The following is a 57671-nucleotide window of genomic DNA, read 5'->3' as shown; positions in this document are numbered from 1 at the left end:
GTCTTTGTAACCTTTAACATAATAATATACCCCAGACGAATCCAATACGCCTACTGCAATGGATGGGTTGATATGGTTGTTAATACGATATTGTATTTCTTTTTTTACATTTTCGGGAATTTGGGCAGTCCCGGCGTTTAAAAAGAAAAAAGTTACCGCAAAAAGGGCGGTATGTTTAAACTTCATTTGATGTCTTTTATACTTTATACGTTTTGTTTTAATCTTTAGTTCACAAATAGCGATTAAAAGTTGTAAATTTTAAGGGGGTGAATACTTTAAACAGCATATAAAGCAATTATGCGTAAAGGTAAGAAAGAGTTATTGAAATTCTATAAAAGAATAATAATATAAATAGATGCTTTATTTAACACCAAAATAGATTTAAGAATTTTATTTTTGAAGAAAAATCAAACCTATGCGCTATTTATTGGTTTTCTCGCTATTGTTTTTTCAGCAATTATCGGCAAATGCCCCATTTTGGGGCAAAACTGGTCACCGTGTTGTGGGTGAAGTTGCAGAGCAGCATTTAAAAAACAGCACAAAACGAAAAATAATGAAATTGCTGGACGGGCAAAGCCTGGCCTTGGTATCTAATTATGGCGACGATATAAAATCTGACCCAAAATACAAAGAGTATAGTGCCTGGCATTATGTAAACTTTCCTTTTGATAAAGCATATGGCGAAGAAACCCCCAGCGAATATGGGGATATAATTATTGGTATTGATAAATGCATTGCGGTTTTAAAAGATGATAATGCCAAAAAGGAAGACAAAGTCTTTTATTTAAAATTATTGGTTCACTTTATGGGCGATCTTCACCAGCCGTTACATGTGGGCAGGGGCGAAGATAAAGGTGGAAACGATATACAGGTACGCTGGTTTAACGAGGGCAGTAACTTGCACCGTGTTTGGGATAGCGATATGATTGATTTTTACGGAATGAGTTACACAGAACTGGCCAACAACTTGCCGGTGTATTCCAAAACACAGGAAAAGTCCATTGCCGAAGGAAGTATTTTGGACTGGGTCGAAGAATCGCAGGAATTGGCCAAAAAAGTATATGCATCGGCAAATACCGGAGAGAAATTGGGGTATAGGTATATGTACGATTATTTCGATACCGTAAGGGCACAACTTGAAAAAGGCGGGCTGCGTTTGGCCAAGGTTTTAAACGATATTTTTTAAGCCCTTTTTGAAGATAAACAGCTTTGCGGTAAAGGTATTTTTTAAATTTAAGAATGCTCGACAAGTTCCTTTCTGTATTCCTTTGGAGTTTTATGAAAACGTTTTTTAAAAGACTTTGTTAAGTGGCTCTCATCGGTAAAGCCCAGTTCGTAACTAATTTCAGAAATGGTATAATTCGTGTTTTTTAGCCGGTATTTTACAAGCATTAATTTATAGTTAATAATATATTGCCTTATACTTTCCCCGGTTTCTTTTTTAAAAAGCGTTACAATATTGGCGGGAGACATATTGAATTTGGCAGCCAAGTGCTCTATTTTTACCTGTTCGGGTTCGTATACATGTGTCCGGATGTACGAGAGTATCTGGTCTGTTTTTTTTAGGTTCAGAGTTGGCTTAACGTCATTGGGGTTGTACGTTTTAATAATGCTTCTGGCCAAAATGCTCAAAGTGGTTGTAATGGCATTTGTAATAATGCTCCAGTAAAACTCGTCCTTACTCTTGTATTCGTCTATTATAAAATCATGGATTCTCCATAACCTTTTTCTATCATCATGGCTAAGCTGGCATTCCCTGGGCATAATGTTGGGGTTGTGCAATATGTGCTCTATGTTGTGCAGCCAATGCTCTCTGTCTGGTAAACTGGACTTACTTGAGAACAGGATTTCGGTAAACTTAAAAGCAGTGTAACAGGTCTGGCTGTTTGGATTAATGTAGTAATCGTCTTCGGGGGCAATTAAAAAAATACTTCCTTCATTATATAAAACTTCTATTTCATTAATTGTAATAATACCCTTACCATATTTAATGTAAAGGATTTGGAAATAGTTATGCCTGTAGTTAGAAGGACTCCGTTTGTTAATCACTTCTTCTACCAGTAGAAAACCTTCGTGAAAGGCACCTGTTTTCATGTTTTATTATTTAAAAATCAGTTGATTCCTTCAAAAATAGAAATTTTTTTATTGTTTTTTACAAGTTGTAAGCCTTATATCTGGGTAACTTTGTTCTGTAATTGGAAGTAAAGATAAAACGTTCATTAAAATATACATTTTACCTATTTATATGAATGATTCTTGTATAAGATTTTTCATAATTTTTGGTTGGTTAGTTTGTAGAGCCGTGCGTAAACGTGCCCTAAACCGTTCTGGTTCGGCTCTACTTTTTTAAAATGAATAGGTAATTACAAAGATTTGTTTGATTATTTTTTAAGTTGGTTAGTTTGAGAAGGCCGCATGTTCCCTAAAGTGCGGCCTTTTCCTTTTTCATGAAGTTTTAATCTTCAATTACCGTTTTGAGCTCGTTTCGGTATTGAGAAGGAGATTTTCCCGTAAATTTTTTAAAGGATTTATTGAAGTACGAAAAATTGTTGAAACCACTTTCAAAGCATATTTCGGTAATACCAATGGGTTTTTCGGCAAGCAGTTTGGAGGCGTGCACCAATCTGTATTCATTAACAAAATGTGTAAATGTCTTTCCCGTAATCTGTTTAAAATAACGGCAAAAAGAAGGGACCGTCATGCCAGAAATATTGGCAATTTCTTCTAAAGTAATTTGTTGCTGAAAATGTGTCTTCACATAATTAAAAACAATATTGATCCTGTCGTTGTCCTGAACATCGGCTTGCATGGAAAAGCCTTCGGCATTTAAAATCTGGTAATCTTCGGATAACTGAAGTTCGTTTAAAATAGACAAAAAGCCCAGCAACCGTTCAAAACTGTTCATCTTTTCCAGGGCCTCGATGCGGGTCCCGATTATTTCTTTTGTTTTTCCGTTAAAGGCAAGTCCGCCCTTGCAGCGCTTAAACAACAAACTAATGTTGTTCATTTCGGGTTTAGACATAAGTTCGGCACCCAAAAAATCGGGCAACATCTGTATAACCACCTCATTTTCGTTTCCCGTAAACTTATCGGTAAATCCACAATGAGGAAGATTGGAACCAATTAAAATAAGGTCTCCTTCGGTATAATAAGAGATATGGCTCCCAATTTGCCTTTTCCCGGCACCTCCTTTTACATATACAAGCTCTATTTCTGGATGGTAATGCCAATACGATGTGTTCTGGTTTTGGTTCTCATCGTATTTAATGAAAGAAAAAGAACTGCCGAAGGTTGGGTTAATTACTTCTAATGCAGGCTTTTTAATACTCATAGCTATAATACAACTTAATAAATATACATGTTCTATCGGGGTGCAAGATACAAAATATTACCATAAATATGTGCTATTTTATCCTTTACATTAAATTAACATACGTGTTGTGTTAAAATAGTGCATAAACTTGAAAATCCTGACGTAGTGTACCTGCTGTGTTGCACCTATCTTTGTAATGTAGTTAAAATAAATGTCTAACTATTAAAAATTGCAAGAAGATGAAAAAAACAATTAAAAACAGTATGCTGGTTGTTATACTAAGTGTAATGACTTTAGCCATGGCAAGAGCCAACGATTTTTACCTTTCGGTAAAAAAGGACGATAACAGAACTGTTGACCTGTTTATTGAGAAAACAAACCAGCCTTTGGCAATCTCTTTTGTTGACGCAAGAGGCGAGGTGCTTTATAATTATAAGTATAAAGAGTTACCAACAAACGTAAAGCGTTATAACTTTAAAAATTTACCAACGGGAACTTATTATTTCGTGGTAGAAAGCGAAACTAAAATAGAAAAGGTGCCTGTTGTACTTTCTGAAAACGAAACTGTTGTAAAAAGGGGAAAAACAACAACTATTTACAAACCTTATTTTAGAAAAGACAACAATTTGTTGAGTGTGAACATGTTGAGTATTGACGAATCTCCGGTAGATGTTAAAATTTACAACGAGACTACCAATCAACTAATTCACGAAGAAGTATTAAAAGGGGAAAAAAGCTTAGGAAAAAGATTTGACTTCTCTAATGTAAACGGAGTTTACAGATTTGAAGTAACACACAAAGGAAATACTTTTTACAAAACAGTTAGCTTGTAATCTTACATTAGATTTTAAAGTTGGAAAAGGGAGAGGTTAGACTCCCTTTTTTTTATGCCAAATTTTTACCGAAGTCCATTTTTTTAAGGCTTTTTAATGGCTCCGGCCTAAAATATCTTTATGTGTTAATATACCAATATGCCCAGAACATTAATGCAAATTGTAATGGTACGCGCAATATTAACATCCATTTTGGAGCTACTTTTTCAAACTTTTTATCCTGTAGCATGTAAATATGGACAGGGATAAATGCTAAAAGCATTATTATAATTCCCCACAAGGCCATGTTTTTCAGGCTGGTAAACAATAATATCCCCAACAGTATTTCGGCAAGGCCGCTAACATATACCATTACTTTTTTGTACGGAATGTAAAGTGGCATTATGGACACGTATGTATTTGGTTTTACAAAGTGCAATGTTCCGGTAATTATATAAATAACGGCCATTAAGTAAAAGTGCCATGGATGTTGCATATTGGTTTATGTATATGATGTTTTTTTATTTTTTTATGATTAAGGCATTGACTTCTTTTTTTAATTTTGGGAGGTGATTTATTAAAATCGACCAAATGTTTTCATCAGAAATATTGTCGTAAACATGAATAATATGGTTTCTTAAGCCAACAATAGATTTTGCATGCGTAATATGGTCTGCATAAGAAGCATCATATTTTATAATTCTGTTTAAAGCCTCTCCAATAATTTCTAAATTTCTTTCAATGGCCCTTTTTAACATTAAGTTTTCTTTGTAAGTATGGAAATCTTTGTTTGTTTTTTTGAAATATCCTTCAATTTCATCAATTGCCATTTTAACGTCGTATAACCATTTAAGAATCCTTTCATCCATAAATTAATTCTTTGTTTCTGTTGATGGAATTAATTAAGATTGGATTTTTGAGGGTTTGCTCTTCAATCAAATCGATTTCCCTACCTAATAGTTTTTTTAAATTTTCTTTAAAATCTATATAATTGTCGAAGTATTGTGCTAAATCTATGGGCTTGAACTTTACCAAAAAATCGATATCGCTTTTTGTGTTGAAATCCGCATTTAAAACCGAGCCAAAAAGGTACATTTTTTCCACATGATAACTGGCGCATAACTTCTTTATATTATCGATATGGTTTTCAATCGGGCTCATTTATCAAATGTAACGAATTTTTATAGAGCAATCTATTTTATATATTCTGCCCGCCTAAAGCGTACAGCTTCCCAGTCGGGGTTTATTTTTAATATTTTTACTTGTTCGTAGCGGTTTTTTACCAATGGGGCCCAGTCGTAATCGTCGGTGATGTCGGTAGTAAGTTTTTCTGATTTTTTTCTGGGGTGGGCAACCCACAGTACCACATCGTCCTTGAGTTTGGGGTGCAGGGTTTGCATTTGGCCTTCCAGTTCTTTTATGGTATTTACAAAAACCAAAGCAAATTCCATTTTGTTTACCTGAATGAGCGATTGGTAAATATCTATATCTACCAAATTGGCCAATTGCTCGGCAAAACCTTCGGGTTCGTTGAGAATCAAGATTTCTTTTTGATTCTCCAGCTTCAATTTTTCGAATAATGTTTTCATGTTATTGGCAGTTTATGAGGTATGTGGTATAGGTATTGGTTTTTGTACTTATACAAGGTATAAAAAATATTTGTCGGGAGCAACATACCGTATTTAATTGAGTAACTTAAAACCTTAAACCTTTAATAGTGATAAGGGAAAAGGGATTAGGGAGATAGTTGATTATTAATTGTTAACTGGATAATTGATAAATGATAACATTGCTGCTAAAACTGCTATTTATTGTGCTCCAATACCAATTAAACATGCTCCAACGCTATTTGAACATGCTCCAATACCAATTGAACGTGCTCCAACGCTTTTTGAATGTGCTCCAATACTGTTTATGGGCGCCCTTATTTCTATAGGCTTTATATGGCTACATATATTACTCACTGATTTACAGCGAGTTGACCTTGACAAACTCCTGCAAGGTCTTTTTTATGACCTTGTAGGTCTGTATTTCGGCTTTAAAACACCTACAAGGTTTTGAAAACCTTGCAGGATAAAACAAAAACAATAGATGTTAACTTTTTTACACCAAACTCCCTTTAAATACCAGCGGAAGGCCATTTCTACTTAATAAAAAGTTTTATGCCCCATTGTGCTTATTTTACATTGTTACATTTATATTATGATTTTTATCGCATTTGAAAACAAAGAGCTTTTGTATCTTTGGCATAATTAAAGTTCGAGGAGGGAGCCTAAAAAACAAAGTGATGAAAATAGAACAAATATACACCGGATGCCTTGCCCAAGGCGCTTATTATATAGAATCTGAAGGAGAAGCTGCCATTATTGACCCATTGCGGGAAACGGCCCCTTACATAGACCGTGCAGAAAAAGGAGAAGCCAAAATTAAATATGTTTTTGAAACGCATTTTCATGCCGATTTTGTTTCTGGACATGTTGATTTAGCCGAAAAAACAGGAGCAACCATTGTTTTTGGCCCAAATGCCAAAACAACATATGATATTTACCAGGCAGAAGACAACGAAGAATTTAAAATTGGAAAGCTGACCATAAAGGCACTCCATACCCCCGGGCACACATTGGAGTCTACCACGTATCTTTTAATTGATGAAGATAGAAACAACAAAGCATTGTTTACGGGAGACACTCTTTTTTTAGGAGATGTAGGAAGGCCCGACCTGGCCATAAAACAAGATGTTACCAAAGAAGATCTGGCAGCAATGCTCTTTGATTCTTTGAGAAATAAAATTATGCCCTTGGAAGACCATATTATTGTTTACCCCGCCCATGGAGCCGGATCTGCCTGCGGAAAGAACTTGAGCAAGGAAACCGTGGATACCTTGGGCAACCAAAAGAAAACAAATTATGCGCTTCGAAGCGATATGACCAAAGAAGAATTTATAGAAGAAGTTTTGGATGGCATTATGCCGCCACCGCAATATTTTTCTAAAAATGCACTTTTAAATAAAGAAGGGTATGAAACTTTTGAAAAAGTACTAAAAAAAGGAAATGCCCCGCTTACCCCTGATGAATTTGAAGCTATTGCCAATCAAGAAGGTGCACTTGTACTGGATGTAAGAAATCAAGACGAGTTTTTAAACGAGCACATTCCCAATTCTATCTTTATAGGCCTGAACGGTTCTTTTGCACCGTGGGTAGGCGCTTTGATAAAAGACTTAAAACAGCCTATTTTACTGGTGGTGCCGGATGGAAAGTCTACCGAGGCCGTAACACGCTTGTCTAGGGTTGGGTACGATAATACTTTAGGTTATTTGGAAGGCGGACTGGAAAATTGGAAAAAAACAGGAAAAGAAACAGATACCATACAATCTATTACTGCCGATGCTTTTGAAAACGAATACAATAACACCATAGAAATATTGGATGTGAGAAAGCCGGGGGAATTTGAGGCCGAACACCTGCAAACAGCCGATAGTTTTCCTTTGGATTTTATAAACGATAACATGGGGCAATTGGATAAAACCGAAAAGTATTACATTCATTGTGCCGGCGGGTATCGTTCTGCAATTGCTGCCTCCATATTAAGGGCCCGGGGCTATAAAGATTTAGTGGATATAAAAGGGGGGTTTGGAGCCTTAAAAAACACCCAGATCCCTAAAACGGACTTTGCCTGCCCGAACTCGTAAAAAGGGCAAAAAACTATAGAAATGCTTAGAAAAGATTATCTTTTAGGGTTTTTAAACGACTTATTTGAAGCCCTCCAAAAAATTAAAAAGAAGGTTGGCACAAATATAGAAGATTCAAGTACCGATATAGCAAATGCATATGACATGTTGGGTAAGGATGTTAATTTTTTTCTGGACAATGAAATAGATGTGCTAATTGATTTTTTTAATGCTAAAAACAACGAACATCTTGAATCGATAAAATACTTGGCCGAACTTTTATATTATGACAGCCTTACCCAAAACAACAACGTGCTAAAAGAAAAAATGCTTCTAAAGGCACGGGAGCTTATTAATTATTTTAACAACAATTCCACAACTTACGATCTTTCATCATTTCAATTATCAGAAAAAATCGCGCAACAGTTAGTTAATCTTTAGGTTTGTTTTTTTTAAATACCGTAAAACTGTATTTTTATAAAAAATGTTGGTTTGAAGAAAAATATGGGTCAAAAAGACAAATTGGTCAGGGTTGTTATTGCCTTTATAATTGCTGTATTGTTTTATTACCAAATAATTAGCGGTATTATTGGCGTAGCGTTACTGCTTTTTGCCATAGCAATTTTACTTACCAGCCTATTTAGGTTTAGCCCGCTGTATAAAATTATTGGGATAGATACCAATAAAAACGGTAACTAGGCCATAGCCTTGAAGAAAAGCATTTGTAAAAGAATGAATTATACAATTTCTGCACTAAGCCCGGCCTGAAGTAGTTTGGAACAACGCGGTTTTAAATCGTCGTATTCGCCGGTCTTAACTGTACACTTTCCTTTATAATGTACAATAATAGAACATTGTTCTGCTTGTTCGGGGGTATGCTCACAGGTATTGATGAGCATATCTATAACATATTCAAAAGTGTTCACATCGTCATTATAAAGAATGATTTCATTCTGTTTTACCACTTCTTCCTCAAGTAATAATTCTTCTGAAATTCTTTCCTTTGTACTCATATTCAGTATTTTGTACTAATTTATAAATTTTACGGCAACCCAATGATTCTTTTCCAGATTTTCAACAAATTTTAACGAAAATTGCTCGCATCGGTCCTTTATTTTAGGAATATCATCTTTATAAAAGCCACTTAACAGCAATATTCCATCATTATTTAAACAGGAAATGTAAATTGGGATATCCTCTAAAAGAATGTTCCTATTGATATTGGCAATAATTACATCGTAGTTTTTATTATTTAGCAATGAAGCATCGCCTTCATATACTTTTATATGCTCACAATTGTTCCGGGTTATATTTTCGACCGCGTTTTCAAAACACCATCTATCTATATCAATGGCATCTATGTTTGTTGCGCCTTCTTTTTCGGCCAGGATTGCCAACACGCCCGTGCCACAGCCCATATCCAGCACTTTTTTTCCTTGAAGGTTGTTTTTTAACAGAAATTGAATCATCATGTGCGTGGTTTCGTGGTGCCCGGTCCCAAAACTCATTTTGGGCTCGATAATGATATCGTATTTGGTTGATGGTTTTTCGTGAAACGGGGCTCTTACGGTGCACAATCCATCTACTTCAATAGGATGAAAGTTCTTCTCCCACTCGGCATTCCAATTTTGTTGCGCTATTTCTTTGTAGGTAAAATTAACCTTAAAAGATTCATTTTTGATTATTTCAACCGTTTCCAAGACATCTGGTGTCCATTCATTTTTCTGAATATACGCCACTACCCCTTCTTCATTTTCAACAAAACTTTCAAAACCGGCATAGCCTAGCTCGGCTATTAATATTTCGTTTCCCGGCTCGGCGGGATTGACGCTAAATGTATATTCCAGATATATTTGATCCATTTTGGTAACGGTAAAAAAATTGCCCTTCCATAATAGTTTTACAGAAAGGCAATGGTATATGTGTATTTTATATTTTTAAATTGCCTTTACGATTGCCACAAAATCTTCGGCCTTTAAAGAAGCACCGCCAATTAGTCCGCCATCGACATCGGGTTTAGAGAAAATTTCTTTGGCATTGTTTGGCTTTACGCTTCCGCCGTACAAAATTGAAACCTCGTCTGCCAGCGATTGACTGTACTTTGCCGCAATTGTATTTCTAATAAATTCGTGCATTTCCTGAGCTTGTTCCGGACTGGCTGTTTCTCCGGTACCAATTGCCCAAACTGGCTCGTATGCCAAAACAATATGCTTCCATGCATTGGTGTCAAGATGGAACAACGCATTTTTTAACTGACTTTCAACCAAATTAAAATGTTTGTCGGTTTTCCTGTCTTCCAGTTCCTCTCCAAAACAAAAAATTACATCCATATTATTTTTAATGGCTGCATCTACCTTTTGGGCCAGCAAGGCATCGTCTTCACCAAAATAAGCCCTGCGCTCGGAATGCCCTAAAATAACTGTTTTTATGCCTACACTTTTTAACATGGCCGCAGAGATTTCTCCTGTATAAGCCCCGTTTTCTGCTTGGTGCATGTTTTGGGCCACTACTTCAATGGTATTTTCTTTTAAAGCTTCATATGCCGGGTACAGGCTTGTATAAGTAGGAGCTATTTTTACCTCGGCATCGGTGGCCGGCATACTTTTTTTTAGATCGCTTATCAGGGTCTGTGTTTCGGCAAGGTCGTTGTTCATTTTCCAGTTTCCGGCAACAATTTTCTTTCTCATTATTTTCTTTTTATTATACTATTGGTGTTTGTTTTAGTTTATACAAAAATATTAATTAAGTAACAGCATGGCTATATACTTAACATCTTCTTACAATTAAAGTTGAAAGTGTTATTTTATTTACTCTTCCATTTTTTTCATCTCTTCCAAAGTTAAAACTTCATATTCAAAATCATCTCCAAAAAGATTTTTGCCATATTCTTCAACGGTTGCGGTTGTATCCAACCCAGCCTCCTTTCTTCTTGTATTAACATTTTCTGGATCCTTAATTGGCCAAATAATGGGCATCCTTCCTTCAGCTGTATTTATATAAGAGCCTTGTGTTCCATATATCTGCATCTTCCCTTGTTGCATTAAATAACGGTCTTCCATTAATGCCATTAATCGTTTTGGTAATTCCCCTTTTTCTGCTTCTTTTCGAAGCATAGGCAAATATTCTTCAATCTTTGGAGAATGTTGAATTACATACCATGCCACTTTATCGGTTGGCTCTCCAACCAATGATTTTCCTGGATATCCATATTGGTCAATAATTTTGTCAACTGCAACCATATTTGTAGAGTCAATTACCGGCCATATTTTATCCATGTAATCATTTACCTCCTCCTGAACCTCTATTCCAACTTCTTTTGCTATGGAATCTTTTTTTGCTTTACTTTTTGCGTAATAAATTTCTCTTATCCCTTGATCCAGTCTGTATATACTGTCTAGTTGTTTTTTTAATGCTGTATTAATTTCAGGTTGCTTAACTACATCCTTACTAAACACAAATTCATCGGCATCGTTATAATGTAATTTCTGGGTTATGGTTCCTTTTTGAAGTTCTAAAAGCGCCGGATTGGAGCGTACAATGGTCTTTACGGTGGTTAAGTCGCAAAAATAAAAGTCGAAATCCAACCCATACTTTTCTTTTACGGGAGCTATTTGTTCTGAGTTTGAAGCCGACAGGCCTATTACCCTATATCCTTTTTCTTTTGCTTTTTCTGCTACTTTTTTAATTGCTTGCAACCCTTTTTCATCGGCTTCGTTGATTACCCTGGAAACCACTACCAATACATGGTTTAGATCCATGATTTCTTCGGTATGGTCTTCGCCGTCAATTTCCATGGTAAAATCGTGAATGGGCGGTTCGTAACCTTTTTGGATCTCGGTAGTCTTTACATCAATAAATTCGCCATCTACCGTTGGATAATCGCCATTGGTAGTTATCACTTTTTCTTCACCATTTACCTTAAATTTCCATGCATATTCATATATGGACTTTGGGGCATTTTCGGGAATTTGCATCCCCTTCATAATATTCGCTCCTATTTTATATGGGCGGAAATCTATTACCGGCAAATGGTTGTATACATAATAAACATATATAATACACAATGCCAAGGCTATAAATGTTCCGGATTTTGCAAATTTAACCGTTGATATGTGTTTCCTTCCGAAGAAAAGAATTAAAATAAAAAATAGTAAAACAATATCTTTTGAGAAAGATTGCCAAGGTGTTAATTTTATGGCATCTCCAAAACACCCACAATCGGTAACCTTGTTATAATAGGCCGAATAAAATGTTAAAAATGTAAAAAAGAAAATCATTAACAGCAAACTCCATGTAGTAAACTTAGGTTTAAAACCCAATAAAAGCATTACGCCGAGCAAGGTTTCAAACACAACAATTACAATGGCTATGACCAATGCATAGGGTGTTAAGAAATCCAAGTTTAATACGCCCGGGCTAAAATACTCTTCTAGCTTGAAAGAGAAACCTACTGGATCGTTTAATTTTATTAATCCGCTGATGATAAATAATAAGCCCACCAAGATTCTTGCTATTGAAACCAATATTTTACCCATTCTTTTTATTTTTCATTTAAGTGAATCATGGCAAATACCGAGTAATTAATCATATCTTGATAATTGGCATCAATCCCCTCGCTTACAATGGTTTTGCCTTTGTTGTCTTCAATTTGTTTAACGCGCAATATTTTTTGAAGTATTAAATCTGTAAGCGAGCTTACGCGCATATCACGCCATGCTTCGCCATAATCGTGATTTTTGTTTTCCATTAAAGTCTTGGTCTGCCCTGCTTTTTTGTCGTACATGGCCAAGGCATCTTCAGCAGAAAGGTCTGCATATTTTGCCACGCCTTTTTCTATTTGCACCAACGCCATGATGGAATAATTGATAATCCCTATAAACTCGGATATTTCGCCTTCATCTACTTTTCGCACTTCCTTTTCCTGCAATGACCGTATGCGCTGTGCTTTTATAAATATTTGGTCTGTTAACGACGGAAGCCTTAAAATGCGCCACGCACTACCGTAGTCTTTCATCTTTTTTTCAAACAATTCACGACAAACGGCAATCGCTTCATCGTATTGTTTTGATGTGTTTTGCATAAGTTTGATAGTATTTTGCGTAAATTTCGCTTAAAATTTTTAAAAGTTCAAAGTTAGCCATATAAACTTTACCTTTTAATTACTTTTAACGACCGTAAAAATTTTCTTGAATATAAAGTAGCTATATAAAATGACTATCAATTGCAATGGTGCCCCTGTAGACCTTTCCAGTCCAAAAATAATGGGAATCCTCAATATTACCCCCGACTCTTTTTACGATGGTGGAAAATACACCAAAGATACCAACATACTCCACTGCGTGGAAAACATGCTTGGGGAAGGTGCTACCTTTATAGACGTTGGAGCCTACAGCTCCCGCCCCGGTGCCGATGAAATTTCTGTTGATGAAGAACTAAGACGGAGTGTTGCAACTGTGGAGCTAATAGTAAAAAATTTTCCAAACACGCTTATATCCATAGATACTTTTAGGGCCAAGGTTGCCAAAGAGAACATTGAGGCCGGTGCCTGTATGGTAAACGATATCTCTGGCGGGACCTTAGATGCCGATATGCTCTCAACGGTTGGCAAGCTTAATGTGCCATATATTTTAATGCATATGAAGGGAAACCCGAAAAACATGCAGGAAAATGCTCTTTATCATAATTTTATGCGCGAGCTGATTTACTTTTTTTCTGAAAGGATTGCCGAGGCCAGGGCACATAAGATAAATGATATTATTATAGACCCGGGCTTTGGGTTTGCCAAAACATTGGACCAAAATTACGAGCTCATGGCAAAACTAGACTTATTGCACATTATCAACCTACCCGTACTGGTGGGAATAAGCCGAAAATCAATGCTATACAAACTCTTAAATACCAATCCCGAAAATGCCCTTAATGCCACCACGAGCCTCCATACCGTAGCACTTGGCAAAGGAGCACACATAGTAAGGGTCCACGATGTAAAAGAAGCCATGGAATGTATAAAAATACATGAAATGATAACAAAAAACCGAAAGGATATTTGATCCACGTGCAATATTATAACCTGAGTTGGATTATTCTAACTTTGTCAAAAATGCATATAGATAGTGAGGTACAAGGCCTTTTTGAAGGCAATATGGGATATTGTGTCAGAAAAAGCCGAAGCAGATTGCTGAATAGAGACGATTAAGGCTGAATTTTTTAATAAAAGCACCTGTTTCCTACGTTAACTTTTCACGAGATAGCTCGCTATCCCTTAGAAAACCTGCCTTGCAACCAAATACTTTTATTAATTTTGGCTTTGTTGTAATAATCGAACTCAGGTTTATATTTTAAGCTAAACTAAATTTTATATTTTTACATAAAACCAATACGCCTTGGAATTATTTGATTTTGTTGAATTAAAAATAGTAGATATCATCGATATCTTTTTAGTGGCATTCTTGTTTTACTACTTGTACAAACTGGTAAAAGGGACCGTTGCCATTAATATTTTCATAGGGATTGTAGTTATCTATGTAATTTATTTACTTACAGAGGCGCTTAACATGCGCATTCTAAGCAACATATTTGGAAAATTCATTGGGGCTGGGTTCTTTGCACTTTTAGTAGTTTTTCAACAAGAAATCAGGAAGTTCCTCCTTATGGTAGGGTCTACCAATTTTACCAGCAAAAAAGGTTTTTTAAAGCATTTTAACTTTTTAAAGCACGACGGGATTGGCATAGACACCAACATAGATGCCATACTTGCGGCCTGCGAAAAAATGAGCATTATACATACCGGTGCCCTCATTGTTATAGAAAGGAACACCTCCCTTGATTTTGTAAAGCATACGGGAGATACCATGAACATTGAAATAAACCAACCAATTATAGAAAGTATCTTTTACAAAAATAGTACGCTTCACGATGGTGCGGTCATTATAGAAGGCAATAAAATTGTTGCCACGCGTGCCATTCTTCCTGTGTCTAACGAGCGTACCATTCCGCTCCGTTTCGGGCTTCGACACCGGGCCGCTATTGGGGTAACCGAAAAAACAGATGCCGTTGCATTGGTGGTAAGCGAAGAAAACGGTCAGATTTCTTATATGAAAAATGGGGAATTTGTACTTTACAATGAACTTTCTGATTTAAAAAACATGATTATCAAGGATTTATCCTAACATTTAAAGAAGCAGAAAAGTCCATGTTCTTTATGAAACTCAATCCCCATTCAAAAGTCATTATTTAGCCTACTCAATATTATAATAAGACTTAGTCATTAGCATGAACAAAATATTCAAGCTATATTTAAGTATGCTAAAAGCAATTAAAAATGGACCTTTCTTTAAATGCTGAACGTTTTTCCGGTAATAAATACGTAAATCTATATAATAGATTTCGCCCATCCCCTCCAAAAGAAATACTTCAGCTTAGCCTAAACTATCTTGGAAAGACCAAAGCAGCTTCCATTATAGATTTAGGTTGCGGCACTGGCATTTCAACTAAATCATGGACTCCTTATGCAAAAAAAATAACAGGAATTGAACCAAGTAACGAAATGATAGAAATAGCTATAGATAATACTAACAGCCCCAATATTAAATATATTTCCGGTTATGCTAGCAATATTCCTGTTCCATCTAATAATGCAGACATAGTAACATGCTCACAATCTTTTCATTGGATGGAGCCTAAGAGTACTTTAAAGGAAGTAAATCGTGTACTAAAAAAAGAAGGTGTTTTTGTCTTATATGATATTATATGGCCTCCTTCAGTAAATTGTGAATATGAAAATGCATACAATGAACTATTCGATAATATTACATCAATAACCCAAAACATTAACCAACAAATATCCAATAAATGGGATAAAAAGAAGCACCTATTAAACATTAAAAACAGTAACTATTTTAGTTTTATTAAAGAAACTTTTTTTCATAAAACAGATATATTATCTACTGAACAACTTATAGGTATTGCTTTAAGCCAAGGTGGTTTAGAAGCTTTATTGAAACTTGGTTTTTCGGAAAATGAAATAGGTTTAAACAATTTTATAAAAAAAGTAAAAAAAATGAAAATTACCCCATATAAGAAAATAACATATAATTACAGGGCAATATTTGCAATTAAATAAATTACTTTAAACAGCTTCTTCGGCCATAAACTGTACTTCGTATAAATTTCGGTAATATCCGTCTGCTTTTTTAAGCAACTCGGTATGTGTGCCAGATTCTACTATTTTTCCGGCTTCCATTACCAAAATCCTGTTTGCTTTTTTTATGGTTGCAAGTCTGTGCGCAATTACAATAGACGTCCTTCCTTTGGTAATTTTATCGGTTGCTTTTTGAATCAAGATTTCGGAATGCGTATCTACCGACGATGTGGCCTCATCGAGCACCAAAATACTGGGATCGCTTACATAGGCACGTAAAAAGGCTATAAGTTGTCGCTGTCCGCTGGAAAGCATACTTCCTCTTTCTTTTACGTTGTAATGGTAACCACCGGGCAAACTTTTTATAAATTTATGAATGCCAATATCTTTGGCCGCTTGTATTACGTCTTCTTCCTTAATAGAGGGATCGTTTAAGGTAATGTTGTTCAAAATAGTATCGGCAAAAAGGAAAACATCCTGCAATACAACCGCTATTTGAGAGCGTAGCGATTCTAATGTAAAATCGTTAATATTAACTCCATCGGCTAAAATTGCCCCCGAATTGATATCGTAAAAACGGTTTAACAAGTTTATAATGGTCGATTTTCCGGCTCCCGTAGCGCCTACAATAGCAATGGTTTCTCCCGGTTTTGCTTCAAAAGAAATTCCATGCAAAACTTCTTCATCTTCTAAATATCCAAAACGGACATCTTTAAAAACGATGTCACCTTTAAGGTTTTTCGCAATAACCGTCCCATCGTTGTCAATTTTACTATCTGTATCCAAAATATCAAAAACACGGTTGGCGGCAACCATCCCCATTTGCAGCGTATTAAACTTGTCGGCTATTTGACGTAAAGGCCTAAAAATCATGGACGAAAGCATGATAAACATAAAAATATTACCCAAGTCTTCCGCACCGTCTGTAACAGCTCTTAATCCTCCGTACCAAACAATAAGTCCGGTGGTAACGGCCGACATTAATTCTACGACCGCTATAAAAATGGAGTTGTACCAAACCGTATTTATCCACGCTTTTTTATGCTTGTTGTTAATTACTTTAAACTGATTGTATTCTTCTTTTTCACGAACAAAAAGCTGTACGATCTTCATTCCGGTTAACCGTTCCTGAACAAAAGAATTAAGGTTCGATACTTCTTTGCGCACTTCAATAAAGGCTTTTTTCATGGCCTTTTGAAACAATCGGGTGGCGTATAACATTAACGGTAAGATTGCAAAAACGATTAACGATAATTGCCAGTCGAAATAAATCATTACTCCGGCCACCACAATCATTTTAAGCAAATCGCTCACGATCATGAACAGACCATCGCTAAAAATGGCTGCTATACGTTCGATATCGCTCACCGCCCTGGTTACCAAAATACCAACGGAAGAATTATCAAAATACTTCATCCTGAAACGGAGCATGTGCTTAAACAGCTTTACCCGGATGTCTTCAATAACAGATTGCCCTAGCCAATTGGCATAATAAATAAAGGAAAGCTGGCTAATGACTTCCAGGAACAAAACCGCGGTCATATAAACAACAAACATGAGCAATCCGTGCGCATCTTTGTTTAAAATATAGTCATCTACGGTATATTTTAGTAATATGGGCCGTACCGATGAAAATACAGAAAGCATTATTGCTGCAAGCGCAACTCCCAAAAAAGTAAGCCTGTATGGTTTTGTATAGCGCATTAACCGCCTAAACAACCCCACATCAAAGGTATTTCCTGTTGTATCTTTACTCATTTATATTTTTATATATAGCATCGGGGTATAGAACTTCGGTTAAATACAATCCGTGTGCCGGAACCGATGCCCCCGCATTGCTCCTTTTTTTACTTTCAATTATTTTTTTAACGTCTTCAACAGAAGATTTCCCCATTCCTACATTTATCAACGTACCAACTATTGCACGCACCATATTCCTTAAAAATCTGTCGGCGGAAATATAAAAAACTAACTTATTTTTTTCCTGTACCCAAACTGCTTTTTTAACATCACAAATATAGGTTTTTACATCTGTGTTGGATTTAGAAAAACACTGAAAATCTTTATGTTTTAATAATTCGGTTGCCGCTTCGTTCATTTTATCGACATTCAAATTGGCTTTTAAATAATATGCAAAATCAGTATAAAATGGATCTTTTTGCTGCACTATCCAATATTCGTAACTGCGTTGCTCGGCATCAAATCTGGCATGTGCATCGCTGTTTACTATTTTTATGTCGTGAATGGCTATATCGGTCGGCAAAAAGCTGTTCAACTTATAAATCAGCTCATTTTTGTCTATCATAATTTCCATATCAAAATGGGCGTACATTTGCTTGGCATGTACTCCCGAGTCTGTTCTTCCCGCTCCTAAAATTTGAATTTCGGCACGTAAAAGTGTAGAAAGTGCTTTTTCCAATACTTCCTGAACCGAAATGGCATTGGGTTGATTTTGCCAACCGTGATAGTGCTTACCATTGTATGATAGCTCTAAAAAATATCTCAAACCAAAATGTTATTTTTGCAACAAGGTACAAAGATACCAATATTTTAAAGCAAGAAGTTAAAGGGAAAAGGTTAAAAATTTAATAATAAAAAACAATGCATTAAATTAAACATTCCCATTTTTATTTTCTGATTGTCCGCTATTGGTCATACCATGATGCTTAATGCCAGAAGCAGAATCATTTTGATTAATTACGGATATTCAATTTATTTTTATGTGACTTTATTTTTAAGAACCTTCAACCTATTTTATGCAAAAAATACTATTGCTATCAGACACGCACAGTTTTATTGACAACCAAATATTAAAATATGTCAAGCAGGCAGACGAAGTTTGGCATGCCGGGGATATTGGGGACCAAAAGGTTACCGACACCATAAAAAAACTAAAACCCTTAAAAGGTGTTTTTGGTAATATTGATGATGATGTAATAAGAGCCGAATTTCCAGAAAACAATAGGTTTATGTGTGAAAATGTAGATGTATGGATTACCCATATTGGAGGTTACCCAAACAGGTATGACAGGAGAATTCGCGAAGCTATACAAAACAACCCGCCAAAATTGTTCATAAGTGGGCATTCTCATATTTTAAAAGTCATGTGGGATAAAAAGTTAAACCTTCTGCATATGAACCCCGGAGCGGCCGGAAAGTACGGTTTTCATAAAGTAAGAACAATGCTCCGGTTTGTTATTGATGGTGAAAACATAAAAGACCTGGAAATTATCGAGCTGGAAAAAAGAGCGTAAATACTCGCCTTTTCTTTTTAAATTTTCAGCTTATATTCTAAAAAGGGTGTATTTTTACGATTGACAAAAAGAAAAAACATGAAAAAAATTGCTCTCATCCCAGTTTTATTAATGGCCGGTTTACTAAATTTTTACGGTTGTACATCCATGAACACTGCCGGAAGCGGTACTCAAAACAGTAATGTAATGTTGAATACTGTTCAGTCTGTTTTAAAAAACGGCACACAATCTGCTTTTGATGTTTTTGGCGATCAAAATAAATTTATGACCAATGCGCTTATCGATGCCGCCATGCCACAAAAGTTAAAGGACATCAACAGTAAATTGGAATCTTTGGGGCTTTCTCAAGTTGTAGAAAAAGAACAGGCATTGATTAGCGATATTGCCAATGCTTCCATAAATACTGCCCGCCCAATTGTTACAAAAGCCATTAATGAAATGACCCCTCAGGATGCCATCAATATTATTTCTGGCGGAAAAGGTGCTGCTACCCAATATTTAAAAGGTAAAACATATAACGACCTTACAACAGCCATTGGCCCAGTAGTAAACAAACAGACCGAAAGCCTTGGGATTAACTCATTACTCTCTAACGCTTTGGGTAGTAACAACAGCTCCCTTAATGCTATTTTAGGTACTGTTTTAGGAAATGGCACAGCTACAAACACTACAGAACTTTTAAACGATGCTATTACAAAACAACTAACAGATGGCCTATTTAGCATTGTGGAAGATGTGGAAAACGATACACGTGCCAACCCTTCAACTATATTAAACTCAATATTAACCAATTAAGCTAAATAATACCTAAAGAAGCGCTGTCTTCCTGAGTTTATTGAAATTTTAGTTTACTTTATTTATAATAACTAAGGTATTCTACAGCTTGATTGAACGAGTTCTTTTAGCAGGGACCAGCCCAACTTACATAAGTTATGCCTCGCCTGTTGGGCCAAAATTTAATGGAATCGGCGGTTGCTCGTAATCCTTGATTTCTCCATGGGCCTGTTCAAACCTGTGCACATTGTCGTTCAATGCCTTTAAAAAGCGTTTGGCATGCTGTGGTGTCAATATAATCCTGCTCTTAACCTTTGCTTTGGGTCTTCCCGGCATGATACTTATAAAATCCACTACAAATTCTGATACCGAATGATTGATAATTGCCAAGTTGGCGTAGGTTCCTTCGGCAGTGGCATCGTCTATTTCTATATTGATTTGATTTTTCTTTTGTTCGTTCTGATCGCTCATTGTATTTGTTTAAAAGTTTGTAAAGTTGTAACCAATTATTGTGGGAGCGTTTTTTAAGTTGCAATACATTTTGCCAACCTTTTTTTGCTCTTGTAAAAATAACATATAAAAAAAGAAAACCCCAAAGGATTTGTCATCCTTTGGGGTTTCTATATTATATATTAAGCTATAAACTTAAAAATTAACGTGCTGTTGTTTACTGGCCATAATCTCGTTGTACTCTTCTTTAGAGCCTACAATAATATTATCGTAGTCTCTCATTCCGGTACCTGCCGGGATTTTATGTCCAACAATTACATTCTCTTTCAATCCTTCAAGGTCATCTACCTTACCGCTTACCGCAGCTTCGTTAAGGACTTTTGTAGTTTCCTGGAACGATGCAGCCGATATAAACGACTTAGTTTGTAACGATGCCCTGGTAATACCTTGCAATATTGGCGTTGCAACCGCAGGAACAGCGTCCCTGGCCACTACCAATTGCTTATCGGCTCTTCTTAAGATTGAGTTTTCATCCCTTAATTCACGTGGAGAAATAATCTGTCCAGCTCTCAAGGTATCTGAATCTCCCGCTTCTTCGATAACTTTCATTCCAAAAATCCTGTCATTTTCTTCAATGAAATCATCTTTATGAACTAGTTGTTGCTCTAAGAACGTAGTATCTCCAGAATCCTGAATATTAACTTTACGCATCATTTGACGTACTACAACCTCAAAGTGCTTATCGTTAATTTTCACCCCTTGTAAACGATATACTTCCTGTACTTCGTTCACTAGGTATTGCTGAACGGCAGAAGGTCCTTTAATCCTTAAAATATCTTCTGGAGTAATCGATCCATCAGAAAGTGGCATTCCGGCACGGACGTAATCGTTCTCCTGAACAAGTATCTGATTGGATAATTTTACCAAATACTTTTTAATATCGCCCAATTTAGACTCCACTATAATTTCACGGTTACCTCTTTTTATTTTTCCAAATGAAACTACACCATCTATTTCTGTAACAACGGCTGGATTTGAAGGGTTACGTGCTTCAAAAAGCTCGGTAACTCTTGGAAGACCCCCTGTAATATCCCCGGCTTTTGATGACCTTCTTGGTATTTTTACAAGAATCTTACCTTCTTCTATCTTTTCATCGTTATCGACCATAATGTGTGCACCTACAGGCAGGTTGTACGAACGTAGCGTTTCCCCTTTTTTATCTTTAATAAGTAAGGTTGGGATTAGCTTTTTGTTTCTAGATTCAGAAATTACCTTTTCCTGGAATCCAGTCTGTTCGTCAATCTCAACTTGGTACGTTACACCTTGCTCGATGTTCTCGTAAGCAATTTTTCCAGAGAATTCTGAAATAATCACGGCATTGTACGGATCCCACTGACATACCACATCTCCTTTGCTTAGGGTCTGCCCTTCTTTAACAAAGATTTGCGAACCGTAAGGAACATTATTGGTAGCCAATATAATACCCGTTTTCTCATCTATAAATTTAACTTCTGCTGTTCTGGAAATTACAATATCAACCTCTTTTCCATCAGCATCTGTTCCTTTTACAGTTTTAAGATCTTCTATTTCAATCTTACTCTTAAACTTGGTAATGATTTTATTTTCTTCTGAAATGTTTCCGGCAATACCCCCTACGTGGAAGGTACGCAATGTAAGCTGTGTACCTGGTTCCCCAATAGATTGGGCAGCCACAACACCAACGGCTTCTCCACGTTGAACCATTTTTCCGGTAGCTAGGTTACGGCCGTAACATTTTGCACAAATACCCTGTTTTGCTTCACAAGTAAGTGGCGAACGTACTTCCATTCTTTCTACAGGAGATGCTTCTATCTTCTTAACGATTTCTTCTGAAACTTCTTCACCTGCCCCTACCAACAATTCTTCTGTAAGCGGATCGTATACATCGTGTAAAGAAACACGTCCTAAGATTCTTTCACCTAAAGATTCTACAACCTCGTCGTTTTTCTTTAACGCTTCTACTTCCACTCCGCGAAGTGTTCCACAGTCTTCGGTATTTACAATAACATCTTGCGAAACGTCTACCAAACGACGTGTTAAGTAACCGGCATCGGCCGTTTTTAACGCGGTATCTGCCAATCCTTTACGTGCACCGTGCGTAGAGATAAAGTATTCAAGAATTGACAATCCTTCTTTAAAGTTTGAAAGAATCGGGTTCTCGATAATCTCACCACCTCCGGCTGTCGATTTTTTAGGTTTCGCCATTAATCCACGCATACCTGTAAGCTGGCGGATCTGTTCTTTGGATCCCCTTGCTCCAGAATCAAGCATCATGAACACCGAGTTAAACCCTTGGTTATCTTCACGGATGCGTTTCATTGCAAGCTCGGTCAACATGGCGTTGGTAGATGTCCAAACATCAATTACCTGATTATAACGTTCGTTATTGGTAATCAATCCCATGTTATAATTCATCATAATCCCTTCTACCTGCTCGTTTGCATCTGCAATCATTGGGTGTTTTTCTTCAGGTATGATAATATCTCCTAAACTGAAAGAAAGACCTCCTTTAAATGCAAAGTTGTACCCCATGCTTTTAATCTTGTCCAAGAATTCGGCAGTGGTAGGTACGTCGGTAGCTTTTAAAATATTACCAATAATATCACGAAGCGATTTTTTGGTCAATACCTCGTTAATATAACCGGCTTTTTCTGGAACTACTTGGTTGAACAAAATTCTACCAACAGTAGTTTCTATAATCTGCATTGTTAATTCGCCATTTTCATTAAAGTCCTTGGCACGGACTTTTACCATAGCATTTAAGTCAACTTTCTTCTCGTTGAAAGCTATTGTAACTTCATCGGCAGAATAGAAAGTAAGCCCTTCTCCTTTAATTTTATGTTCGGGAGTAGATTTTCTTGCTTTGGTCATGTAGTACAGCCCAAGAACCATGTCTTGAGAAGGTACCGTAATTGGCGAACCGTTTGCTGGGTTTAGTATGTTATGAGAAGCCAACATTAACATTTGTGCCTCTAAAATAGCTTCTGGCCCTAAAGGTAAGTGTACCGCCATTTGGTCACCATCGAAGTCGGCGTTGAATGCCGTACAAACCAATGGGTGCAACTGAATGGCTTTACCCTCTATTAATTTAGGCTGGAATGCCTGGATACCCAAACGGTGAAGCGTGGGGGCACGGTTAAGTAGTACCGGATGACCTTTAAGAACATTCTCTAGGATATCCCATACAACTGGCTCTCTTTTATCTATAATTTTCTTGGCCGACTTAACTGTTTTTACAATTCCCCTTTCAATTAGTTTTCTAATTACGAAAGGCTTGTAAAGCTCGGCAGCCATATTTTTAGGAAGACCGCATTCGTACAATTTCATTTCAGGTCCAACAACAATTACAGAACGTGCTGAATAGTCCACACGTTTACCAAGTAAGTTTTGACGGAAACGCCCCTGCTTACCTTTTAATGAATCTGAAAGTGACTTTAACGGTCTATTTGATTCTGTTTTTACGGCCGAAGACTTACGTGTGTTATCGAACAATGAATCAACCGATTCTTGAAGCATACGTTTTTCGTTACGCAAGATAACTTCTGGCGCCTTGATTTCCATCAAGCGTTTTAAACGGTTGTTCCTGATGATTACACGTCGGTAAAGATCATTTAAATCGGAAGTTGCAAAACGTCCTCCGTCCAATGGAACTAACGGACGTAATTCCGGTGGAATAACCGGAACCACTTTCATAATCATCCATTCCGGATTGTTCTCTCTGTTCTTTTGAGATTCACGAAGTGCCTCAACAACCTGAAGACGTTTTAAGGCCTCTGTTTTACGTTGTTTTGATGTTTCGTTGTTTGCCTTGTGTCTTAATTCATAAGAAAGCTCGTTCAAGTCGATTCTTGAGAGTAATTCTATAAGACATTCGGCACCCATTTTAGCAATGAACTTATTTGGGTCGGTATCTTCCAAGTATTGATTTTCCGCAGGAAGTGATTCTAGAATATTCAAGTATTCTTCTTCCGTTAAGAAATCCATTTTTTCAACAGGATCCCCATCGGCATTTTTGGCGTTACCCGGCTGGATAACAACATAACGCTCGTAATAGATAATCATGTCTAGCTTCTTAGATGGTAATCCAAGAAGGTACCCAATTTTATTAGGTAAAGAACGGAAATACCATATATGGGCTACGGGCACTACCAAATTGATATGGCCTACCCTGTCGCGACGTACTTTTTTCTCGGTAACTTCCACCCCACATCGGTCGCAAACAATTCCTTTATATCGTATTCTTTTATATTTACCGCAGGCACATTCGTAATCCTTTACGGGACCAAAAATACGCTCACAGAAAAGACCGTCACGCTCAGGCTTGTGTGTACGGTAGTTAATGGTTTCCGGTTTAAGCACTTCTCCTCTGGATTCTGCTAAAATAGATTCCGGAGAGGCCAAACCAATTGAGATTTTGTTAAACCTCTGTACTGTATTCTTATCTTTATTATTTCTAGCCATAATATATGGTGATAATGAATTAAGTGTAATTTAGTATTACCTTTTTAGCAAAGGCACCCGGTAAAACCAAATGCCCTTTGCTAAAATTATTATTCTTCTAATCTGATATCTAATCCAAGGCCTTTTAATTCATGCATCAATACATTGAATGATTCTGGCAACCCTGGTTCTGGCATCATCTCTCCTTTTACGATAGACTCGTATGTTTTGGCTCTACCGATAACATCATCAGATTTTACAGTCAAGATTTCCCTTAGTGTACTTGATGCTCCGTATGCTTCAAGTGCCCAAACCTCCATCTCACCAAAACGCTGACCACCAAATTGTGCTTTACCACCTAATGGCTGTTGTGTAATTAATGAGTATGGACCAATAGAACGTGCGTGCATTTTGTCGTCTACCATATGCCCTAACTTAAGCATATAGATAACTCCTACTGTTGCTGCTTGGTCGAAACGTTCTCCGGTACCACCGTCATACAAGTGTGTATGGCCAAATCTTGGGATTCCTGCCTCATCGGTCAGTTCGTTGATTTGATCTAAGGAAGCACCATCAAAGATTGGTGTTGCGAATTTCTTGTCAAGGTTTTTACCGGCCCATCCTAATACGGTCTCGTAAATCTGCCCGATGTTCATACGTGAAGGTACCCCAAGTGGGTTCAACACGATATCTACCGGCGTACCATCTTCTAGGAACGGCATGTCCTCCTGACGTGTTATTCTTGCAACGATACCTTTGTTACCGTGACGTCCTGCCATTTTATCTCCTACTTTAAGCTTACGCTTTTTAGCGATATAAACTTTGGCAAGCTTCATAATTCCTGCAGGCAGTTCATCTCCCACAGAAATGGTAAATTTATCTCTTCGCAACGCTCCTTGAAGGTCGTTCAGTTTAATTTTATAATTGTGAAGAAGATCGTTTATCAATGCATTGGTTTCATCATCAGTAGTCCAAGTTCCGCTTACCAAATGCGCAAAATCATCAACTGCATTCAACATCTTTTGCGTGTATTTTTTTCCTTTAGGGAATACTTCTTCGCCTAAATCGTTAAATACACCTTGCGATGTTTTCCCGTTTACAATCGAGAACAATTTTTCTACCAATACATCTTTAAGCTGTGTGAATTTTGTTTCAAATTCCAATTCAAGCTTAGCGATATCTTCTTTATCTTTTGCTCTTTTGCGCTTATCTTTAATAGCCCTTGAGAACAATTTCTTGTCTATAACAACACCACTTAATGACGGAGAAGCTTTTAATGAAGCGTCTTTTACGTCACCGGCTTTATCTCCAAAGATAGCTCGAAGTAATTTTTCTTCCGGGGTTGGATCTGATTCTCCTTTTGGTGTAATCTTACCAATTAAAATATCGCCCGGTTTTACTTCGGCACCAATACGGATCATCCCGTTTTCATCGAGGTCTTTTGTGGCCTCTTCAGAAACATTTGGTATGTCGTTTGTCAATTCTTCGGCACCAAGCTTGGTATCCCTAACTTCAAGTGAATATTCGTCGATATGGATAGAAGTAAAGATATCTTCCCTTACTACTTTCTCAGAAATTACGATCGCATCCTCGAAGTTATATCCTTTCCAAGGCATGAACGCTACTTGTAGGTTTCTACCCAAAGCAAGTTCTCCTTGTTGTGTTGCATACCCTTCACAAAGTACTTGTCCTTTGGCAACTTTATCGCCTTTTTTAACAATAGGCTTCAAGTTTATGGAAGTACCTTGGTTTGTTTTTCTGAATTTAACGAGATCGTAGGTTTTAAAGTCATCGTCAAAACTTACCAATCTGTCATTTTCTGTTCTATCGTACTTAATAACGATTTTTGAAGCATCTACATAATCTACAACTCCATTTCCTTCAGCATTTACCAATACTCTTGAATCTGATGCTACTTGACGTTCCAAACCAGTCCCTACAATTGGCGACTCCGGTCTTAATAATGGTACTGCCTGGCGCATCATGTTCGATCCCATCAGTGCACGGTTTGCATCATCGTGTTCCAAGAATGGAATTAAGGATGCAGAAATTGATGCAATTTGGTTAGGAGCAACATCTGTATAGTGTACTTCTACCGGATCTACTACCGGAAAATCGCCTTCTTCACGGGCAATTACCTTTTCTGTATCGATGGTACCATCGTTTTTTAAAGGGATGTTTGCCTGTGCAATTTTCTTTTCTTCTTCTTCTTCGGCACTTAAGTAAAGTATTTCGGAAAGGTCTACCTTACCTTCGTTTACTTTTCTATATGGTGTTTCAATGAAGCCCATACTGTTCACTTTTGCAAACACGCTCAATGAAGATATCAAACCAATGTTCGGTCCTTCAGGCGTTTCAATAGGACAAAGACGCCCGTAGTGAGTATAGTGAACGTCACGCACCTCGAAACCAGCCCTTTCACGGGAAAGACCTCCAGGCCCTAATGCTGATAAACGACGTTTGTGCGTAATCTCTGCCAATGGATTGGTTTGATCCATAAACTGAGACAACTGGTTGGTACCAAAGAACGAGTTAATAACCGATGACAATGTCTTGGCATTGATCAAATCGATTGGCGTAAACACCTCGTTGTCACGAACGTTCATACGCTCGCGGATGGTTCTTGCCATACGTGCAAGACCTACTCCAAACTGAGAGGACAATTGTTCTCCAACGGTTCTAACACGACGGTTTGACAAGTGGTCGATATCATCGATCTCTGCTTTGGAATTAATTAACTCGATAAGATATTTAATAATTGTAATAATATCTTCTTTAGTTAACACTTGCTTATCCATGTCGATATTCAAGCCTAACTTCTTGTTCATTCTATAACGGCCAACTTCACCTAAGTTGTATCGTTGGTCCGAGAAGAACAGTTTGTCTATAATGCCCCTTGCTGTTTCTTCGTCTGGCGGTTCGGCATTACGCAATTGACGGTATATGTGCTCTACAGCTTCTTTTTCAGAGTTTGTAGGGTCTTTTTGTAATGTGTTGTAGATAATTGCATAGTCTCCTGTTTGGCTATCTTCTTTGTGCAACAAGATAGTTTTAACATCGGTTTCCAGTATTTCATCTACATGTTCTTTTTCTAGAATTGTATCTCTATCCAGGATGATTTCGTTACGTTCTATGGAAACCACCTCGCCTGTATCCTCATCAACAAAATCCTCATGCCAAGTTTTTAGCACACGTGCTGCCAACTTCCTACCCAACACTTTTTTAAGTCCGCTTTTGGAAACCTTAACTTCTTCGGCTAGATCGAATATTTCTAGAATATCCTTATCACGCTCGAATCCAATGGCACGGAAAAGTGTAGTAACAGGTAATTTTTTCTTTCTATCGATATAAGCGTACATAACGCTATTGATATCGGTAGCAAATTCTATCCAAGATCCTTTAAAAGGAATAACCCGGGCAGAGTATAATTTTGTTCCGTTAGCATGGAACGATTGACCAAAGAATACACCTGGAGATCTGTGCAATTGCGATACGACTACGCGTTCTGCGCCGTTTATTACAAAGGTACCACTAGGTGTCATGTATGGGATGGTACCCAAATACACGTCCTGTACTATGGTTTCAAAATCTTCGTGCTCTGGATCTGTACAATAAAGTTTAAGCCTAGCTTTTAGCGGAACGCTGTATGTTAACCCTCTTTCTATACATTCTTGGATAGAATAACGTGGAGGATCGATAAAGTAGTCTAAAAATTCAAGTACAAATTGATTACGCGTATCAGTAATGGGGAAGTTCTCCATGAAGGTGTTATAAAGACCTTCGTTACCTCTTTCTTCAGATTTGGTTTCCAGTTGAAAGAAATCCTGGAACGATTTAATCTGAATGTCCAAGAAATCCGGATATTCCGGGGTATTCTTTGCAGAGGCGAAATTAATTCTTTCAGTCTGATTTGTGAACATCAATGGACAATATTTTGATTAAAGTGAAAATTGATAAAACGTATATACTCATATACGCAAAAGGGTTTAGGTCTCAACCCGCAAATTTCGGGATGGACCTAAACCGTATTTTACAGCTCGGGGCTGTAGGGTTGAATTACTTTAATTCTACCTCAGCACCAGCTTCTTCTAAAGACTTTTTAAGACCTTCGGCCTCATCTTTAGATACTCCTTCTTTGATAGCTTTAGGAGCGCTGTCTACAATTTCTTTAGCTTCTTTAAGTCCTAAACCGGTTAATTCTTTAACCAATTTAACAACAGCCAATTTAGACGCCCCAGCAGCTGTAAGGACTACATCAAATTCTGATTTCTCCTCAGCAGCTTCACCACCTCCGGCAGCAGCTCCACCAGCAACAGCTACAGCTGCAGCAGCAGGCTCGATACCATATTCTTCTTTTAATATATCAGCTAATTCGTTTACTTCTTTAACTGTTAAATTAACTAATTGTTCTGCAAAATCTTTTAAATCTGCCATTTTTCTATCGTTTTAATAAATTTTTAAAATATAATTGTTTTTAAGTGCGTACTTATTATTGTTTTTCTGATAACGTTTTAAGGATACCAGCCAATTTACCACCACCTGATTTAAGTCCGCTAATAACGTTCTTAGCAGGCGATTGTAGCAAGCCAATGATATCTCCAATAACTTCCTCTTTGGATTTAATGCTCACCAATGCATCTAATTGGTTATCTCCAATGAAGATAGCTTCTTCGATAAATGCACCTTTTAAAAGAGGTTTCTCAGATTTTTTACGGAAGTCCTTGATAAGTTTAGCTGGGGCGTTCCCTGTTTCGGAAAGCATTAAAGAAGTATTTCCTTTTAGCACTCCGGGCAATTCCCCAAAATCTTTATCAGAAGCTTCCATTGCTTTTGCAAGCAATGTGTTTTTTACAACTGCGAGTTTGATGTTTGCTTTAAAACAAGCTCTACGCAAATTAGAGGTTGTTTGAGCGTCCAATCCTGAAATATCTGCTAAATAGATATTTGTAGTATCTCCTAACTGCGCAGTTAAATCTTCTATTACCGTTAACTTTTCTTCTCTAGTCATGATTAAAAAATTTATACCTGCCTCTTAAACTGCCTTAGGATCTACAGGAACACTTGGGCTCATAGTACTTGAAATAAAGATACTTTTGATATATGTTCCTTTAGCCGCAGTTGGCTTCAGTTTTAATAATGTTTGTAATAATTCGTTTGCGTTACCAGCAATTTTATCTGCCGAAAAAGATGCTTTTCCAATTGCTGCGTGAACGATTCCTGTTTTATCAACTTTAAAGTCGATTTTACCAGCTTTAACTTCACCTACAGCTTTGGCCACATCCATGGTAACCGTTCCTGTTTTTGGGTTTGGCATTAAACCTCTAGGTCCAAGGATTCGTCCTAGGGGGCCTAATTTACCCATTACGCTTGGCATCGTGATGATTACATCTACGTCTGTCCAACCGTCCTTGATCTTTTGCAAGTATTCATCTAACCCTACATAGTCTGCCCCAGCCTCTTTGGCTTCTGCTTCTTTATCTGGGGTAACCAATGCTAAAACCTTAACATCTTTACCGGTACCGTGAGGAAGTGTCACCACCCCTCTTACCATTTGATTTGCCTTACGAGGGTCTACCCCTAAACGCACTGCTAAATCTACAGATGCATCAAACTTAACGTTAGTGATATCTTTTACTAATTGAGAAGCTTCTGCAACAGAATACAATTTGTTCCTGTCTATTTTACCTACAGCTTCTTTTTGCTTTTTTGTTAATTTTGCCATTTCTAGATTCTTTTAAGATTTAAAAAGGCTTATCACCTGAAACCGTTAATCCCATTGATCTTGCAGTTCCTGCAACCATGCTCATTGCTGATTCTACAGTAAATGCATTAAGATCTTGCATTTTGTCTTCTGCGATAGCTTTTACCTGATCCCAGGTAACGCTCGCCACCTTTTTACGGTTTGGCTCTCCGGAACCCTTTTTAACCTTAGCCGCTTCCAATAGCTGAACTGCCGCTGGCGGTGTCTTAATTACAAAGTCAAACGACTTGTCTTTGTAAACGGTGATAACAACTGGTAAAACCTTACCCGGTCTGTCCTGTGTACGTGCATTAAATTGCTTACAGAACTCCATAATGTTAACGCCGGCAGCACCTAGAGCGGGTCCAACCGGTGGCGACGGATTCGCAGCACCTCCCCTAACTTGTAGTTTAACTACTTTACTAACTTCTTTTGCCATTGTTTATGTTCAATTTTAAAATTTGAATCGCCTGATCTTTTGGAAGCTAGGCGAATCTATATAATGTGTAACAATTATATCTTTTCTACTTGCATATAACTCAATTCCAATGGTGTTTTTCTTCCAAAAATCTTCACCATTACCTCAAGTTTACGCTTTTCTTCATTAATCTTTTCAACAGTTCCATTAAATCCGTTAAAAGGACCGTCTATAACTTTCACGGTTTCCCCTAACACATAAGGTATAGCAACATTATCTGTCTTCACGGATAATTCATCAACTTTACCGAGCATTCTGTTTACCTCAGATTTCCTCAATGGAACGGGATCTCCCCCTTTAACTTCACCTAGAAAACCAATAACTCCGGTTATAGACTTAATAACGTGCACAATTTCTCCTCCCAAATTGGCCTTCACCATTACGTAGCCGGGAAAATAAACACGTTCTTTATTTATTTTCTTTCCATTGCGTATCTGCACCACTTTTTCGGTCGGCACCAATACTTCATCTACATAATCTTCATATCCAAGACGCGCTATATCCTGCTCTATGTAGCCTTTAACTTTATTCTCTTGACCACTTACAGCCCTTACTACATACCATTGTTTTGCCAACGCTTCTGCCATTGCAATACCCGTCTTTAATATTATTAATTAGTAATTATTCCAAAATAAAGCTTGATAAGTTTAGCAAAAACCGTATCAATACCCCATATTGCCAATGAAAAAAGTATAGAGAAAACAGCAACCACAACCATCAGGTTTTGTCCCTCGGCCCATGACGGCCAAGTAACATTCGCTCTTAACTCTTGAAATGATTCTTTTATATAATTCACCATTTTACTCTATCTTATTATGGACCGAGAATCCCGATTTTCTTTTTCAAAACTCTACAGACCCAATCCTATTATTTCGCACGGGTGGAGAGATTCGAACTCCCATCAACGGTTTTGGAGACCGCTATTCTACCCTTGAACTACACCCGTTTATTCAAGTTTAAAGGCATCCTACTACTATAAAGCAGGACACCTTAAAACTTGTATGCTTATTGAAATTAGTCTAAAATTTCAGTTACCTGACCAGCACCTACTGTTCTACCACCTTCACGGATAGCAAAACGTAGACCTTTGTTCAAGGCAATTGGCTGAAGCAACTCAACAGTAATAGTTAAGTTATCACCAGGCATAACCATTTCAACTCCATCAGGCAATGTAATTGTACCTGTTACGTCAGTTGTACGTACGTAGAACTGAGGACGGTAGTTGTTGTGGAATGGTGTGTGACGTCCACCTTCTTCTTTTTTAAGAACGTAAACCTCTGCTTTGAATTTAGCGTGAGGAGTTACAGAACCTGGCTTACAGATAACCATACCTCTTTTGATGTCGGTTTTCTCGATACCTCTTAAAAGGATACCAACGTTATCTCCAGCTTCACCTCTATCTAATATTTTACGGAACATTTCAACCCCTGTAATAGTAGAAGTCAATTTCTCTGCTCCCATACCGATAATATCTACAGCTTCACCAGTTTTAGCAACTCCAGACTCTATACGTCCAGTAGCAACTGTTCCACGACCAGTAATTGTAAATACATCCTCGATAGGCATCAAGAAATCTTTATCCACGTCTCTTTGTGGCAATTCAATCCACTCATCAACAGCTTCCATCAATTTCATTACTGAGTCAACCCACTTTTGCTCACCATTTAAAGCACCAAGTGCAGAACCAGGAATTACAGGTCCGTTATCTCCGTCATACTCATAGAAGCTCAACAATTCTCTTACTTCCATATCTACAAGCTCTAAAAGCTCCTCATCATCAACCATATCCACTTTGTTCAAGAAAACAACTATTCTTGGAACACCTACCTGACGTCCTAATAAGATGTGCTCACGAGTTTGTGGCATAGGTCCGTCTGTAGCAGCAACTACCAAAATAGCGCCATCCATTTGAGCAGCACCTGTAACCATGTTTTTTACGTAATCCGCGTGACCAGGACAGTCAACGTGGGCATAGTGACGATTTGCAGTTTGATACTCAACGTGAGAAGTATTAATTGTAATACCTCTTTCTTTTTCTTCAGGAGCGTTATCGATTGAATCGAATGAACGTGCATCAGAAAGACCAGCATCTGCCAATACTTTAGTGATAGCAGCAGTTAAAGTAGTTTTACCGTGATCTACGTGTCCAATAGTACCTATATTTAAGTGTGGTTTGGAACGATCGAAAGTTTCCTTTGCCATGATTTAATAATTTTAATCTTAGTTATATATTAGTGTTCAAATTTAAACGCAACAAGAGCCAATGACGAGAATTGAACTCGTGACCTCTTCCTTACCAAGGAAGCGCTCTACCCCTGAGCTACACCGGCTTATAGATTCAAAGTTTCAAGTTTAAAAATCGCTTTTCATCACCTTAAACAACAACCATAAACTCAAAGTACTAGAACGAGAGAAGAGAACACATCTTTTTTCTTAAGATAAATTCTCATCTCTTCTTTTTTTTTAACCTCAAAAATAAATTTTGAGCCACCTTGTTTAGAGCGGGAGACGAGGTTCGAACTCGCGACATTCAGCTTGGAAGGCTGACGCTCTACCAACTGAGCTACTCCCGCATTTCTTGTAATTAAGAATTTTTTTTGTGGGGAGAGCAGGATTCGAACCTGCGAAGGTAAAAACCAACAGATTTACAGTCTGTCCTCGTTGGCCGCTTGAGTATCTCCCCCAATTTAGCATTTTGAAAAGCAGAAAACATTTAAATTTTACTGCTTAAAATTCCGAGCGCAAAAATAATCAATATTATCCAATTACCAACTACTTTCCTTATCTTTTTTTAAAGATAAATTACACGCTTCTAAAAATCATCAAATTATCAAAAAACTTTACTTTTAAAAGAGCCGATAGAGGGACTCGAACCCACGACCTGCTGATTACAAATCAGCTGCTCTAGCCAGCTGAGCTACATCGGCATTTAATCAAAAAAGTCCGCTATTTCTAACGGACTGCAAATGTATATAAATTATTCTTTATACAAAACAAATTGTATAAAATTTTTATTTAGATGTATGCTCTCAATTTTTGCTTTCTTTTTTTTAGTACTCGCTCTAATGAATTTGCCGCACAGTCGACCGCTTCCTCAAATGTCCTGCACTGTTTTTTTACCATAAATTCGTCTCCGGGAACGTGCACCTTTACTTCTGCAATCTTGTTTTCTTTTGCACTGGTATTTTGGACTTTCAAATACACGTCAGAATAAACAACCCTATCGTAATAGTGGTCCAGTTTATCTAATCGCTTTTGAATGAAAATTACTAATTTTTGATCTACATTGAAGTTGACAGATTGCGTGTTTACTTCCATTTCCTCTAAATTTTGTGGTTAAACATTCATTTTAAGCGGTTAGGATTTTTTTTGGTTTCTAGGATGCGCCAAACCGTATTGTTTTTTTAGCTCAGCTATACTATTGTGTGTGTACACCTGGGTTGATGCAAGGCTGGAATGACCTAACAATTCCTTAACCGAATTTAAGTCAGCACCTTCATTAAGCAAGTGGGTCGCAAACGTATGCCTAAGGATATGCGGACTCTTTTTTATTTTAGTTGATGCCTTACTAAAGTAATTATTTATTGTTCGATATACAAACGTTTCATTAATTTTATGACCATTTTTAAGAATAAGCAAAATGTCTCCAGATTCTATGGTTGAAGCATTTTCCCGGTGCACCAAATATTCACGGATTGTCTTGCCAAGCGAAGAAAGCAGCGGAACATAGCGCTCTTTGTTGCGCTTTCCAAGCACCTTGATGGTGCTGTTTGCAAAATCTACATCGTTGGTTTTCAAATTTACCAGTTCGCTCCGGCGCATGCCCGTGGCATAAAAAAGTTCGATGACCAATTTTTCCAAAATGCCGTCATGGCCATCGTCAAACTTCATTTCCTCCAAGACCTGTTTCATTTCCCGAACCGAAAACGGCACCTCTATTTTTTTGGCCGTTTTTAATGCCTTGTGCTTTGCCAACGGATTAATTTCAATTTCTTTTATTTTCAATAAAAATTTATAATAAGCCTTTAATGAAGCAACTTTCCTGTTGATACTCCTGTTGCTTAACCCCTGGTTGACCATGCTGACAATCCATGAACGTGCTTGGGTATAATGTACCCGGTCTACGGAAGATTCGTTGAAAGTTAGTTTGCAGAATTCCAAAAAAGAAGATAAATCGTTTTGATAAGCAGTAATTGTATACTTGGAATAATTTTTTTCCAATTGAAGGTATTCAATGAATTTTTGAAATGGCATACAATGAAGTTTAACCCAAAGATATGAAATTAGTTGATAGGTATCTAGGAGTTGGGTATTAGGTAAAAAATAAAAATCCCCCCTTTTGGAAAGGCGGGATTTATTATTTTATATCAGAAAGACTTATTAGATTTCTTCCTGATCTCTTAATCCTTGTATATAAGCAGCTTTTTGAATTTGAGCTCTTTTTGCTACTGAAGGTTTTGTAAATTGTTGACGGCTACGTAGCTGACGCATTGTACCTGTTTTATCAAATTTACGCTTGTAACGCTTAAGCGCCCTGTCTATATTTTCTCCTTCTTTAATAGGTATAATTAACATAAGTGTACCACCTCCTTTCTTTTACGGACGGCAAAGATAGAAATAAATTTTATTTAAAAACAAAAAATTATTTTTTTGCCTCCGCCAAAATCAATATTCGGATATTCCCTTATTTTAAGATATGTCTTGAGATGACCACTTTTTGTATTTCGGTAGTACCTTCACCGATGGTGCACAATTTTGCATCACGGTAAAATTTTTCCACTGGAAAGTCCTTGGTATATCCATATCCGCCATGTATCTGTACGGCCTCGTTTGCAATGCGCACGCAGGCTTCTGAAGCGAACATTTTGCTCATGGCGCTTAATTTGGTCATTTTTCTGCCTGCATTTTTCTCAAAGGCCGCTTTATGCAACAACAGTTCGGAAGCCTCTATATCGGTAGCCATTTCGGAAAGCTTGAAGGATATTCCCTGAAATTGGGATATTGGTTTTCCAAATTGCACCCGTTCTTTGGCATATTTCAATGCGGCCTCGTAAGCTCCTTTTGCGGTTCCTAACGATAATGCGCCAATAGAAATCCTACCGCCATCGAGTATCTTCATGGACTGTACAAACCCATCGCCAACTTCTCCCAATCTGTTTGCATCGGGAATCCTACAATCGGAAAATATAAGCTCGGCCGTCTCGCTTGCGCGCATGCCCAATTTGTTTTCTTTTTTACCGCTTGTAAACCCAGGCGTACCTTTTTCTATGGCAAAGGCCGTCATTCCATGAGAATCGCCTTTTTCGCCTGTACGCACTATAACAACCGCTATATCCCCGCTTTTTCCGTGGGTAATAAAGTTCTTTGCGCCGTTAAGTACCCATTCGTCTCCGTCTTTTACAGCAGTAGTAGCCATTCCGCCAGCATCAGAGCCGGTATTATGTTCGGTAAGGCCCCAGGCACCAAGCCATTCTGCGGTAGCCAGTTTGGGCAGCCACTTTTGCTTTTGCTCTTCGTTACCAAAAGTAAGTATATGGTTTGTACAAAGCGAGTTATGGGCTGCTACCGATAGCCCAATAGATGGGTCTACCTTGGAAATTTCATCTAAAATTGCAATATATTCATGATATCCTAAACCGGACCCTCCATATATTTCGGGTACCAACACCCCCATAAAGCCTAATTCCCCGGCCTTTTTAAATACTTCGAGTGGAAATATTTGTTTTTCGTCCCACTCCATTACGTGGGGTTTTATATATTGTTCTGCAAAATCTTTTGCAGCATTGGCAATCAACTGCTGTGTTTCTGTATAATCAAAATTCATTTGTGCCGCTATATCCAGTTCCATTTTTACGATTTTTTACTCGGTCGTCAAATATAATTCAATTCTATTTAATTTTTCCGTAGGAAAATCCTCTATTTTTTTTAGTTCAGAAATTGAATTTATTTTAATATGGCTGGTTCTATAAGTTACGATTTTTTTTGCAATTTTCCAGTCGAGATATGGAAGCGAGCTTAATTTTTTTATAGAGGCCAAATTTACATTTACAGGGGTAAATTTTGGTTGCTGTAAAATGGCAAATTGCTTGAACAATCTATTAACTACATCGGGCTTTAGCCCATAAACTTCATTGAGTTGATCTTTAAAATAACCCCCCCTAAAAGGTTTCGGTATTTTATAATTCTTGCGGCCAGCTTGCCACCTATTCCATACACTTTTTTTAAATCTTGGACAGTTGCCCCGTTGATATCCTTTTTTGGCGTTTTAAAAGAAACCGCTGGCGAATTTACATACCTGCCATGATTTCTATACGCATGAAGCTTATCTATTTCTTCAATAGACATCCCCAATGCATATGCTTTATAATCGGTAAGGTAGTTTGGGTTGAACGGAAATATTTTCTGATGGTATTTTATTGTATTTTCTTCAAATGAAGTAAGCCCTGTCTTGTTAATCTTATAAAACTCATATTTAAAGGAATCCATTCCGAAGGATCCCATATAAAATGAAGCAACAATAATTATCAAAAAAAATATCCCACTCTGCTGACTTTTAGAAAAGCGCAAGTGGGATATAAATTTCATTTTTTACGAATTGCTAAGCAGATTTTTTCTCTACTTTCTGTTTTTTAAACAATTCGCCTGCTTTAAGTTTTCTTAAATATTCATTAAGGTCTATTTTCACTTCCTTGCTCATTATGTACAACCCGATAATATTGGGGAACGACATGGAAAGAATCATCATATCTGAAAAAGTTAACACAGCACCCAAACTTACCGAAGCACCAACTACCACAAAGAACATAAACACCAATTTATAAACCACTTCGGTTCTTCGGCTTTTCCCAAATAGGAAAGTCCATGCCCTCATTCCGTAGTAAGACCACGAAATCATGGTTGAAAAAGCGAATAAGAAAACTGCTACTGCCAATACGTAAGGGAACCAACCTATAACGCTACCAAAAGCATCTGAGGTTAACTGCGCCCCGCCAACACCTTCTACTTCGTGCATTCCGGTAAAAACAAGCACCAAGGCTGTTAACGTACAAACAACAACGGTATCTATAAACGGCTCTAGCAACGCTACAAAACCTTCGGATGGTGGATGGTTTGTTTTAGCGGCACTGTGTGCAATGGCAGCAGAACCAACCCCTGCCTCGTTTGAGAATGCGGCTCTTTGGAAACCTACAATTAAAACCCCGATAACGCCTCCTTTTAGTGCGCTTGGGCTAAATGCTCCGTCTATAATTGCTGAAAAAGCAGCCCCTATATTTTGAAAATTAACTCCAATTACAATCAAAGCAGCCAATACATATATACCTGCCATAAAAGGAACTATTTTTTCGGTAACCTTGGCAATACTGCTAATTCCACCAAGAATTACAGCTCCTACCAATATTGCCGTAATAACGCCAAACCAGAAACCATGCCCTGCCAATGTTGGAAACTGACCGGATAATTGCTCGAAAGCCTGGTTAGCCTGGAACATATTACCGCCCCCAAAAGAGGCACCTACAGCAAGTATGGCAAAAACAACTGCCAATACTTTGCCTAGTCCTTTTAAATTTCTTTTTTCAAGACCATATCTTAAATAATTCATTGGACCACCAAATACACGGCCATCGGGAAGAATATTACGGTATTTTACCCCCAGGGTACATTCTACAAATTTTGAAGACATCCCCAAGAGTCCAGCAACAATCATCCACATAGTTGCACCAGCGCCCCCTAAAGAAACTGCCACTGCAACCCCTGCAATGTTACCAAGTCCAACGGTTCCCGAAACTGCTGTTGCCAATGCCTGAAAGTGCGTTACCTGCCCAGGGGCATTTGGATCGTCGTATTTTCCTTTGGCCAGTTCGAGCGAGTGCTTAAATCCGCGGATATTGATAAAGCCCATTCTAATGGTAAAGAATGTGGCACCCAGCAATAACCAAACTACGATAAACGGAATATTTTTTGTTTGAGGGTCCCCGTTTGGATGTAACAATGCTATTGGTTCATCGTATTTAATTTCTGCTAAGTAATGAGCCCCCTGTTCTATTACATGTTCTTTATTGTTGGAGTTATATATTACCCCGCCTTCTTTTACGCGGTATTTTAGTTCGCCAGCGGCTGCGGCCTTAACTTCTACTTCTCCACCCGAAGCTTTGGACACAATTGCTATTGTTTCGCCTTTTTCCACATGCGATCCTTCTGGCTTCAACCATTGTTTTAATGTAAATTTATCGTTCACATCGGCGCTCCAGTCCGGGATGGATATTAATTTCACATCAGCATAAACAACGGGGTCGTATACCCCTGTAGCCGCAAATGGATCCCAAAATAAAACGGAACCTAAACCTGCTACTGCTGGGGTCATGATTCCGTTAAAAATTTCTGTTATCGACTCGGATTCTATATGATATGTTTTGGTAACCGACCTGTTTTCTGCATCGGTAATTGTTACACTGTAATCAATTCCTTCTGTTAAACCTGTCGAGACGTTAGACTTAAGAGGGGTCTCTTGATTACTCCATTTATATGTATATGGAGCCTTTCCCCCTGACACGTCTACCGTGATCTGCCCATCATTAATCTGTTTAGAAGGATTAGTTAGTGTTTCTTTTACTGATAACTCCTGGGCAAAAAGCGCAATTGAGCTCAGCATTAAAAAAATTGAGAGAAATTGTTTTCTCATAAAGAATTAAGTTTAGGTTATAATTATATTAAAAATTCTTAAAAACTGACGGGGCAATATCATAAAAAAAAGGCGTTTATTCAAATTTTACCCGTTAAATGTGGTTTCCGGGATTTGAAACAGGGTATTTAGCTTCTTAATTTGTCCGGGTTGTCCGAGTACCACCAATTTGGAATTCGGTAATAATTCTACTGTTGCATCTGGGTTGATAATATATTTTCCGTCGGGCTGTTTGTAACCAATAACCGTACAGCCCGTTTGTTTCCGCAAGTCCAGGTCTATCAATGTTTTGTACAAATATCCGTTTGGCAGGTCGTCTACTGAGACTTCTTCTAAATTAATGGTATGCTCATCATCAAAAGAGAGATGGTCCATAAAGTCTATAAGGTCTGGCAATACCACCAACGAAGCCATATGGTCACCGCCTATTTTATCGGGCATGATGGTTTTATTGGCCCCTGCCAATTTAAGTTTACGTTGGGATGTTTCCTGCGAGGCCCTGCTAATAATCGTGATTTCTTTGTTCAATTGCCTGGACGAAAGTACCACGAACAGGTTGTCGGCATCGTTTGGCAATGCCGAAATAAGGCAGTGCGCCCTATCTATGCCTGCCTCCAATAAGGTTTCGTCTTCATTGGCGTTTCCCACGACAAACATAATATCGTCGCTATATTTATTTACCAATTCTTCATCTTGCTCGATTACCACAAAAGGTTTTTGGTAGGCCTTAAGTTTTTTGGCGGCCTGCATTCCATTTCTTCCGTAGCCACAAATAATGATATGGTTGTCGAGCTTATCTATTTGGTTCTTCATTTTTCTATATTTTATGTTTTGCAGTGCATTTTTGGACAATACATATTCTGTTACTACCGAAATGGCATAGGCCACTATAAAGACACTTGATGTAATCAATACTATTGTAAATATTTTGGTGATGTCGTCGGTGGGCCTTACTTCACCAAAACCTACCGTTGTAATGGTTATAACCGTCATGTAGGCTGCTTCTACCCATGTATAATCTCCCAATAACCTATACCCCATAATGCCAAACAGAAAAATGCCTGCCAATAGGATAACTGCGATATAAAATTTGGATTTAAAGAGTTTAAACATATATGCCGATGGTCTTTATGCTATTTTAGTCGATTATTATTTTTAATGGTGCCGGTTTTATACCCCCCAAAAGCTGTTACAGGTCGAAAACCGATGTTCGTTTTGTATAGACCAAATCTTTCAATTTTAGCCAAAAAGCCAATGTTAAATACACAAAAAACCAAATTCCCAGGGTGAAAAAGGAAGCGTAAATAAAAAACAAACGCACATTTTTAGTCTTCATGCCCAAGCGCTCTGCCAATCTTGAAGATACGGCATAGCCATGTTTCTCGAAATAATATCTAATATCCTGAAAAAGACTCATATTACAAATATAGAATTATCATTGTATTAATTTAACACCAATTTCGCATTCCAAACATTTATTTTTGCTGCAATACTGTTTGTAAAGCCGAAGCGTTGCCTGGCTATGGATTGCCGAGCCTATTGTTAAACCAATGCTTTCAAACTTATTTAGCACTGCATTTCTTTCTTTTTTCAATTCTCCGATTAATGCCAAAATTTCTTCACCGGCATCTTTTCCCTTCGATTTTGTATAACAAAATTTAATAGGCACAATGGTATTTATTATAAGAAGGTCTATAAAGTTTTTGCTTATTTTTTTCTTGTTCCGGAAGCAGATTGTTTACCGAATGTATAATGGTCGTTCCAATATGATAAAGCCGAAAATACTAAAAAGCTTATAAAACCCCTCTGCCGAACGAATATTTATAATTTTTTGAAAAAGCGAAGTCTCCGAATAATAGACCGCGGCTAACTGAGACAAGCTTATTGTTGGAAAGTTACGAGGCCTTAAACTAAAATATTTTGGTTTAAAAGGGCCTGCGCTAATTTATATTTATGCTTTATATACGCATAGGTTTCTTTTAATTTTATAAAATATGCGTCTGTGCAATTTTCGTTCAACATTAAAACCTTCCCGTAAAACAATGCCTCCAACCACTCTTTATAGACACTGTTTTTTCTAATAACCGTATACGGAATGGCATTGGCGATTTTCAAAAAGGCATCTGCATTTACCTTAAGGCCAAAGTTTTTACAAAGCATTTTAAACAAAACGGCTTCCCAATCGTTCTTTGCATGTTCCAGTTTGGCATTTATCAGCTTTGCCTTTTGCTCCAAACGTTCAAAAAATAAAAGTTCCAGCCATCGTTCCCAAAAAAGCTCATCGACTGTGTTTATTTGGTTTTCGCAATTTATAAAATGCTTTTTGCGGTACAGTAAGTTATTGTATGCTGCAAGTGTGCTGCTATCTATTTTGCCTTTTAAGGCCAAAGTGGGAATGCTGCCGTTTCCACTGTTAAACACCTCAACATCGTGCTCCCAAACTACATGGAGGATTACATTGTTATATGCCGCATCTTTTTCGTGGTGGTGCGCGTACCAATGGGAGGATTTTATATGGGGCTCAACATTTCCCGCCCATAGCTGGCCGGCAATTTTAATTTTAGCATTTAAAAAGTCGGAGCCGGTGTGTTTGTTATGCGTTCCAAACAATAGTATTTGAAGCGATTCACCCGTTTCGGTTACCAGTTTTCCAGGGGATAGCCTTTTAAATTTCCAGATATAATGCAAAAAATCTTCTTTCAAAACCTGACATTCTCAAATCCTGAAAGAAGATAATGAAAATTTTCTATTATAAATATTATTTTTTAAATTTAATCTTCTACGATTTCACCTTCCCATTCCATAAAGCCGCCTAGAAGATTGTTGGTGTTTTCAAAACCAAGTTGTTTCATCAACATACAAGCTTGGGCACTGCGTTTTCCAGAACGGCAGTATACATAATAGTTTTTAGATTTGTCCAGTTGCTCTACTTCATCCAGAAAACCCTGCCCCTTATATATGTCTATATTTATTGCATTTGGGATGTATCCTTCGTCAACTTCTTCTTCTGTTCTTACATCTAGGACAACTGCGTTTTTATCGTTCTGAAGTTCTTCTGTCCATTCTTCCTGAGTTAAATCTGCCATATTGTTTCTTATTTTAAAAATCAAGATTAAAAAAATCCGAAGCTTCCTTCGGATTACAAATTTATGCAAAACTTATATAAGAATTGCCCTTGACTTTTTCAATTGATTAAAAAATGAAAAATAGCATCATAAGTTCTAAATCAATCATGTCCTAAATATTATATGTTCATTTTTTTCATCGATAAAAAAACGAACCAAAAAAATCTAGGCTTACTATAAAAATATAAGAAAATATTACGGAAACCCCAGCCACTGATAAAAATAACTCGTCCGACCTACTGTCGACCTCAAACAGATTTTTATCACTCACCCAAATTGCTTCCGGAATTTTCAATATTTTTATAAGTAGGCCGAAGCAACCCTTTAACGGTATAAAAACTCAGACCATACAACTGTAGCGAAAAAGTAGAGGTATTTATAAAACGTTTAGGACGCTATTGGTTCTAAGTCTATACTTTAATAGAACACCCTATGGCCTTGGTGTTTTTTATGGTTATTTCTTCACCTTGAAGCATGGCATCAATGGCGTCTTCAACATATGTGGTTTCCACGGCATCGGCATCTTGGTAATTATCGTCAATAGCACCAATATATTTAACCACATTCCCGTCGCTGGTTTTTTCCAACAGGAAACAATGTGGGGTTCTTTGGGCCCCATAAACCGGGAATATCTTTTGGCCTTCGTCTATTAAATATGGAAAACCGTACCCTTTTTCCTTAGCCCTTTGCTGCATGTTCCCGTAACTATCTTTTGGTTGGATTTCGGGGTTGTTCGGGTTTATGGCAATAACAGGCACTCCTTTTTCATTGTATTTTTCGTGCAGAGCAATAATTCTATCTTCATATGCATTGGCGTATGGACAACTATTGCATGTAAATATTACAAGGTATCCCTTTACATCTTCATAATCGGAAAGTGAAACCATGTTTCCGTCTACATTTTTTAATTGAAAGTCGGTTGCCTTGTCACCTATTTTATATCCGTCCTTAAATTTTTCCGGTGGAGAAAAAGCACTACCCGCTACCAAAACGGCAACCAGCAGCAATAATTTTAAAAGTTTCATAGCGTGTTAGTTAGATTAGTTATTCACAAAATCTTTTATTTCTTTCTCTAATTCTATAAAGGTAAAGGATTTTTCATAAAAAGAACGCTTATTTTCACTAATTATTATAGTTGCGGGTATGGCTCCAGACCAATTTTCATCAACTTTGGGAATCCATCGGTTTTGTTTTGGGTCATCTAAAAGGATTACATTGCTTATAAGATTTTTCTTATTTATAAACGGAATCAAAATTTCGTTTACTTTATTTGGAAAGTCCAGGCTCACTAAAATTACTTCAACCCCCTCTTTTTTGTACTGTTTGTATGCCTTTTCAAAATTTGGCAATTCTTCTACGCAGGGTTTGCACCATGTGGCCCAAAAGTTTACCACATATATTTTATCTTCTTGTGGCTTTAAAAGTTTTTCAAGGCTGTTAAAATTGTATACCGGAATGGTTTTGGCATTGGTTTCGATTATTTTTAGGGGTTTTACCTTTTCAATAGAGGCCAGGGCAAACGCTGGTTCATTTTTTTGCTCCTTACATCCCGTCAATGCCAGCACACAAAGCAAAATTACAATCCGTTTCATCTTTAATATTTTTAGTTAGCGCTTTTTAAATGTATAAATACCAGTTTAAGTTTTATGAGGTTTAACATTTTTTTATAAGTTAAAAATTTGGTGCTGATCGAAAAATAATCATACATTTGTACATACAAATATTGTAAATACAATGAAAATTGAAGACATCATACAATCTAAAGCAATGCCATTGGGCAGAAAAACTGCCTTGAATTTGATGTATACTTCAAATTTATTGCAGGATAAAACCGCAGAAATCCTTAAACCGTTCGATTTATCGCCCGAACAGTTTAACGTATTGCGCATTTTAAGGGGCCAAAAAGGCAACCCGGCCAATTTGTGCACCATACAGGAACGCATGATCTGCAAAATGAGCAACACCACGCGCCTGGTAGACAAACTCCTTGCCAAAGGTTTGGTGGAGCGTTCTGTTTGCCAAGAGAACCGGCGTAAAGTAGAAATCAATATTACCGAAAAAGGATTGTCTATATTGGCCGAAATCGACGAACCTATTGATGAACATAACAGCAACATTATAAAAAACCTTACCAAAGAAGAAATAGAGGCTTTTAACGAAACGCTGGAAAAAATAAGGGATTAAAAAATTTTAACTAAATACTTGTATATACAACTAAAGTAAACACAATAGTCATGAGCAATTACAACAAAAATTTAAACTGGCGCTACGCCACAAAAAAATTTGATGCAACCAAAAAAGTATCCGAAGACGATTTAAATATTTTAAAGGAAGCCATACAACTTTCGGCATCATCATACGGGTTACAGCCATACAAGGTTTTAATAATTTCTGACCCAGAAGTAAGAGAAAAACTAAAACCAGCTGCGTGGAACCAAACCCAAATTACAGATGCTTCGCATTTAATAGTCTTTGCCAATATCAATGATTTTGGTGAAAACCATATAAATGAATACATTAAAAATGTGAGCGACACAAGGGGGCTTCAACCAGAAAACCTTCAAGCGTATGCCGACATGATGAAAAATTCGGTTAACTCTTTATCAGAAGATGCCAAAAATGCCTGGACCGCCAAACAAACATATATCGCACTGGGCAATTTACTCTCTGCGGCCGCCGACCTAAAAATAGATACCTGCCCAATGGAAGGGTTCGAACCTGATAAATTTACCGAAATATTGGGGCTTAAAGAACTTAATTTAACCCCAACCGTTATTGCACCTATTGGTTACCGCTCTGAAGAAGATGAAACACAGCATTACAAAAAGGTGAGAAAACCAGAAGAAGAACTCTTTATTGCATTATAAAAAACGCTAAAACAACTATAAAACATGAAAAAGAAAATTTTAAAATCGGCTGTAATTTTGGCCGTAACGCTAGGAACCAGTGCTTTTAACGATATTGACACCAAAAAGGTAGATATTGAAAAAAGTGAAGTTACATGGAAAGGCTATAAAGTAACCGGCTCGCACGAAGGAACCGTTGCCCTAAAAAGTGGCGAACTTGAATTTAATGGCGAAACCTTGACCGGCGGAAATTTTGCGGTGGATATGACTACCATTGGCTCTACCGATTTAAGTGGTGATTACAAAGGGAAATTGGACGGCCATTTAAAATCGGACGACTTTTTTGGGGTTGAAAAATTCCCGACCGCCACTTTAAAAATAACCAATGCCAAAGCCAATGGGAAAAACTCATACGAAGTAACCGGAGATTTAACCATTAAAGGAAAGACAAACCCGGTAACTTTTACCATGTCTGTTTATGAAAATAAAGCGAATGCCACAGTTAAAATCGACCGGGCTAAATACGATGTCCGTTATGGCTCAGGCAGTTTCTTTGATAACTTGGGCGATAAGACCATTTACGATGAATTTGACTTAGTAGTCGACTTGGCTTTTTAATCATATATAATACACCCCCAAACCAGTTAAGCAACGGGAAGGAAAAGAGGCAGCTGTCTAAAAAGCCCTATGTAAACTTGTTTTGTCAGTCTGAGCTTGTCGAAGACTTGTTGGCATTCACCGAATTATGCTTCGACAGGCTCAGCATGACATCAGGATATACAGCTTTTTAGACTGCCTCTTTTTTATGTTTAAATAATTCGAATTTCTCACGACTTTACCACAATTCGTTGTAAATCCATTTTTTTGTTTGATAAATAAAATTTGATTTCTATATTTGATGCAACAAATGAGAACAATACAAAAAAATACTTGGTGGTGGTACAACTTACGTCAAAAGTCGTGAGGTAACATTGCTGTAGTATATTTTAAAAATATAGAAGGCTTGTCAATCACGACAAGCCTTTTTTTATGCCAAAAATCAAAAAATTACAACACGTTAAAAACAACAGCCATGACAAAAGATAAAAATCTCAGGCAAGCAAACTCCTCTTCTCCTTTGGAGAGGGGGCCGGGGGGAGAGGCCTATCATTTAAAAACCAATTACAAACAAATACTTGCCGATACCATTACACCGGTAAGTCTCTACCTAAAAATTAGAGACCGGTATCCAAACAGTATTTTGCTGGAAAGTAGCGATTATCATGCCAACGACAACAGTTTTTCCTATATCTGTTTCAATCCCATTGCTTCAATTAAAATAGCCAATGAAACCATTGAAGAAGAATTTCCGGATGGCGCTCAAGTTTCAACAAAAATAACCTCCAATACCAACGTTCCTAAACACATTGAAAATTTTGCTGCACGTTTTAAAACCGATAAAAACGGCTTCAAATTCATCAATAACGGCCTTTTTGGTTACATAGCTTACGATGCGGTGCGTTATTTTGAAGATATTGAAATTACCAACAAGGAAAGCTCTTTGCAGATACCCGATATTTATTACGCCATTTATCAAAACATTATCGCTATCAATCATTTTAAAAATGAAGCGTACATATTTTGTCATTGTTATGATTGCGATAACAATATTGAAGACATACACCAATTATTGCAGTCTAAAAACTTTGCTTCCTACAACTTTTCAAAAGTAGGGGATCCGGTATCAAAATTAAAAGACAACGATTACAAGGAACTGGTAGAAAAAGCAAAAAAACATTGTCATCGTGGCGATGTTTTTCAATTGGTGTTAAGTCGGCGTTTTGCGCAAAAATTCAAAGGCGATGAGTTTAATGTTTACCGGGCGCTCCGTTCTATCAACCCTTCACCGTATTTATTTTATTTTGACTATGGAAACTTCAAAATTTTTGGCAGCTCGCCCGAAGCGCAATTAATTGTAAAAGATAACAAAGCCGAAATCCATCCCATTGCCGGAACTTTTAAACGTACCGGAAACGATGAAAAAGATGCCGAACTGGCCAAGCAACTCTCGGTTGACGAAAAAGAGAACAGCGAACACGTAATGTTGGTAGATTTGGCCCGAAACGACCTCAGCAGGAATGGAAATACCGTAGAAGTGGAAACCTATCGCGAAGTGCAATTCTTCTCGCATGTTATCCATTTGGTATCCAAAGTAACCGGACAAAAAAAGAAGGAAATCCCGACCATGCAAGTTGTTGCCGATACTTTTCCTGCCGGAACATTAAGCGGTGCACCAAAACACATGGCCATGCAGCTTATCGATAAATACGAAGTCACCAATCGCGATTATTACGGGGGCGCCATTGGTTTTATGGATTTTGAAGGCAATTTTAACCACGCTATTATGATTCGTACTTTTTTAAGCAAGAATCACGAATTGTATTACCAAGCCGGAGCCGGATTAGTATCAGAATCTAACCCAGAAAGTGAATTGCAGGAAACATACAATAAATTAGGAGCGTTAAACAAAGCCATGGAAATGGCAGAAGATATATAAAAGCCTCTTCAAAGAAAAGGATAAAATCAAACATGAATTAATCAACATGAATATCAAAAAAAATACAACTCAACATAAATCCCCTTCCCTTTCGGGGAAGGATGGGATGGAGCCAGTTTTAGTTATAGATAATTACGATAGTTTCACCTATAATTTAGTGCATTATTTAGAAGATTTAGGTTGCGATGTTACCGTAAAAAGAAACAATCAATTAACACTGGAAGAAGTAGTGCCTTTTCAAAAAATTGTGCTTTCTCCCGGCCCCGGTATTCCCGATGAGGCCGGACTTTTAAAAGAAATCATAAAAAAATATGCCCCCACTAAAAGCATTTTTGGCGTATGCTTGGGGCAACAGGCCATTGGCGAGGTATTTGGTGGGAAACTTATTAATATTGACGAAGTATATCACGGGGTAGCCACCAAAATAAAAATTGTTGAAGACGACCCCATTTACAAAGATTTGCCAAAGGAAATCGAAGTGGGCAGGTATCATAGTTGGGTTGTAGACCCTAAACTTCCCGAGGTTTTAAAAGCTACTTCTTATGATGCAAACGGACAAGTAATGTCGCTACGCCATATCGAATTTGATGTTTGCGGCGTGCAATACCATCCCGAATCGGTTTTAACCCCCGAAGGCAAAAAGATTTTGGAGAACTGGTTGAGCAAATAGCTTGAAGCGGAGTTGGAAGACTGAAGTTGTATTTATGAAAAACGAAAGTTAAAAATGGAAACAAAATTTAAATTTGAAAAATTAATTGTTTGGCAACAAGCAATGGATTTAGGAGAAGAAATCAATATTGCTTCTGATACTTTTCCTTCCAAAGAGACGTACAATTTATCTTCACAAATAAGAAGGGCTGTAGACTCTATTGCCTTAAACATTGCCGAAGGTTCTATTAGGCAATCCTATGCAGAGTATAAAAGATTTTTGGGATACGCAATCCGGTCTTTAGCAGAAGTAATTACATGTTTGCATAAATCTTATAAAAGAAAATACATAGAACACTCTCAATTTAAAACGCTATACAATCATTGTTTTGATCTCATGAACATGCTGGTCGCCTTAAAAAAGAAAATTGTTTAATAAAAAACTTCGGGCTACGGTCTTCCGTCTCCCAACTTATTTATATGAAAGAAATACTCAACAGACTTATAAACCACGAAACCATTTCTAAAGAAGAGGCTAAAAACGTATTGGTAAATATTTCCAATGGTTCGTACAATACCAGTCAGATTGCGGCTTTTTTAACCGTTTATATGATGCGCAGCATCACCATTGAAGAACTGGAAGGTTTCCGTGATGCCTTGTTAGAACTTTGTATCCCCGTAAAATTAGAAGGTTACAATACCATCGACTTATGCGGAACGGGCGGCGACGGAAAAGACACTTTTAACATATCAACTTTGGCATCTTTTGTAACGGCGGGCGCCGGAATCCAGGTAACCAAGCATGGGAATTATGGTGTGTCCTCCAAATGTGGCTCTAGCAACGTGATGGAATATTTGGGGATTCAATTTTCAAATGATTACGATTTCTTGAAAAGATCCATCGACGAAGCGGGAATATGTATTTTACATGCGCCCCTCTTCCACCCTGCCATGAAAAATGTAGCTCCCATCCGTAAGGAATTGGCGGTAAAAACCTTTTTCAATATGTTGGGGCCCATGGTAAACCCCGCGTTTCCAAAAAACCAAATGGTGGGGGTATTTAATTTAGAATTGGCTCGAATGTATGGTTATCTCTATCAAAACACCGATAAAAACTATACCATCTTACATGCATTGGATGGTTACGATGAAATTTCGCTTACCGGTCCCGCAAAAGCCATTAGGAACAATACCGAGCAAATGCTTAGCGGCGAAGATTTTGGGGCAAGGGAACATACCGAAGCAGCTATTTCGGGTGGGGGCACCATTGAAGCTTCTGCAAAAATATTCATGGATGTATTAAGCGGAAAAGGAACCGAGGCTCAAAACAATGTTGTATGCGCCAATGCAGGTATGGCCATTGCAACGGTAAAAGAATTAAGCCCCAAAGAAGGTTTTGAGCTTGCCAAAGAATCGTTGCTATCCGGTAAGGGATTGGAAGCGTTTAAAAAATTAAAAGGGATTGGGGATAAGTGATTAGGGAAATAGTTAATTGTTAATTGATAACTGTTATTTGTGAATTGAACAACCTTTACTCATTCACTTTTTAACTCTTTAACTTTAAAACCTTACAAACTTTAAACTTTACAAACTAAAAAAAATGAACATTCTAGATAAAATAGTGGCCGATAAACGTAAGGAAGTTGCCCTTAAAAAAAGTATTGTTCCGGTTTCACAACTGGAAAACAGTGTGCTTTTTAACCGCAACAGCATTTCGTTGTCCAATAAATTAAAAGTAAGTCAAACGGGAATTATTGCCGAACATAAACGGCGCTCGCCCTCCAAATCGGTTATCAACCAATCGCTTAATGTGCAAGATGTTGCCATTGGTTACGAGAATGCAGGCGTTTGTGGAATGTCGGTGCTTACCGATGGAAAATATTTTGGCGGTTCGTTAGACGATCTGTTACTTGCAAGGGCTTCTGTTGACATGCCTTTATTGCGTAAAGAATTTATTATTGACACCTATCAAATTATAGAAGCCAAAGCCCATGGTGCCGATGTTATTCTTTTAATTGCCGCCATTTTAGAGCGGGAGGAAATTAAAATTTTATCAGAAACTGCCAAAAGCATAGGTTTGGATGTGCTACTTGAAGTGCATAATGAAGAAGAGCTCAACAAATCACTTATGCCAAGTTTGGACATGCTGGGCGTAAACAACAGAAACTTAAAAACTTTTGAGGTGGGTTTGGATATTAGTAAGTCGTTATCGGGAAAAATCCCCAACGATTTTGTAAAAGTATCCGAAAGTGGCATCAGCAATATCGAAGCTATTAAAGAATTACAACAATTTGGTTACAAGGGCTTTTTAATAGGCGAAAACTTTATGAAGACCGATAACCCTGGGGAAAGCGCACGTGATTTTATAAAAAGCCTCTCGCCTAACCCCTCTCCAAAGGAAAGGGGAATTATTTAATTTTCCCTATTAATAAATGAAAGAAATGATTTTAATATGAAAAACGAGGAAAAAGGATTGAGAGGGAGATTAAAAATCTGCGGAATGAAATACCAAGATAATATTAAAGCTGTTGCAGCATTGCAACCGGATTATCTCGGCTTTATTTTTTATGAAAAATCGACTCGTTTTAACAATGGTATTGTTCCAGAACTACCAAAAAGCATTCAAAAAATAGGTGTTTTTGTAGATGCCACTATTAAATTTATTGCCGAGAAAGTACAAAAGCATCAATTAAATGGTGTGCAATTACATGGAAGTGAATCGGTTGATTATTGTAAAGAACTTAAAGAACAGCTTCCGAAGTATCTCATTATTAAAGTGTTTTCTATTAAAGACGAATTCGATTTTTCAATTTTAGATCCGTATGAAAACATTGTCGATTTCTATTTATTCGACACCAAAGGAAAACTCCCCGGCGGAAACGGCTATGCATTTAACTGGGAAATATTGAAAGATTATCCATCTAAAAAACCATTCTTTTTAAGTGGTGGCATTGGCCCGGAACATATTGAAAAAATTAAAAATATAGATCCTAAACTTCCCATTCATGCTATTGACGTAAACAGTAAATTTGAATTGGAACCCGGATTGAAAAACATTGAATTATTAAATGAATTTGTTATGGAATATAGAGGGATAAGGGGTAAGCGTTAATTGATAATTGTTAATTGATAACTGTTATTTGTGAATTGAACAACCTTTCCTCATTCACTCTTTAACTCTTTAACTTTAAAACCGTACAAACTTTCAACTTTATAAACTAAAATGAACACATACAACGTAAACAAAAAAGGATATTATGGCGACTTTGGGGGTGCTTACATCCCAGAGATGCTGTACCCCAACGTAGAAGAATTGCGGCAACAATATCTTGCCATTATGGGTGAAGATTCTTTTAAAGAAGAATTCAACCAACTTTTAAAAGATTATGTCGGGAGGCCTTCGCCTTTGTATTTTGCCAAGCGGTTATCGCAAAAGCACGGGGCAAAAATATATTTAAAGAGAGAGGACCTCAACCATACGGGAGCGCATAAAATAAACAACACTATTGGTCAGATTTTATTGGCAAAACGTTTGGGAAAAAAACGTATTATTGCCGAAACGGGCGCTGGGCAACATGGCGTGGCAACGGCCACTGTTTGCGCACTAATGGGAATTGACTGCGTGGTGTACATGGGCGAGATAGACATTAAGCGGCAAGCGCCCAACGTGGCACGGATGAAAATGCTCGGCGCCGAGGTCCGCCCGGCACTTTCTGGCAGTAAAACCCTGAAAGATGCTACCAATGAAGCCATTCGCGATTGGATCAACAATCCGGTGGACACACATTACATTATTGGTTCTGCCATTGGTCCGCACCCGTATCCTGATATGGTTACCCGTTTTCAAAGTATTATTTCCGAAGAAATAAAATGGCAGCTAAAAGAAAAAGAAGGCCGGGAAAACCCCGATTATGTAATTGCCTGCATTGGTGGCGGAAGCAATGCCGCCGGTACCTATTACCATTTTCTGGATGAAGCCACTGTTGGCATTATTGCCGTGGAAGCTGCCGGAAAAGGTATTCATTCGGGCGAAAGTGCCGCCACCTCGCAATTGGGAAAAGAAGGTATTATTCATGGTTGCAAGACCCTTTTGATGCAAACCAACGACGGGCAGATTACCGAACCTTATTCTATTTCTGCCGGATTGGATTATCCTGGCGTTGGTCCCATGCATTCGCATTTGTATCAATCGGGGCGCGGGGAGTTTTTCTCGGTTACAGACAACGATGCCATGAAGGCGGGATTGGAGCTGTGCAAAACCGAAGGCATTATACCCGCCATTGAAAGTTCGCATGCGTTGGCAATATTCAATCATAAAAAATTTAAAGAAGATGATGTTGTTGTAATTAGTTTGTCTGGTCGCGGCGACAAAGATTTGAATACCTACATTGATTATTTCGATTTGTAAAACCTGAATATGAAACAAATGAACAGAATCCATAAAAAATTACAGGAAGACAAAAAGCTGTTATCTATATATTTTACTGCCGGATATCCAAATCTGGACGATACCGTGCCCATTATTGAAAAGTTACAGGACAGTGGCGCAGACATGCTGGAAATAGGCCTACCCTTTTCCGACCCATTGGCCGATGGCCCCACCATTCAGGCCAGTTCTACCCAAGCCCTTAAAAACGGGATGACTTCTGTTAAACTTTTTGAACAGCTTAAAAACATCAGGCAAACCGTTTCCATTCCGCTTATCATTATGGGCTATTTCAACCCGATTATGCAGTATGGTGTAGAGGCTTTTTGTAAAAAATGTGCCGAAATAGGGATCGATGGCCTTATTGTTCCCGACCTTCCCGTAGATGTGTACCATGAAGAGTATCAACAAATATTCGAAAAGCATGGGCTCATCAATATATTTTTAATTACGCCGCAAACTTCTAATGAGCGTATCCGGTTTATAGATTCGGTTTCCAACGGATTTATTTACATGGTGAGCTCGGCAAGTGTTACCGGGGCCAAAAATACTTTCGGGAATGCACAAACCGAGTATTTTAAAAGAATAGACGGCATGCAATTAAAAGCACCGCAAATTGTTGGCTTTGGTATTAGCAACAACCACACGTTTAATGCCGCAACGCATTATGCCAAAGGCGCCATTATTGGCTCTGCATTTATTAAAATGATTACCGAAAAGGGAATTGAAGGCATACCAGCGTTTGTTTCGTCCATTAAAAATACTTAAAATCAAGGTTTCACTATATATAAAATCCGATGGTTTTAACTATCGGATTTTTTTTATGCCGCTATCACCTTGAATTGTATGGTGCGGGCTTTGCATCATCTATTTTTCAATTAATTGTTTTCATTAAGTATGTCTTATCGTAATAACTTAACTTAAACTATGTTACTTGACCATTCAAAAATTCAACTTCAGTAAAAAGATTTTATTCATATAAATAAAGAAACAGCATATAACCATGTAGGGGACTATACCCAAGTGCGTAGATGCCGTACTTAAGTACGTAGGGATAATACTTTACAACGCAGGAACCGTACTTAGGTGCGTAGGGATAGAACCTATCTATCATGGCGTCTTACTTAGATAGGTAGTTTCTATACTTAGCACGGTAGGAACTGTACTTAACACCGTAGGGAACGTACTTGTAACCGTAGGGACAATACTTAACTGTTATGCATTATACTTTAATAACAAGACTCTATTAGTATTAATAAAGTAATAAAACCTTGTGGCAAAGCAATACAACCTATGGGCTAAGCTATTGTTAATGTAGCAATTTTTATGGAAGCCTGTAGGGTTTATATCCCGCTTGTGCCCTACTCCTTCTAGTACGGCGTACGCCTTGCTACAACTATAACGTTATATGTTAAAATTTGATTATTTAAAAATTAAACAAACGTTTAAATTAAACAATTGTTTAATTTTGCATCGGTTTTTAAAAACTAGGAAAATGGAGTTTAACGAAAAGCAAATACACATATTTGAAGTTACCGAGCGGATGTTTGCAGAAAACAGCTATGACGGCACCTCCATACGGGCCATTGCCAAAGAAGCAGGCATTAACATTGCCATGATTTCGTATTATTTTGGTTCGAAAGAAAAATTGTTGGAACAATTATTAAACTATAAAACAGCTAATTTTACCATTGAACTGGAAAGTGCCTTGTCTTCCAGTGATGATTATCTAAAAAAGGTAGACAATATTATTACCCTTCTTGTAAGGAGGATACATAAAAACAGACGGGTATATAAAATTATCCATTTTGAATATTCCAACGGCAACAGGCAAATAGATTTTGAAAGTTACCTAAAAACAAAAAAGGAAAATTATTCCATTATAGAACGGTTTATCAAAAATGGGCAACTGGCCGGTGTTTTTAGTAAGGATGTGAATATCCCCTTGATTGTCCCTACCGTTTTGGGTACTTATTTCAATTTTTATTACAACAAAAGATCGTATGAAGCAACCTATCAATTAGACCCAAATGTTTCGCTGGACGATTTTGTCCACACCACTTTAACAGATCATATAAAAAGAGCAATTAAAGCATTATTGACCTATGAAATGCCCATTGGCAATTAACAACCAATTAAAAACAGGGCATTACATACGGCTATAAAACAAATAAACAACAACAGATGAAAATTAAAATTATACTCATATGCCTACTTGGCATACTAGGTATTAAGACCATGGAGGCGCAACAAACTACGTTAACGCTGGAAGAAGCCATAAAACTGGCCCTTTTAAACAGCGATGCCTCTAAAATAGCAGATACTAAGGTGAATACTGCCGAATACGAAGTAAAATCGGCCAAAAGCAACCGGTACCCAGATTTAGATATCTCTGGGCAATATCAACATTTAACAAAAGTAAATGCCGACATAAAACTAGACACAGGCCAAGATGCCGATGCCGGTGGTGCAGCCCCGCCGGACATTAGTTATTTAATGCTCGGGCAGGCAACGGCATCGGTACCGCTATTTACCGGTTTTAAACTCTCTAATTTGGTAAAGGCAAGCCAGAACAGTTTACAGGCGGCAGTCTATAATGCCAAAAGCGAAAAGGAAAAAATAGCCCTTAATACCGTAAGCACCTATGTAAATTTATACAAAGCACATAAAACCGTTGAACTTATTGAAGAAAACCTTAAAAGTGCACAACAGCGGGTCAAGGATTTTACGGCGATGGAGCAAAACGGCCTGTTGGCCAGAAACGATTTATTGAAGGCACAATTGCAGGAATCTAACATTGAAGTAAGTCTGGAAGAAGCTAGGAAAAACGAAAGCATTTTAAACTACAATCTTATTACCATGCTAAAAATGCCTTCGGATACCCAAATATCCATAGGCGATACCAATTTTGAACTGGTTTCAACCGCACAATTGTCGGACAGTATTCAACGTAACGACCTTAAATCGTTGTATTTTCAAGAAGAAGCGGCCAAAAACAATATTAAAATAGCACAAAGCAAATATTACCCAAGTCTTTCGTTAATGGGCGGTTATGTAGCCCTTGACGTTCAAAATGTAATGACCATTACCGATGCCATGAATTTTGGTGTTGGCGTGTCGTACAACCTGGCCGATATTTTTAAGGCAAAAAGCGATGTAAAAGTTGCCAAGAGCAAGGCCCGGGAACTAGAATATACCATTGATATGGTAAGAGATCAAATAGATGTACAGATAGAAGATGCCAATCAAAGCTATAACCTGGCAACTAAAAAATACGAAGTTTACCAGAAAGCAGAAGAGCAGGCCACGGAAAACTACCGGATCGTAAAAGATAAATATGATAACGGCCTGGTAGACACCAACGATTTGCTGGAAGCAGACATCGACCAGCTTCAATCTAAAATAAACCTGGCTTATGCCAAGGCAGATATTACCCTGAAATTTTACGAGCTTCTAGATGCTCAAGGACAAATAAATACAGATATAAAATAAACTACTATCAGCAATAAAATGGAACAGAAGAAAAAAACAAATAAGAAATTTGCCATTATAATTGGTGCTTTAATCGTTATCGGGATTATTTATGGAGCATACAAGTTTGTGCATTCATTATCTCACGAAGAAACAGACGATGCACAAATAGAAGCCAACATGAACCCAATTATACCCCATGTAGGCGGTTATATTGAAAAAGTAATGGTAACCGATAACGACAGGGTAAAAAAAGGCGATACCCTTTTTATTATAAACGATCAGGATTACCAGGTAAAACTGGAGCAGGCAAAAGCCGCATTGGCCGCCGCCGAAAGTCAACTGGTAGTTGCGCAAGCCAGTGTTGGCTCCTACAAGGCCAATGTGCAAACCTCAACAGCGCAGGTAAGCTCGGCAAAAGGGAATATAGAAACTGCGGAAATTAAATTATGGAGAGCAGAAAACGATTTTAAACGTTACGAAAACCTATATAAAAATCATTCCATTACCGCACAACAATACGAAGAAGCACTGGCCGCCAAACAAGCCGCAGAAAAAGAGCTGGAAGTACTTAAAAGCCAACAAAAAGCAAGTGCCAGCCAGCGTAACGCTGCTGTTTCCCAAACAGAAATATCGCAAAAGCAAATTGCTGTTGCAGAAGCCAACGTAAAAAGTGCTCAAGCACAACTGGATGCAGCAAAACTAGATATAGGTTATACCATTGTTACCGCCCCGATAGACGGTCAGCTTTCCAATGTAGATTTACAAGTGGGGCAATTTGTACAGCCCGGACAATCGTTGTTTTATTTAGTAAACACAACCGATAAATGGA

General features: G+C 37.6%; 60 protein-coding genes, 5 tRNA genes and 3 pseudogenes (2 of these 68 cut by a window edge). 24 read left to right on the top strand and 44 right to left on the bottom strand.

The features are described from left to right. On the bottom strand, nucleotides 1-186 hold the 5' end (the start) of the coding sequence (locus tag PSF86_RS15440) for a serine hydrolase domain-containing protein (RefSeq protein WP_277900993.1). The gene continues 1161 nt to the left of window position 1, outside the view; only the first 186 of its 1347 coding nucleotides appear in the window; its start codon is at nucleotides 184-186; its stop codon lies beyond the left edge, outside the window. 229 nt (nucleotides 187-415) lie between these two features. On the opposite strand from PSF86_RS15440, the gene PSF86_RS15435 reads away from it, so the two are divergent. Beyond that, nucleotides 416-1186, top strand: a complete 771-nt coding sequence (locus PSF86_RS15435; RefSeq protein WP_277900992.1) for a S1/P1 nuclease — start codon at nucleotides 416-418, stop codon at nucleotides 1184-1186. Nucleotides 1187-1233: 47 nt separating this feature from the next. Here the strand turns inward: PSF86_RS15435 and PSF86_RS15430 are convergent, their stop codons facing one another. Next, nucleotides 1234-2094: an AraC family transcriptional regulator gene (locus tag PSF86_RS15430; RefSeq protein ID WP_277900991.1), complete on the bottom strand. Its 861-nt coding sequence runs from the start codon at nucleotides 2092-2094 to the stop codon at nucleotides 1234-1236. Nucleotides 2095-2455: 361 nt separating this feature from the next. Beyond that, entirely contained in the window at nucleotides 2456-3331 is an 876-nt protein-coding gene (locus PSF86_RS15425) for an AraC family transcriptional regulator (protein ID WP_277900990.1), read from the bottom strand. Nucleotides 3332-3552: 221 nt separating this feature from the next. Here PSF86_RS15425 and PSF86_RS15420 point away from each other — a divergent pair, with 221 nt between their 5' ends. Beyond that, nucleotides 3553-4146 (top strand): T9SS type A sorting domain-containing protein, encoded by a 594-nt coding sequence (locus tag PSF86_RS15420; RefSeq protein WP_277900989.1) that lies wholly within the window; start codon nucleotides 3553-3555, stop codon nucleotides 4144-4146. 118 nt (nucleotides 4147-4264) lie between these two features. Here the strand turns inward: PSF86_RS15420 and PSF86_RS15415 are convergent, their stop codons facing one another. From PSF86_RS15415 to PSF86_RS15400, 4 genes are read right to left on the bottom strand one after another with little or no spacing between them, the layout of a single operon-like run. Next, entirely contained in the window at nucleotides 4265-4621 is a 357-nt protein-coding gene (locus tag PSF86_RS15415; protein ID WP_277900988.1) for a DoxX family protein, read from the bottom strand. 25 nt (nucleotides 4622-4646) lie between these two features. After that, nucleotides 4647-4994: a HepT-like ribonuclease domain-containing protein gene (locus PSF86_RS15410; protein ID WP_277900987.1), complete on the bottom strand. Its 348-nt coding sequence runs from the start codon at nucleotides 4992-4994 to the stop codon at nucleotides 4647-4649. After that, nucleotides 4987-5286, bottom strand: a complete 300-nt coding sequence (locus tag PSF86_RS15405; protein WP_277900986.1) for a nucleotidyltransferase family protein — start codon at nucleotides 5284-5286, stop codon at nucleotides 4987-4989. Before PSF86_RS15405 ends, PSF86_RS15410 begins: the two co-directional genes overlap by 8 nt. A gap of 32 nt (nucleotides 5287-5318) precedes the next feature. Beyond that, nucleotides 5319-5714, bottom strand: a complete 396-nt coding sequence (locus tag PSF86_RS15400; protein ID WP_277900985.1) for a hypothetical protein — start codon at nucleotides 5712-5714, stop codon at nucleotides 5319-5321. 698 nt (nucleotides 5715-6412) lie between these two features. Between PSF86_RS15400 and PSF86_RS15395 the strand changes: the two genes are divergently transcribed. From PSF86_RS15395 to PSF86_RS15385, 3 genes are read left to right on the top strand one after another with little or no spacing between them, the layout of a single operon-like run. Beyond that, entirely contained in the window at nucleotides 6413-7813 is a 1401-nt protein-coding gene (locus PSF86_RS15395; protein ID WP_277900984.1) for an MBL fold metallo-hydrolase, read from the top strand. A gap of 21 nt (nucleotides 7814-7834) precedes the next feature. Further along, nucleotides 7835-8233, top strand: coding sequence for a hypothetical protein (locus PSF86_RS15390; protein WP_277900983.1), 399 nt, complete (start codon nucleotides 7835-7837; stop codon nucleotides 8231-8233). Between the two features lie 51 nt (nucleotides 8234-8284). Continuing rightward, complete coding sequence (locus tag PSF86_RS15385; protein ID WP_277900982.1) at nucleotides 8285-8491, top strand: YgaP family membrane protein; 207 nt, start codon at nucleotides 8285-8287, stop codon at nucleotides 8489-8491. A 38-nt stretch (nucleotides 8492-8529) separates the two neighbouring features. Here PSF86_RS15385 and PSF86_RS15380 read toward each other — a convergent pair whose 3' ends face one another. From PSF86_RS15380 to PSF86_RS15360, 6 genes and pseudogenes are all read right to left on the bottom strand, one after another. After that, a complete protein-coding gene (locus tag PSF86_RS15380; protein WP_277900981.1) occupies nucleotides 8530-8805 on the bottom strand; it encodes an ATP-dependent Clp protease adaptor ClpS in 276 nt (91 codons plus the stop codon). 15 nt (nucleotides 8806-8820) lie between these two features. Beyond that, nucleotides 8821-9654, bottom strand: coding sequence for a 50S ribosomal protein L11 methyltransferase (gene prmA / locus PSF86_RS15375; RefSeq protein WP_277900980.1), 834 nt, complete (start codon nucleotides 9652-9654; stop codon nucleotides 8821-8823). A 75-nt stretch (nucleotides 9655-9729) separates the two neighbouring features. Next, nucleotides 9730-10479 (bottom strand): triose-phosphate isomerase, encoded by a 750-nt coding sequence (tpiA, locus tag PSF86_RS15370; protein WP_277900979.1) that lies wholly within the window; start codon nucleotides 10477-10479, stop codon nucleotides 9730-9732. Nucleotides 10480-10599: 120 nt separating this feature from the next. Then, nucleotides 10600-11037 (bottom strand): annotated as a pseudogene (locus tag PSF86_RS17955) (DUF6624 domain-containing protein); the annotation flags it as partial. Nucleotides 11038-11241: 204 nt separating this feature from the next. Next, nucleotides 11242-12327: pseudogene (locus PSF86_RS17950) on the bottom strand (BT_3928 family protein); the annotation flags it as partial. A gap of 5 nt (nucleotides 12328-12332) precedes the next feature. Then, nucleotides 12333-12872, bottom strand: a complete 540-nt coding sequence (locus PSF86_RS15360; RefSeq protein WP_277900977.1) for a DUF1599 domain-containing protein — start codon at nucleotides 12870-12872, stop codon at nucleotides 12333-12335. Nucleotides 12873-13002: 130 nt separating this feature from the next. Here PSF86_RS15360 and folP point away from each other — a divergent pair, with 130 nt between their 5' ends. The 3 genes from folP (at nucleotide 13003) to PSF86_RS15345 (ending at nucleotide 15914) form a co-directional block, all read left to right on the top strand. Continuing rightward, a complete protein-coding gene (folP, locus tag PSF86_RS15355; RefSeq protein ID WP_277900976.1) occupies nucleotides 13003-13842 on the top strand; it encodes a dihydropteroate synthase in 840 nt (279 codons plus the stop codon). Nucleotides 13843-14175: 333 nt separating this feature from the next. Next, complete coding sequence (cdaA, locus tag PSF86_RS15350) at nucleotides 14176-14961, top strand: diadenylate cyclase CdaA (RefSeq protein WP_277900975.1); 786 nt, start codon at nucleotides 14176-14178, stop codon at nucleotides 14959-14961. A gap of 152 nt (nucleotides 14962-15113) precedes the next feature. Continuing rightward, entirely contained in the window at nucleotides 15114-15914 is an 801-nt protein-coding gene (locus PSF86_RS15345) for a class I SAM-dependent methyltransferase (protein WP_277900974.1), read from the top strand. Between the two features lie 6 nt (nucleotides 15915-15920). On the opposite strand, the gene PSF86_RS15340 is transcribed toward PSF86_RS15345, so the two are convergent. Continuing rightward, nucleotides 15921-17690 (bottom strand): ABC transporter ATP-binding protein, encoded by a 1770-nt coding sequence (locus tag PSF86_RS15340; RefSeq protein ID WP_277900973.1) that lies wholly within the window; start codon nucleotides 17688-17690, stop codon nucleotides 15921-15923. Next, entirely contained in the window at nucleotides 17683-18438 is a 756-nt protein-coding gene (gene truA / locus PSF86_RS15335) for a tRNA pseudouridine(38-40) synthase TruA (RefSeq protein ID WP_277900972.1), read from the bottom strand. The genes PSF86_RS15340 and truA overlap by 8 nt, the downstream gene beginning before the upstream one ends. Before the next feature lie 250 nt (nucleotides 18439-18688). On the opposite strand from truA, the gene PSF86_RS15330 reads away from it, so the two are divergent. After that, nucleotides 18689-19186, top strand: a complete 498-nt coding sequence (locus PSF86_RS15330) for a metallophosphoesterase family protein (protein WP_277900971.1) — start codon at nucleotides 18689-18691, stop codon at nucleotides 19184-19186. 78 nt (nucleotides 19187-19264) lie between these two features. After that, on the top strand, nucleotides 19265-19981 hold the full coding sequence (locus PSF86_RS15325) for a DUF4197 family protein (RefSeq protein ID WP_277900970.1): 717 nt from the start codon (nucleotides 19265-19267) through the stop codon (nucleotides 19979-19981). Between the two features lie 135 nt (nucleotides 19982-20116). Here the strand turns inward: PSF86_RS15325 and PSF86_RS15320 are convergent, their stop codons facing one another. From PSF86_RS15320 to PSF86_RS15190, 29 genes and pseudogenes are all read right to left on the bottom strand, one after another. After that, the gene (locus PSF86_RS15320; protein ID WP_277900969.1) at nucleotides 20117-20431 is read right to left on the bottom strand and encodes a DUF3467 domain-containing protein; all 315 of its coding nucleotides are present in this window, start codon (nucleotides 20429-20431) and stop codon (nucleotides 20117-20119) included. Between the two features lie 174 nt (nucleotides 20432-20605). Then, nucleotides 20606-24910: a DNA-directed RNA polymerase subunit beta' gene (rpoC, locus tag PSF86_RS15315; RefSeq protein ID WP_277900968.1), complete on the bottom strand. Its 4305-nt coding sequence runs from the start codon at nucleotides 24908-24910 to the stop codon at nucleotides 20606-20608. A gap of 89 nt (nucleotides 24911-24999) precedes the next feature. Further along, complete coding sequence (gene rpoB, locus PSF86_RS15310; protein ID WP_277900967.1) at nucleotides 25000-28809, bottom strand: DNA-directed RNA polymerase subunit beta; 3810 nt, start codon at nucleotides 28807-28809, stop codon at nucleotides 25000-25002. A 136-nt stretch (nucleotides 28810-28945) separates the two neighbouring features. Then, the gene (gene rplL, locus PSF86_RS15305) at nucleotides 28946-29323 is read right to left on the bottom strand and encodes a 50S ribosomal protein L7/L12 (protein ID WP_277900966.1); all 378 of its coding nucleotides are present in this window, start codon (nucleotides 29321-29323) and stop codon (nucleotides 28946-28948) included. A 55-nt stretch (nucleotides 29324-29378) separates the two neighbouring features. Then, entirely contained in the window at nucleotides 29379-29897 is a 519-nt protein-coding gene (rplJ, locus tag PSF86_RS15300) for a 50S ribosomal protein L10 (RefSeq protein WP_277900965.1), read from the bottom strand. 24 nt (nucleotides 29898-29921) lie between these two features. After that, nucleotides 29922-30611, bottom strand: coding sequence for a 50S ribosomal protein L1 (rplA, locus tag PSF86_RS15295; RefSeq protein WP_277900964.1), 690 nt, complete (start codon nucleotides 30609-30611; stop codon nucleotides 29922-29924). A 19-nt stretch (nucleotides 30612-30630) separates the two neighbouring features. Next, a complete protein-coding gene (gene rplK, locus PSF86_RS15290) occupies nucleotides 30631-31068 on the bottom strand; it encodes a 50S ribosomal protein L11 (RefSeq protein WP_277900963.1) in 438 nt (145 codons plus the stop codon). A 74-nt stretch (nucleotides 31069-31142) separates the two neighbouring features. Continuing rightward, on the bottom strand, nucleotides 31143-31694 hold the full coding sequence (gene nusG, locus PSF86_RS15285) for a transcription termination/antitermination protein NusG (RefSeq protein ID WP_277900962.1): 552 nt from the start codon (nucleotides 31692-31694) through the stop codon (nucleotides 31143-31145). A 23-nt stretch (nucleotides 31695-31717) separates the two neighbouring features. Then, the gene (gene secE, locus PSF86_RS15280; protein WP_277900961.1) at nucleotides 31718-31906 is read right to left on the bottom strand and encodes a preprotein translocase subunit SecE; all 189 of its coding nucleotides are present in this window, start codon (nucleotides 31904-31906) and stop codon (nucleotides 31718-31720) included. Nucleotides 31907-31982: 76 nt separating this feature from the next. After that, a tRNA-Trp gene (locus tag PSF86_RS15275) sits at nucleotides 31983-32053 on the bottom strand. A gap of 68 nt (nucleotides 32054-32121) precedes the next feature. Continuing rightward, nucleotides 32122-33309, bottom strand: coding sequence for an elongation factor Tu (tuf, locus tag PSF86_RS15270; protein ID WP_277900960.1), 1188 nt, complete (start codon nucleotides 33307-33309; stop codon nucleotides 32122-32124). 56 nt (nucleotides 33310-33365) lie between these two features. After that, nucleotides 33366-33437 (bottom strand) — tRNA-Thr (locus tag PSF86_RS15265). 170 nt (nucleotides 33438-33607) lie between these two features. Next, a tRNA-Gly gene (locus PSF86_RS15260) sits at nucleotides 33608-33680 on the bottom strand. Nucleotides 33681-33707: 27 nt separating this feature from the next. Continuing rightward, nucleotides 33708-33790: transfer RNA gene (locus PSF86_RS15255), tRNA-Tyr, on the bottom strand. Between the two features lie 170 nt (nucleotides 33791-33960). Continuing rightward, nucleotides 33961-34034 (bottom strand) — tRNA-Thr (locus PSF86_RS15250). A gap of 88 nt (nucleotides 34035-34122) precedes the next feature. After that, complete coding sequence (gene hpf / locus PSF86_RS15245) at nucleotides 34123-34425, bottom strand: ribosome hibernation-promoting factor, HPF/YfiA family (RefSeq protein WP_277900959.1); 303 nt, start codon at nucleotides 34423-34425, stop codon at nucleotides 34123-34125. A 39-nt stretch (nucleotides 34426-34464) separates the two neighbouring features. Then, entirely contained in the window at nucleotides 34465-35361 is an 897-nt protein-coding gene (locus tag PSF86_RS15240; RefSeq protein WP_277900958.1) for a tyrosine-type recombinase/integrase, read from the bottom strand. A gap of 126 nt (nucleotides 35362-35487) precedes the next feature. Then, nucleotides 35488-35682, bottom strand: a complete 195-nt coding sequence (gene rpsU, locus PSF86_RS15235) for a 30S ribosomal protein S21 (protein WP_277900957.1) — start codon at nucleotides 35680-35682, stop codon at nucleotides 35488-35490. A gap of 109 nt (nucleotides 35683-35791) precedes the next feature. Further along, the gene (locus PSF86_RS15230) at nucleotides 35792-36931 is read right to left on the bottom strand and encodes an acyl-CoA dehydrogenase family protein (protein ID WP_277901137.1); all 1140 of its coding nucleotides are present in this window, start codon (nucleotides 36929-36931) and stop codon (nucleotides 35792-35794) included. 36 nt (nucleotides 36932-36967) lie between these two features. Next, nucleotides 36968-37201 (bottom strand): ComEA family DNA-binding protein, encoded by a 234-nt coding sequence (locus PSF86_RS17900; RefSeq protein ID WP_407933336.1) that lies wholly within the window; start codon nucleotides 37199-37201, stop codon nucleotides 36968-36970. Nucleotides 37202-37221: 20 nt separating this feature from the next. Next, nucleotides 37222-37692, bottom strand: coding sequence for a ComEA family DNA-binding protein (locus PSF86_RS15225; RefSeq protein WP_277900956.1), 471 nt, complete (start codon nucleotides 37690-37692; stop codon nucleotides 37222-37224). Between the two features lie 13 nt (nucleotides 37693-37705). Continuing rightward, nucleotides 37706-39787, bottom strand: coding sequence for an amino acid carrier protein (locus PSF86_RS15220; protein ID WP_277900955.1), 2082 nt, complete (start codon nucleotides 39785-39787; stop codon nucleotides 37706-37708). An 87-nt stretch (nucleotides 39788-39874) separates the two neighbouring features. Further along, complete coding sequence (locus PSF86_RS15215) at nucleotides 39875-40900, bottom strand: potassium channel family protein (RefSeq protein ID WP_277900954.1); 1026 nt, start codon at nucleotides 40898-40900, stop codon at nucleotides 39875-39877. 76 nt (nucleotides 40901-40976) lie between these two features. After that, complete coding sequence (locus tag PSF86_RS15210) at nucleotides 40977-41204, bottom strand: PspC domain-containing protein (protein ID WP_277900953.1); 228 nt, start codon at nucleotides 41202-41204, stop codon at nucleotides 40977-40979. Between the two features lie 18 nt (nucleotides 41205-41222). Then, nucleotides 41223-41666: pseudogene (locus PSF86_RS17895) on the bottom strand (DUF2851 family protein). Between the two features lie 26 nt (nucleotides 41667-41692). After that, nucleotides 41693-42490 carry a DUF2851 family protein gene (locus PSF86_RS15205; RefSeq protein ID WP_277900952.1) on the bottom strand — a complete coding sequence of 266 codons (798 nt, stop codon included), beginning with the start codon at nucleotides 42488-42490 and terminating at the stop codon, nucleotides 41693-41695. 68 nt (nucleotides 42491-42558) lie between these two features. Continuing rightward, nucleotides 42559-42873, bottom strand: a complete 315-nt coding sequence (locus PSF86_RS15200; RefSeq protein WP_277900951.1) for a rhodanese-like domain-containing protein — start codon at nucleotides 42871-42873, stop codon at nucleotides 42559-42561. 449 nt (nucleotides 42874-43322) lie between these two features. Next, complete coding sequence (locus tag PSF86_RS15195; protein WP_277900950.1) at nucleotides 43323-43937, bottom strand: thioredoxin family protein; 615 nt, start codon at nucleotides 43935-43937, stop codon at nucleotides 43323-43325. A 15-nt stretch (nucleotides 43938-43952) separates the two neighbouring features. Continuing rightward, the gene (locus tag PSF86_RS15190; protein ID WP_277900949.1) at nucleotides 43953-44504 is read right to left on the bottom strand and encodes a TlpA disulfide reductase family protein; all 552 of its coding nucleotides are present in this window, start codon (nucleotides 44502-44504) and stop codon (nucleotides 43953-43955) included. A gap of 142 nt (nucleotides 44505-44646) precedes the next feature. Here PSF86_RS15190 and PSF86_RS15185 point away from each other — a divergent pair, with 142 nt between their 5' ends. The 14 genes from PSF86_RS15185 to PSF86_RS15120 all read left to right on the top strand — a co-directional run. Next, nucleotides 44647-45096 carry a MarR family winged helix-turn-helix transcriptional regulator gene (locus tag PSF86_RS15185; protein WP_277900948.1) on the top strand — a complete coding sequence of 150 codons (450 nt, stop codon included), beginning with the start codon at nucleotides 44647-44649 and terminating at the stop codon, nucleotides 45094-45096. A gap of 50 nt (nucleotides 45097-45146) precedes the next feature. Next, nucleotides 45147-45779 carry an NAD(P)H-dependent oxidoreductase gene (locus PSF86_RS15180; RefSeq protein ID WP_277900947.1) on the top strand — a complete coding sequence of 211 codons (633 nt, stop codon included), beginning with the start codon at nucleotides 45147-45149 and terminating at the stop codon, nucleotides 45777-45779. Nucleotides 45780-45803: 24 nt separating this feature from the next. After that, on the top strand, nucleotides 45804-46376 hold the full coding sequence (locus tag PSF86_RS15175; protein WP_277900946.1) for a YceI family protein: 573 nt from the start codon (nucleotides 45804-45806) through the stop codon (nucleotides 46374-46376). A 454-nt stretch (nucleotides 46377-46830) separates the two neighbouring features. Continuing rightward, a complete protein-coding gene (locus PSF86_RS15170) occupies nucleotides 46831-48294 on the top strand; it encodes an anthranilate synthase component I family protein (RefSeq protein ID WP_277900945.1) in 1464 nt (487 codons plus the stop codon). A 106-nt stretch (nucleotides 48295-48400) separates the two neighbouring features. After that, a complete protein-coding gene (locus PSF86_RS15165) occupies nucleotides 48401-48964 on the top strand; it encodes an anthranilate synthase component II (RefSeq protein ID WP_277901136.1) in 564 nt (187 codons plus the stop codon). Nucleotides 48965-49018: 54 nt separating this feature from the next. Beyond that, the gene (locus PSF86_RS15160; protein ID WP_277900944.1) at nucleotides 49019-49378 is read left to right on the top strand and encodes a four helix bundle protein; all 360 of its coding nucleotides are present in this window, start codon (nucleotides 49019-49021) and stop codon (nucleotides 49376-49378) included. Nucleotides 49379-49422: 44 nt separating this feature from the next. Next, complete coding sequence (gene trpD, locus PSF86_RS15155; protein ID WP_277900943.1) at nucleotides 49423-50418, top strand: anthranilate phosphoribosyltransferase; 996 nt, start codon at nucleotides 49423-49425, stop codon at nucleotides 50416-50418. A gap of 124 nt (nucleotides 50419-50542) precedes the next feature. Then, a complete protein-coding gene (gene trpC, locus PSF86_RS15150) occupies nucleotides 50543-51358 on the top strand; it encodes an indole-3-glycerol phosphate synthase TrpC (protein ID WP_277900942.1) in 816 nt (271 codons plus the stop codon). Nucleotides 51359-51394: 36 nt separating this feature from the next. Then, nucleotides 51395-52054 carry a phosphoribosylanthranilate isomerase gene (locus PSF86_RS15145; RefSeq protein WP_277900941.1) on the top strand — a complete coding sequence of 220 codons (660 nt, stop codon included), beginning with the start codon at nucleotides 51395-51397 and terminating at the stop codon, nucleotides 52052-52054. Nucleotides 52055-52165: 111 nt separating this feature from the next. Further along, complete coding sequence (gene trpB / locus PSF86_RS15140; RefSeq protein ID WP_277900940.1) at nucleotides 52166-53350, top strand: tryptophan synthase subunit beta; 1185 nt, start codon at nucleotides 52166-52168, stop codon at nucleotides 53348-53350. An 18-nt stretch (nucleotides 53351-53368) separates the two neighbouring features. Next, nucleotides 53369-54136, top strand: coding sequence for a tryptophan synthase subunit alpha (gene trpA / locus PSF86_RS15135; protein ID WP_277900939.1), 768 nt, complete (start codon nucleotides 53369-53371; stop codon nucleotides 54134-54136). Between the two features lie 727 nt (nucleotides 54137-54863). Further along, entirely contained in the window at nucleotides 54864-55496 is a 633-nt protein-coding gene (locus PSF86_RS15130) for a TetR/AcrR family transcriptional regulator (protein ID WP_277900938.1), read from the top strand. Nucleotides 55497-55552: 56 nt separating this feature from the next. Further along, nucleotides 55553-56860 (top strand): TolC family protein, encoded by a 1308-nt coding sequence (locus tag PSF86_RS15125; protein WP_277900937.1) that lies wholly within the window; start codon nucleotides 55553-55555, stop codon nucleotides 56858-56860. 18 nt (nucleotides 56861-56878) lie between these two features. Beyond that, a protein-coding gene (locus PSF86_RS15120; protein ID WP_277900936.1) for an HlyD family secretion protein crosses the window boundary here: on the top strand, nucleotides 56879-57671 show its 5' portion. The gene runs 290 nt beyond the window's last position; only the first 793 of its 1083 coding nucleotides appear in the window; it begins with the start codon at nucleotides 56879-56881; its stop codon lies beyond the right edge, outside the window.

The sequence above is a fragment of the Galbibacter pacificus genome, assembly GCF_029603165.1.
Taxonomy (GTDB): domain Bacteria; phylum Bacteroidota; class Bacteroidia; order Flavobacteriales; family Flavobacteriaceae; genus Galbibacter; species Galbibacter pacificus.
The sequence above is the reverse complement of the archived record's forward strand: the minus strand, read 5'-3'. Positions and strand labels throughout refer to the sequence as shown.

What these genes read in the sequence shown, in the direction of transcription:
- secE (WP_277900961.1), bottom strand. Translation starts at nt 31,906, where the DNA reads ATGGTGAATTATATAAAAGAATCATTTCAAGAGTTAAGAGCGAATGTT.
- folP (WP_277900976.1), top strand. Translation starts at nt 13,003, where the DNA reads ATGACTATCAATTGCAATGGTGCCCCTGTAGACCTTTCCAGTCCAAAA.
- PSF86_RS15345 (WP_277900974.1), top strand. Translation starts at nt 15,114, where the DNA reads ATGGACCTTTCTTTAAATGCTGAACGTTTTTCCGGTAATAAATACGTA.
- PSF86_RS15410 (WP_277900987.1), bottom strand. Translation starts at nt 4,994, where the DNA reads ATGGATGAAAGGATTCTTAAATGGTTATACGACGTTAAAATGGCAATT.
- PSF86_RS15395 (WP_277900984.1), top strand. Translation starts at nt 6,413, where the DNA reads ATGAAAATAGAACAAATATACACCGGATGCCTTGCCCAAGGCGCTTAT.
- PSF86_RS15230 (WP_277901137.1), bottom strand. Translation starts at nt 36,931, where the DNA reads ATGAATTTTGATTATACAGAAACACAGCAGTTGATTGCCAATGCTGCA.
- rpsU (WP_277900957.1), bottom strand. Translation starts at nt 35,682, where the DNA reads ATGTTAATTATACCTATTAAAGAAGGAGAAAATATAGACAGGGCGCTT.
- hpf (WP_277900959.1), bottom strand. Translation starts at nt 34,425, where the DNA reads ATGGAAGTAAACACGCAATCTGTCAACTTCAATGTAGATCAAAAATTA.
- PSF86_RS15225 (WP_277900956.1), bottom strand. Translation starts at nt 37,692, where the DNA reads ATGAAATTTATATCCCACTTGCGCTTTTCTAAAAGTCAGCAGAGTGGG.
- PSF86_RS15240 (WP_277900958.1), bottom strand. Translation starts at nt 35,361, where the DNA reads ATGCCATTTCAAAAATTCATTGAATACCTTCAATTGGAAAAAAATTAT.
- PSF86_RS15165 (WP_277901136.1), top strand. Translation starts at nt 48,401, where the DNA reads ATGGAGCCAGTTTTAGTTATAGATAATTACGATAGTTTCACCTATAAT.
- PSF86_RS15200 (WP_277900951.1), bottom strand. Translation starts at nt 42,873, where the DNA reads ATGGCAGATTTAACTCAGGAAGAATGGACAGAAGAACTTCAGAACGAT.
- PSF86_RS15170 (WP_277900945.1), top strand. Translation starts at nt 46,831, where the DNA reads ATGACAAAAGATAAAAATCTCAGGCAAGCAAACTCCTCTTCTCCTTTG.
- PSF86_RS15330 (WP_277900971.1), top strand. Translation starts at nt 18,689, where the DNA reads ATGCAAAAAATACTATTGCTATCAGACACGCACAGTTTTATTGACAAC.
- rplK (WP_277900963.1), bottom strand. Translation starts at nt 31,068, where the DNA reads ATGGCAAAAGAAGTTAGTAAAGTAGTTAAACTACAAGTTAGGGGAGGT.
- rplJ (WP_277900965.1), bottom strand. Translation starts at nt 29,897, where the DNA reads ATGACTAGAGAAGAAAAGTTAACGGTAATAGAAGATTTAACTGCGCAG.
- trpA (WP_277900939.1), top strand. Translation starts at nt 53,369, where the DNA reads ATGAACAGAATCCATAAAAAATTACAGGAAGACAAAAAGCTGTTATCT.
- PSF86_RS15190 (WP_277900949.1), bottom strand. Translation starts at nt 44,504, where the DNA reads ATGAAACGGATTGTAATTTTGCTTTGTGTGCTGGCATTGACGGGATGT.
- rplA (WP_277900964.1), bottom strand. Translation starts at nt 30,611, where the DNA reads ATGGCAAAATTAACAAAAAAGCAAAAAGAAGCTGTAGGTAAAATAGAC.
- rpoC (WP_277900968.1), bottom strand. Translation starts at nt 24,910, where the DNA reads ATGGCTAGAAATAATAAAGATAAGAATACAGTACAGAGGTTTAACAAA.
- PSF86_RS15420 (WP_277900989.1), top strand. Translation starts at nt 3,553, where the DNA reads ATGAAAAAAACAATTAAAAACAGTATGCTGGTTGTTATACTAAGTGTA.
- PSF86_RS15340 (WP_277900973.1), bottom strand. Translation starts at nt 17,690, where the DNA reads ATGAGTAAAGATACAACAGGAAATACCTTTGATGTGGGGTTGTTTAGG.
- nusG (WP_277900962.1), bottom strand. Translation starts at nt 31,694, where the DNA reads ATGGCAGAAGCGTTGGCAAAACAATGGTATGTAGTAAGGGCTGTAAGT.
- PSF86_RS15405 (WP_277900986.1), bottom strand. Translation starts at nt 5,286, where the DNA reads ATGAGCCCGATTGAAAACCATATCGATAATATAAAGAAGTTATGCGCC.
- PSF86_RS15425 (WP_277900990.1), bottom strand. Translation starts at nt 3,331, where the DNA reads ATGAGTATTAAAAAGCCTGCATTAGAAGTAATTAACCCAACCTTCGGC.
- PSF86_RS15325 (WP_277900970.1), top strand. Translation starts at nt 19,265, where the DNA reads ATGAAAAAAATTGCTCTCATCCCAGTTTTATTAATGGCCGGTTTACTA.
- rplL (WP_277900966.1), bottom strand. Translation starts at nt 29,323, where the DNA reads ATGGCAGATTTAAAAGATTTTGCAGAACAATTAGTTAATTTAACAGTT.
- PSF86_RS15220 (WP_277900955.1), bottom strand. Translation starts at nt 39,787, where the DNA reads ATGAGAAAACAATTTCTCTCAATTTTTTTAATGCTGAGCTCAATTGCG.
- PSF86_RS15210 (WP_277900953.1), bottom strand. Translation starts at nt 41,204, where the DNA reads ATGAGTCTTTTTCAGGATATTAGATATTATTTCGAGAAACATGGCTAT.
- rpoB (WP_277900967.1), bottom strand. Translation starts at nt 28,809, where the DNA reads ATGTTCACAAATCAGACTGAAAGAATTAATTTCGCCTCTGCAAAGAAT.
- PSF86_RS15390 (WP_277900983.1), top strand. Translation starts at nt 7,835, where the DNA reads ATGCTTAGAAAAGATTATCTTTTAGGGTTTTTAAACGACTTATTTGAA.
- prmA (WP_277900980.1), bottom strand. Translation starts at nt 9,654, where the DNA reads ATGGATCAAATATATCTGGAATATACATTTAGCGTCAATCCCGCCGAG.
- trpB (WP_277900940.1), top strand. Translation starts at nt 52,166, where the DNA reads ATGAACACATACAACGTAAACAAAAAAGGATATTATGGCGACTTTGGG.
- PSF86_RS15415 (WP_277900988.1), bottom strand. Translation starts at nt 4,621, where the DNA reads ATGCAACATCCATGGCACTTTTACTTAATGGCCGTTATTTATATAATT.
- tuf (WP_277900960.1), bottom strand. Translation starts at nt 33,309, where the DNA reads ATGGCAAAGGAAACTTTCGATCGTTCCAAACCACACTTAAATATAGGT.
- PSF86_RS15430 (WP_277900991.1), bottom strand. Translation starts at nt 2,094, where the DNA reads ATGAAAACAGGTGCCTTTCACGAAGGTTTTCTACTGGTAGAAGAAGTG.
- trpC (WP_277900942.1), top strand. Translation starts at nt 50,543, where the DNA reads ATGAACATTCTAGATAAAATAGTGGCCGATAAACGTAAGGAAGTTGCC.
- PSF86_RS15160 (WP_277900944.1), top strand. Translation starts at nt 49,019, where the DNA reads ATGGAAACAAAATTTAAATTTGAAAAATTAATTGTTTGGCAACAAGCA.
- PSF86_RS15145 (WP_277900941.1), top strand. Translation starts at nt 51,395, where the DNA reads ATGAAAAACGAGGAAAAAGGATTGAGAGGGAGATTAAAAATCTGCGGA.
- PSF86_RS15180 (WP_277900947.1), top strand. Translation starts at nt 45,147, where the DNA reads ATGAGCAATTACAACAAAAATTTAAACTGGCGCTACGCCACAAAAAAA.
- tpiA (WP_277900979.1), bottom strand. Translation starts at nt 10,479, where the DNA reads ATGAGAAAGAAAATTGTTGCCGGAAACTGGAAAATGAACAACGACCTT.
- PSF86_RS15175 (WP_277900946.1), top strand. Translation starts at nt 45,804, where the DNA reads ATGAAAAAGAAAATTTTAAAATCGGCTGTAATTTTGGCCGTAACGCTA.
- PSF86_RS15435 (WP_277900992.1), top strand. Translation starts at nt 416, where the DNA reads ATGCGCTATTTATTGGTTTTCTCGCTATTGTTTTTTCAGCAATTATCG.
- PSF86_RS15125 (WP_277900937.1), top strand. Translation starts at nt 55,553, where the DNA reads ATGAAAATTAAAATTATACTCATATGCCTACTTGGCATACTAGGTATT.
- PSF86_RS15215 (WP_277900954.1), bottom strand. Translation starts at nt 40,900, where the DNA reads ATGTTTAAACTCTTTAAATCCAAATTTTATATCGCAGTTATCCTATTG.
- PSF86_RS15380 (WP_277900981.1), bottom strand. Translation starts at nt 8,805, where the DNA reads ATGAGTACAAAGGAAAGAATTTCAGAAGAATTATTACTTGAGGAAGAA.
- PSF86_RS15360 (WP_277900977.1), bottom strand. Translation starts at nt 12,872, where the DNA reads ATGCAAAACACATCAAAACAATACGATGAAGCGATTGCCGTTTGTCGT.
- trpD (WP_277900943.1), top strand. Translation starts at nt 49,423, where the DNA reads ATGAAAGAAATACTCAACAGACTTATAAACCACGAAACCATTTCTAAA.
- PSF86_RS15130 (WP_277900938.1), top strand. Translation starts at nt 54,864, where the DNA reads ATGGAGTTTAACGAAAAGCAAATACACATATTTGAAGTTACCGAGCGG.
- PSF86_RS15185 (WP_277900948.1), top strand. Translation starts at nt 44,647, where the DNA reads ATGAAAATTGAAGACATCATACAATCTAAAGCAATGCCATTGGGCAGA.
- PSF86_RS15195 (WP_277900950.1), bottom strand. Translation starts at nt 43,937, where the DNA reads ATGAAACTTTTAAAATTATTGCTGCTGGTTGCCGTTTTGGTAGCGGGT.
- PSF86_RS15400 (WP_277900985.1), bottom strand. Translation starts at nt 5,714, where the DNA reads ATGAAAACATTATTCGAAAAATTGAAGCTGGAGAATCAAAAAGAAATC.
- PSF86_RS15320 (WP_277900969.1), bottom strand. Translation starts at nt 20,431, where the DNA reads ATGAGCGATCAGAACGAACAAAAGAAAAATCAAATCAATATAGAAATA.